This window comes from Streptomyces sp. NPDC102406 (genome assembly GCF_044765725.1).
GTDB lineage: Bacteria > Actinomycetota > Actinomycetes > Streptomycetales > Streptomycetaceae > Streptomyces.
Genome location: NZ_JBIWKP010000012.1, coordinates 1 through 57,197, shown reverse-complemented (window position 1 = coordinate 57,197; position 57,197 = coordinate 1). Strand labels below are relative to the sequence as shown.

At 72.0% G+C, this 57,197-nt stretch carries 51 protein-coding genes and 1 tRNA gene (1 of these 52 running past the window's edge); 26 read left to right on the top strand and 26 right to left on the bottom strand.

All coding sequences use genetic code 11. The annotated features are described in order from the left end of the window. Positions 1-405, top strand: the 3' portion of a protein-coding gene (locus tag ACIRF8_RS32630; RefSeq protein WP_404221081.1) for a TetR/AcrR family transcriptional regulator. Its footprint begins 192 nt before the window's first position; the window shows 405 of its 597 coding nt (coding positions 193-597); its start codon lies beyond the left edge, outside the window; it ends in the stop codon at positions 403-405. 61 nt (positions 406-466) lie between these two features. Here ACIRF8_RS32630 and ACIRF8_RS32625 read toward each other — a convergent pair whose 3' ends face one another. The 6 genes from ACIRF8_RS32625 to ACIRF8_RS32600 form a co-directional block, all read right to left on the bottom strand. Then, complete coding sequence (locus ACIRF8_RS32625; RefSeq protein WP_404220807.1) at positions 467-1,690, bottom strand: acyl-CoA dehydrogenase family protein; 1,224 nt, start codon at positions 1,688-1,690, stop codon at positions 467-469. Positions 1,691-1,698: 8 nt separating this feature from the next. Next, entirely contained in the window at positions 1,699-2,739 is a 1,041-nt protein-coding gene (locus tag ACIRF8_RS32620) for a phosphotransferase family protein (protein ID WP_404220804.1), read from the bottom strand. Positions 2,740-2,889: 150 nt separating this feature from the next. Beyond that, entirely contained in the window at positions 2,890-3,225 is a 336-nt protein-coding gene (locus tag ACIRF8_RS32615; RefSeq protein WP_404220801.1) for a DUF202 domain-containing protein, read from the bottom strand. Next, the gene (locus tag ACIRF8_RS32610) at positions 3,222-3,614 is read right to left on the bottom strand and encodes a YidH family protein (RefSeq protein WP_404220798.1); all 393 of its coding nucleotides are present in this window, start codon (positions 3,612-3,614) and stop codon (positions 3,222-3,224) included. The genes ACIRF8_RS32615 and ACIRF8_RS32610 overlap by 4 nt, the downstream gene beginning before the upstream one ends. A gap of 21 nt (positions 3,615-3,635) precedes the next feature. Next, entirely contained in the window at positions 3,636-4,142 is a 507-nt protein-coding gene (locus ACIRF8_RS32605) for an NUDIX hydrolase (RefSeq protein WP_404220796.1), read from the bottom strand. 105 nt (positions 4,143-4,247) lie between these two features. Then, positions 4,248-5,138 carry a DMT family transporter gene (locus ACIRF8_RS32600; RefSeq protein ID WP_404220794.1) on the bottom strand — a complete coding sequence of 297 codons (891 nt, stop codon included), beginning with the start codon at positions 5,136-5,138 and terminating at the stop codon, positions 4,248-4,250. 376 nt (positions 5,139-5,514) lie between these two features. Between ACIRF8_RS32600 and ACIRF8_RS32595 the strand changes: the two genes are divergently transcribed. From ACIRF8_RS32595 to ACIRF8_RS32580, 4 genes are all read left to right on the top strand, one after another. After that, a complete protein-coding gene (locus ACIRF8_RS32595; protein WP_404220792.1) occupies positions 5,515-6,483 on the top strand; it encodes a hypothetical protein in 969 nt (322 codons plus the stop codon). Between the two features lie 49 nt (positions 6,484-6,532). After that, positions 6,533-8,074: an APC family permease gene (locus ACIRF8_RS32590; RefSeq protein ID WP_404220790.1), complete on the top strand. Its 1,542-nt coding sequence runs from the start codon at positions 6,533-6,535 to the stop codon at positions 8,072-8,074. Positions 8,075-8,246: 172 nt separating this feature from the next. Continuing rightward, positions 8,247-8,900 carry a molybdopterin-dependent oxidoreductase gene (locus ACIRF8_RS32585; protein ID WP_404221079.1) on the top strand — a complete coding sequence of 218 codons (654 nt, stop codon included), beginning with the start codon at positions 8,247-8,249 and terminating at the stop codon, positions 8,898-8,900. Then, positions 8,884-9,489, top strand: a complete 606-nt coding sequence (locus ACIRF8_RS32580) for a cytochrome b/b6 domain-containing protein (protein WP_404220788.1) — start codon at positions 8,884-8,886, stop codon at positions 9,487-9,489. Before ACIRF8_RS32585 ends, ACIRF8_RS32580 begins: the two co-directional genes overlap by 17 nt. Positions 9,490-9,506: 17 nt before the next feature. Here ACIRF8_RS32580 and ACIRF8_RS32575 read toward each other — a convergent pair whose 3' ends face one another. Genes ACIRF8_RS32575 through ACIRF8_RS32560 form a run of 4 tightly spaced genes read right to left on the bottom strand, consistent with a single transcriptional unit; the run spans position 9,507 to position 13,295 of the window. Then, entirely contained in the window at positions 9,507-10,532 is a 1,026-nt protein-coding gene (locus ACIRF8_RS32575; protein ID WP_404220785.1) for an L-idonate 5-dehydrogenase, read from the bottom strand. A 16-nt stretch (positions 10,533-10,548) separates the two neighbouring features. Continuing rightward, positions 10,549-11,307 (bottom strand): SDR family oxidoreductase, encoded by a 759-nt coding sequence (locus tag ACIRF8_RS32570; RefSeq protein WP_404220782.1) that lies wholly within the window; start codon positions 11,305-11,307, stop codon positions 10,549-10,551. 25 nt (positions 11,308-11,332) lie between these two features. After that, positions 11,333-12,739: a gluconate:H+ symporter gene (locus ACIRF8_RS32565; protein WP_404220779.1), complete on the bottom strand. Its 1,407-nt coding sequence runs from the start codon at positions 12,737-12,739 to the stop codon at positions 11,333-11,335. A gap of 43 nt (positions 12,740-12,782) precedes the next feature. Further along, complete coding sequence (locus ACIRF8_RS32560) at positions 12,783-13,295, bottom strand: gluconokinase (protein ID WP_404220777.1); 513 nt, start codon at positions 13,293-13,295, stop codon at positions 12,783-12,785. Between the two features lie 130 nt (positions 13,296-13,425). Here ACIRF8_RS32560 and ACIRF8_RS32555 point away from each other — a divergent pair, with 130 nt between their 5' ends. Further along, entirely contained in the window at positions 13,426-14,127 is a 702-nt protein-coding gene (locus ACIRF8_RS32555; protein ID WP_404220774.1) for a FadR/GntR family transcriptional regulator, read from the top strand. Between the two features lie 32 nt (positions 14,128-14,159). Here ACIRF8_RS32555 and ACIRF8_RS32550 read toward each other — a convergent pair whose 3' ends face one another. Together ACIRF8_RS32550 and ACIRF8_RS32545 are read right to left on the bottom strand one after the other, a co-directional pair. Further along, complete coding sequence (locus ACIRF8_RS32550) at positions 14,160-14,555, bottom strand: YchJ family protein (RefSeq protein WP_404220772.1); 396 nt, start codon at positions 14,553-14,555, stop codon at positions 14,160-14,162. Between the two features lie 46 nt (positions 14,556-14,601). Next, the gene (locus tag ACIRF8_RS32545; protein ID WP_404220770.1) at positions 14,602-15,516 is read right to left on the bottom strand and encodes a helix-turn-helix domain-containing protein; all 915 of its coding nucleotides are present in this window, start codon (positions 15,514-15,516) and stop codon (positions 14,602-14,604) included. Between the two features lie 184 nt (positions 15,517-15,700). On the opposite strand from ACIRF8_RS32545, the gene tkt reads away from it, so the two are divergent. The 7 genes from tkt to ACIRF8_RS32510 all read left to right on the top strand — a co-directional run bounded on the left by tkt (position 15,701) and on the right by ACIRF8_RS32510 (position 25,964). Next, entirely contained in the window at positions 15,701-17,797 is a 2,097-nt protein-coding gene (gene tkt / locus ACIRF8_RS32540) for a transketolase (protein ID WP_404220768.1), read from the top strand. Between the two features lie 37 nt (positions 17,798-17,834). Next, the gene (gene tal / locus ACIRF8_RS32535) at positions 17,835-18,989 is read left to right on the top strand and encodes a transaldolase (protein ID WP_404220765.1); all 1,155 of its coding nucleotides are present in this window, start codon (positions 17,835-17,837) and stop codon (positions 18,987-18,989) included. Next, complete coding sequence (gene zwf, locus ACIRF8_RS32530; RefSeq protein WP_404220762.1) at positions 18,986-20,518, top strand: glucose-6-phosphate dehydrogenase; 1,533 nt, start codon at positions 18,986-18,988, stop codon at positions 20,516-20,518. The genes tal and zwf overlap by 4 nt, the downstream gene beginning before the upstream one ends. Further along, positions 20,515-21,555, top strand: coding sequence for a glucose-6-phosphate dehydrogenase assembly protein OpcA (opcA, locus tag ACIRF8_RS32525; RefSeq protein WP_404220760.1), 1,041 nt, complete (start codon positions 20,515-20,517; stop codon positions 21,553-21,555). Before zwf ends, opcA begins: the two co-directional genes overlap by 4 nt. Next, positions 21,548-23,206: a glucose-6-phosphate isomerase gene (gene pgi, locus ACIRF8_RS32520; RefSeq protein ID WP_404220758.1), complete on the top strand. Its 1,659-nt coding sequence runs from the start codon at positions 21,548-21,550 to the stop codon at positions 23,204-23,206. Before opcA ends, pgi begins: the two co-directional genes overlap by 8 nt. 15 nt (positions 23,207-23,221) lie before the next feature. Further along, positions 23,222-24,100: a phosphogluconate dehydrogenase (NAD(+)-dependent, decarboxylating) gene (gnd, locus tag ACIRF8_RS32515; protein ID WP_404221077.1), complete on the top strand. Its 879-nt coding sequence runs from the start codon at positions 23,222-23,224 to the stop codon at positions 24,098-24,100. 157 nt (positions 24,101-24,257) lie between these two features. Further along, on the top strand, positions 24,258-25,964 hold the full coding sequence (locus ACIRF8_RS32510) for a fibronectin type III domain-containing protein (RefSeq protein WP_404220756.1): 1,707 nt from the start codon (positions 24,258-24,260) through the stop codon (positions 25,962-25,964). A gap of 279 nt (positions 25,965-26,243) precedes the next feature. Here the strand turns inward: ACIRF8_RS32510 and ACIRF8_RS32505 are convergent. Then, a tRNA-Leu gene (locus ACIRF8_RS32505) sits at positions 26,244-26,328 on the bottom strand. A 195-nt stretch (positions 26,329-26,523) separates the two neighbouring features. On the opposite strand from ACIRF8_RS32505, the gene ACIRF8_RS32500 reads away from it, so the two are divergent. The 3 genes from ACIRF8_RS32500 (at position 26,524) to ACIRF8_RS32490 (ending at position 29,164) form a co-directional block, all read left to right on the top strand. Beyond that, positions 26,524-27,849 (top strand): M20/M25/M40 family metallo-hydrolase, encoded by a 1,326-nt coding sequence (locus ACIRF8_RS32500; RefSeq protein ID WP_404220754.1) that lies wholly within the window; start codon positions 26,524-26,526, stop codon positions 27,847-27,849. 137 nt (positions 27,850-27,986) lie between these two features. Beyond that, positions 27,987-28,220: a chaplin gene (locus tag ACIRF8_RS32495; protein ID WP_404220751.1), complete on the top strand. Its 234-nt coding sequence runs from the start codon at positions 27,987-27,989 to the stop codon at positions 28,218-28,220. 146 nt (positions 28,221-28,366) lie between these two features. Beyond that, complete coding sequence (locus ACIRF8_RS32490; RefSeq protein WP_404220748.1) at positions 28,367-29,164, top strand: chaplin family protein; 798 nt, start codon at positions 28,367-28,369, stop codon at positions 29,162-29,164. Positions 29,165-29,280: 116 nt separating this feature from the next. On the opposite strand, the gene ACIRF8_RS32485 is transcribed toward ACIRF8_RS32490, so the two are convergent. After that, positions 29,281-29,469, bottom strand: coding sequence for a DUF5703 family protein (locus ACIRF8_RS32485; RefSeq protein WP_189827295.1), 189 nt, complete (start codon positions 29,467-29,469; stop codon positions 29,281-29,283). A gap of 47 nt (positions 29,470-29,516) precedes the next feature. Here ACIRF8_RS32485 and ACIRF8_RS32480 point away from each other — a divergent pair, with 47 nt between their 5' ends. Beyond that, positions 29,517-30,254 carry a hypothetical protein gene (locus ACIRF8_RS32480; RefSeq protein ID WP_404220745.1) on the top strand — a complete coding sequence of 246 codons (738 nt, stop codon included), beginning with the start codon at positions 29,517-29,519 and terminating at the stop codon, positions 30,252-30,254. A gap of 61 nt (positions 30,255-30,315) precedes the next feature. On the opposite strand, the gene ACIRF8_RS32475 is transcribed toward ACIRF8_RS32480, so the two are convergent. Next, positions 30,316-32,529, bottom strand: a complete 2,214-nt coding sequence (locus ACIRF8_RS32475; protein WP_404220742.1) for a helix-hairpin-helix domain-containing protein — start codon at positions 32,527-32,529, stop codon at positions 30,316-30,318. Next, complete coding sequence (locus ACIRF8_RS32470; RefSeq protein ID WP_404220740.1) at positions 32,526-33,509, bottom strand: aldo/keto reductase; 984 nt, start codon at positions 33,507-33,509, stop codon at positions 32,526-32,528. Before ACIRF8_RS32470 ends, ACIRF8_RS32475 begins: the two co-directional genes overlap by 4 nt. A gap of 144 nt (positions 33,510-33,653) precedes the next feature. Here ACIRF8_RS32470 and ACIRF8_RS32465 point away from each other — a divergent pair, with 144 nt between their 5' ends. Further along, a complete protein-coding gene (locus ACIRF8_RS32465) occupies positions 33,654-34,709 on the top strand; it encodes an LLM class F420-dependent oxidoreductase (RefSeq protein ID WP_404220737.1) in 1,056 nt (351 codons plus the stop codon). 240 nt (positions 34,710-34,949) lie between these two features. Continuing rightward, the gene (locus ACIRF8_RS32460; RefSeq protein ID WP_404220734.1) at positions 34,950-35,738 is read left to right on the top strand and encodes a ferritin-like domain-containing protein; all 789 of its coding nucleotides are present in this window, start codon (positions 34,950-34,952) and stop codon (positions 35,736-35,738) included. Positions 35,739-35,747: 9 nt separating this feature from the next. On the opposite strand, the gene corA is transcribed toward ACIRF8_RS32460, so the two are convergent. Next, positions 35,748-36,749, bottom strand: a complete 1,002-nt coding sequence (corA, locus tag ACIRF8_RS32455; protein WP_404220732.1) for a magnesium/cobalt transporter CorA — start codon at positions 36,747-36,749, stop codon at positions 35,748-35,750. 62 nt (positions 36,750-36,811) lie between these two features. Between corA and ACIRF8_RS32450 the strand changes: the two genes are divergently transcribed. From ACIRF8_RS32450 to ACIRF8_RS32425, 6 genes are all read left to right on the top strand, one after another. Further along, the gene (locus tag ACIRF8_RS32450; protein ID WP_404220730.1) at positions 36,812-37,498 is read left to right on the top strand and encodes a histidine phosphatase family protein; all 687 of its coding nucleotides are present in this window, start codon (positions 36,812-36,814) and stop codon (positions 37,496-37,498) included. 101 nt (positions 37,499-37,599) lie between these two features. Continuing rightward, positions 37,600-38,190: a DUF3090 domain-containing protein gene (locus tag ACIRF8_RS32445; RefSeq protein WP_404220728.1), complete on the top strand. Its 591-nt coding sequence runs from the start codon at positions 37,600-37,602 to the stop codon at positions 38,188-38,190. Beyond that, positions 38,154-39,008 (top strand): SCO1664 family protein, encoded by an 855-nt coding sequence (locus ACIRF8_RS32440; RefSeq protein WP_404220726.1) that lies wholly within the window; start codon positions 38,154-38,156, stop codon positions 39,006-39,008. Before ACIRF8_RS32445 ends, ACIRF8_RS32440 begins: the two co-directional genes overlap by 37 nt. A 109-nt stretch (positions 39,009-39,117) precedes the next feature. Beyond that, a complete protein-coding gene (locus ACIRF8_RS32435; RefSeq protein WP_404220724.1) occupies positions 39,118-39,558 on the top strand; it encodes an SRPBCC domain-containing protein in 441 nt (146 codons plus the stop codon). Between the two features lie 91 nt (positions 39,559-39,649). Continuing rightward, positions 39,650-40,879 carry a cysteine--1-D-myo-inosityl 2-amino-2-deoxy-alpha-D-glucopyranoside ligase gene (mshC, locus tag ACIRF8_RS32430; RefSeq protein ID WP_404220721.1) on the top strand — a complete coding sequence of 410 codons (1,230 nt, stop codon included), beginning with the start codon at positions 39,650-39,652 and terminating at the stop codon, positions 40,877-40,879. Between the two features lie 116 nt (positions 40,880-40,995). Then, positions 40,996-44,067 carry an NPCBM/NEW2 domain-containing protein gene (locus ACIRF8_RS32425; protein ID WP_404220719.1) on the top strand — a complete coding sequence of 1,024 codons (3,072 nt, stop codon included), beginning with the start codon at positions 40,996-40,998 and terminating at the stop codon, positions 44,065-44,067. 13 nt (positions 44,068-44,080) lie between these two features. Here ACIRF8_RS32425 and ACIRF8_RS32420 read toward each other — a convergent pair whose 3' ends face one another. From ACIRF8_RS32420 to ACIRF8_RS32380, 9 genes are all read right to left on the bottom strand, one after another. After that, positions 44,081-45,805 carry a S8 family serine peptidase gene (locus ACIRF8_RS32420; RefSeq protein WP_404220717.1) on the bottom strand — a complete coding sequence of 575 codons (1,725 nt, stop codon included), beginning with the start codon at positions 45,803-45,805 and terminating at the stop codon, positions 44,081-44,083. Positions 45,806-45,994: 189 nt separating this feature from the next. Next, positions 45,995-46,960 carry a PAC2 family protein gene (locus ACIRF8_RS32415; RefSeq protein WP_404220715.1) on the bottom strand — a complete coding sequence of 322 codons (966 nt, stop codon included), beginning with the start codon at positions 46,958-46,960 and terminating at the stop codon, positions 45,995-45,997. A 143-nt stretch (positions 46,961-47,103) separates the two neighbouring features. Next, positions 47,104-47,775: a FadR/GntR family transcriptional regulator gene (locus tag ACIRF8_RS32410; RefSeq protein ID WP_404220713.1), complete on the bottom strand. Its 672-nt coding sequence runs from the start codon at positions 47,773-47,775 to the stop codon at positions 47,104-47,106. 84 nt (positions 47,776-47,859) lie between these two features. Next, positions 47,860-48,918, bottom strand: a complete 1,059-nt coding sequence (locus tag ACIRF8_RS32405) for an LLM class flavin-dependent oxidoreductase (protein ID WP_404220711.1) — start codon at positions 48,916-48,918, stop codon at positions 47,860-47,862. A 90-nt stretch (positions 48,919-49,008) separates the two neighbouring features. Further along, positions 49,009-50,127 (bottom strand): LLM class flavin-dependent oxidoreductase, encoded by a 1,119-nt coding sequence (locus ACIRF8_RS32400; protein ID WP_404220709.1) that lies wholly within the window; start codon positions 50,125-50,127, stop codon positions 49,009-49,011. Positions 50,128-50,248: 121 nt separating this feature from the next. Next, on the bottom strand, positions 50,249-51,862 hold the full coding sequence (locus ACIRF8_RS32395; protein WP_404220707.1) for an FAD-dependent oxidoreductase: 1,614 nt from the start codon (positions 51,860-51,862) through the stop codon (positions 50,249-50,251). A gap of 9 nt (positions 51,863-51,871) precedes the next feature. Beyond that, entirely contained in the window at positions 51,872-53,419 is a 1,548-nt protein-coding gene (gene glpK, locus ACIRF8_RS32390; RefSeq protein ID WP_404220705.1) for a glycerol kinase GlpK, read from the bottom strand. A gap of 57 nt (positions 53,420-53,476) precedes the next feature. Then, positions 53,477-54,268, bottom strand: coding sequence for an MIP/aquaporin family protein (locus tag ACIRF8_RS32385; RefSeq protein WP_404220703.1), 792 nt, complete (start codon positions 54,266-54,268; stop codon positions 53,477-53,479). Between the two features lie 355 nt (positions 54,269-54,623). Beyond that, entirely contained in the window at positions 54,624-55,397 is a 774-nt protein-coding gene (locus ACIRF8_RS32380; RefSeq protein ID WP_404220701.1) for an IclR family transcriptional regulator, read from the bottom strand. 304 nt (positions 55,398-55,701) lie between these two features. Between ACIRF8_RS32380 and ACIRF8_RS32375 the strand changes: the two genes are divergently transcribed. Continuing rightward, positions 55,702-57,197: homocysteine S-methyltransferase family protein (locus ACIRF8_RS32375; protein WP_404220699.1), on the top strand; the 1,496-nt coding region annotated here is incomplete at its 3' end.

The window sequence follows — 57,197 nt, the reverse complement described above, 5'->3', positions numbered from 1 at the left end:
GCGCGCGTGCTGCGCCTCCAGCAGGAGCGGCTCGACGCGTTCGCCGACGGCGACGAGCCCGTCGAGCGGCGGCTGCGCGCGGCGGCGGCCGACGTCGTCGTCACGACCATCGACAACCTCGACGACGCGTCGATCTTCTTCCGCTCCATGCACCACCTCAGCCCCGAGAAGAACAAGCAGGTACGGGCCGAGCGGCGCCGCTACCACGAGCGGTTCCGGGCGCTGATCGAGGAGGGCCAGAAGACGGGCGTCTTCTCCACCGAGACCCCGGCCGACCTCGTGGTCGACTACCACTTCGGCTCGATCCACCACCTGTCCACGTGGTACCGCCCCGACGGCCCACTCACCCCGCAGCAGCTCGCCGACCAACTGGCGGACCTGCTGCTGCGGGCGCTGCGGCCCTGAACGGGTTCGAGCGGCGCCCCGGCCGGGGCGCCGCTCGAACCCGTCCCTCCGGTGTCCGGCCCTACTGGAACCGCTTCAGCTCGCGCCGCGCCAGCGAACGCTGGTGCACCTCGTCGGGACCGTCCGCCAGGCGGAGCGTCCGCGCGCCGGCCCACAGTTCGGCCAGCGGGTAGTCCTGGGAGACGCCGCCCGCGCCGTGCAACTGCACCGCCTTGTCGATGATGTCGACGACCGTGCGCGGCGTCGCGATCTTGATGGCCTGGATCTCGGTGTGCGCCCCGCGGTTGCCGACCGTGTCCATCAGCCATGCCGTCTTCAGGACGAGCAGCCGCAACTGCTCCACGGCCACCCGCGCGTCCGCGATCCACTCCTGCACCACACCCTGCTGGGCGAGCGGCTTGCCGAACGCGGTACGCGCGACGGCCCGCCGGCACATCAGCTCGATGGCCCGCTCCGCCATGCCGATCAGCCGCATGCAGTGGTGGATGCGGCCCGGGCCGAGCCGCGCCTGCGCGATGCCGAAGCCGCCGCCCTCCTCACCGATCAGGTTGCTCGCCGGCACGCGCGCGTGGTCGAAGACGACCTCGGCGTGGCCGCCGTGCCAGTGGTCCTCGAAGCCGTAGACCGTCATGGCCCGGCGCACCTCGACGCCCGGGGTGTCGCGCGGCACCAGCACCATCGACTGCTGGCGGCGGATGTCAGGGCCGTCGGGGTCCGTCTTGCCCATCACGATGAAGATCTTGCAGTCGGGGTTCATGGCACCCGAGATGTAGAACTTCTTGCCCGTGACGATGTAGTCGCCCGTGCCCTCGGGGTCCCGCTCGATGTGCGTCGTGATGTTCGTGGCGTCGGAGGAGGCGACCTCCGGCTCGGTCATCGCGAACGCCGAGCGGATCTCCCCGGCGAGCAGCGGCTCCAGCCACTGCTTGCGCTGCGCCTCGCTGCCGAACTGGGCCAGCACCTCCATGTTCCCGGTGTCGGGGGCCGCGCAGTTCAGCGCGGTGGGCGCCAACTGGGGGGAGCGGCCGGTGATCTCGGCCAGCGGCGCGTACTGGAGGTTGGTCAGCCCGGCACCGTGCTCGGCGTCCGGCAGGAAGAGGTTCCACAGGCCCTGCCTGCGGGCCTCGGCCTTCAGCTCCCCGACCACGGCCGGGGTCTCCCACGGCGAGTCGAGCGCGGCGCGCTGCTCGGCGGCGACGGCCTCCGCCGGGTACACGTACGCGTCCATGAAGGCGAGGAGCCGCTCCCGGAGTTCCTCGGTGCGGGCGTCGAATGCGAAGTCCATGGGTGGGGTCAGCCTTCCTGAAGGTCCTGGAGTGTGGTGAGGCCGTGCTCGATGAAGACCGGGACCAGCTCGCCGATCCGGTCGAAGCCGGCGCCGACGGTCTGGCCGAGCGTGTAGCGGTAGTGGATGCCCTCCAGGATCACGGCGAGCTTGAACCAGGCGAACGCCGTGTACCAGGAGACCGCGGACACATCGCGCCCCGAGCGCGCGGCGTACCGCTCGACCAGCTCGCCGGGGGAGGGGTGCCCGGGGGCCGAGGCGGTCGTGGAGATGGGGGAGTCGGGCAGTTCGAGGCGGGCGCTGTACATCACGAGCAGCCCGAGGTCCGTCAGCGGGTCGCCGAGCGTGGACATCTCCCAGTCGAGGACGGCCCGGATGCGGTCGGCACCGACCGCATCGTCCCGGCGGATCAGCACGTTGTCGAGCCGGTAGTCGCCGTGCACGATCGTCGGGGCGGGCGAGCTCGGCAGCGTGCGGCCGAGCGCCGCCTGGAGCTCGTCGATGCCCGCCAGCTCCCGGTTGCGGGAGGCGTCCAGTTGCTTGCCCCAGCGGCGCAACTGCCGGTCGAGGAAGCCCTCCGGGCGCCCGAAGTCGGCGAGGCCCACCTGCGCCGGGTCCACGGCGTGCAGATCCACGAGCGTGTCCACGAGCCCCAGCACGGCGGCCCGGGTCCGCTCGGGCCCGAGCGGGGCCAGCTCCGCGGCGGTGCGGTAGGGCGTGCCCTCCACGAACTCCATGACGTAGAACGGGGCCCCGAGCACGGACTCGTCCTCGCACAGCAACAGCGGCTCGGGGACCGGCACGGCGGTCGGATACAGTCCGGCGATCACCCGGTGCTCGCGCTTCATGTCGTGCGCGGTGGCCAGCACGTGCCCCAGCGGAGGCCGCCTGACCACCCACTTCGCCGACCCGTCGCTGACCTCGTACGTCAGGTTGGAGCGGCCACCCTCGATGAGCCGCCCGGACAGCGGACCGCCGACCAGGCCGGGCCGCTCACGGTCGAGGTGGGCGCGCAACTGGTCGAGGTCGAGACCAGGGGGGTGACTCATCGAGGTCCTCCGGGATTCCGGGTGGGCTGGGGAACGCACGCAGCGATGGACCTCATCATGCCGACCAGTCGGTATGTCGTCCAGTGGCTCAGCCGAAAGTGATCGTCGCAACGCCACCCGCAACGGCCTCCCGCAACGCCCCCCGCGACGTCACACCACGAGGGCCGCCGCGAACACCGCCAGCGCGACCGTGCACAGTGCCGCCGTGGCCGCGGCCCGCCGGGACAGCCGCGGGGGCGCCGCCTCGTGCAGGGCGAGCCCGGTGATCCGGCGGTGCGCCACCCGGAGGAACCCCAGCCACACCCCGAGGCAGAGCGCGGCGGCCACGATGCCGAGCGGCCCCACCCCACCGTGCAGCACGGTCTTCACGGCGAGCACGGCCGCGACGGTGCAGGACAGGGTCGTGCGCCGCCACGCGAGCCGGGTCCTGGCCGGCTGGAGACCGGGATCGCGCACGGCCCCGTCCGCCCCCTGGACCCCGCTCATCCCTCCCAGCCCACGAGCACCACGGCGACCATCGCGAGCGCGACCAGCGCGACGACCACACTCAGCACCGCCGGGAACCGCGACACCGGCAGATCCTCGCCGCGCCGCATCGCCCGCTCGCAGCGCACCCAGTGGCTCACCGCCCGCAGCGAGCACAGCACCCCGGCGGCGAGCAGCGCGAGCGCGAGTCCGACGCGCCAGGCCCAGCGCAGGTCGGGCAGGAACTGGTCCACGGCGAAGCCGCCACCGATGAGCGCCAGCGCGGTGCGCACCCACGCCAGGAAGGTGCGCTCGTTGGCCAGCGAGAACCGGTAGTCGGGCGTGTCGCCCTCGTCCCTGATCCGCTCGGGCGCGAACCAGAGCCGGACGTTGCGCACGAATTCGATCACCCGGAGGACCCTACCCGCGCGTCACCGGTGAGCCTTCAGACGCTCGTACGCGGCGAGGCCGTCCGGCGTCCACGACCACTCCCCGAGCCGCCGCTCCAGCTCCTCCGGGCTCAGGAAGGCGTGCCAGTCGATCTCCTCGGCCTGTGGACGCACCGGCAGACGGCAGGTCACCTCGTGGACGTACGACCACCAGGAGCCCCCGGTGCCGTCCTCGTACAGGAACTTGAACAGCGGCGTCGGCGCGGGCAGTCCGCTCACCCCCAGCTCCTCCTCGGCCTCCCGCAGGGCCGCCGCCGCATAGCTCTCCCCGGCGCCCACGACGCCGCCGACGAACATGTCGTACATTCCCGGGAAGACGAGCTTGGTGGCGGTGCGGCGGTGCACGAAGACATGGCCCCGCGCGTCGCGGGCCAGGACGAACACGGCCCGGTGCCGCAGGTTCGCCGCGTACGCCGCACCGCGCGGCGCCTGCCCGACGACGCGGTCGTGCTCGTCGACGATGTCCAGGATCTCCTCGGCGGGGTTCACGGATGCCACCGGATCTACGGGGCGCGCAGGGTTCACGGGGTCCACGGGGTCCACGGGATTCACAGGGTTCACAGGGTCCATGGGGCGAGGCTATGCGCGCATCCCTCAGGCCCCGCTGGACAACGGGTCCCGTTCCCGCGTGCCGGCGCCCGGCATGGCGGGGTGCAACCCGAGCAGCACCACCCCCGCCACGATCCCGGCCAGCCCCGCCGCCTCCCAGGCCAGCGCCCCCGCGTCCGTCCGCAGTCGGTCCCCGAGGAAACCCACCCCGCACGCGATGCCCGCCAACGGCTGCGCGGCGGTCAGCGCGGGCAGCGACATCCGCAGCGGCGCCGTCTCGAACGCGCTCTGCACCAGTACGAGCCCCGTCACCCCGAGGGCGAACACCGCGTAGGGCTGCCAGCCGGTGAGCAGCTCCGACCAGCCCCCGGCGCCGAACCGCTGACCGCTCACCCGGGTGAGCGCGTCCTGCACCCCGTACAGCAGCCCCGCCGCCACCGCGAGCAGCACCGGGCCCGCGCTGAGCCGGGACCGCTTCGCGAGCGCCGCGAGGAACAGGGCGGAGCCGACCATCACGCCGATGATCAGCCAGTGCCGCAGGGGATCGGTGACCGCGTTGCCGCCGCGCGGCTGCCCCGCCACGATGAACGCCGTCACCCCGCCCGCGAGCAGCAGCAGCCCCGCCCAGCCCTGCCGGCCGAGCGGCTGTCTGGTCTGGCGGCGCGAGAGCACCAGGGCGAACACCAGGTTCGTCGCCAGCAGCGGCTCGACCAGGGACACCTCGCCCCGGCCGAGCGCGACCGCGCCGAGCGCCATGCCGCACACCATGAGCCCGATCCCGCCGAGCCAGCGCGGCACGCGGATCAGGTCGAGCAGCAGCCGGGGGGAGAGGAAGTCGCCGAGCGGGGCGTGCCGTGCCGCGTTCTGCTGGAGGACGAAGCCGATGCCCAGGCAGAACGCCGCGCTCACGGCGAGGACCAGTACGAGAACCGACACGCTGCGCACCTCGGACGGCTGCTGGACGGGCAGGGACGGGTATCTGCCGACGATAGCGCTCAGTGGCGCCCTCCGCTCCACGAGTGCCCCGGCCGAACGCGCCGACACGCGGTCGAAACATACTCGTGTCACTTTTACAACGCCCCAGGTCAGAGCCTTGATTGCGCGGCGATTGAACGATTCAAGGAGCGAACTCGCCGCGCTCCGCGCCGAGTTGGTGAAGTCGGTCACCCGGCGACTCTTGACGCGGAGGCCCCCCTGCCGCTTTGCTGTGCGTGATCATTCGTCCCGGGCCGCGCAGTGTCGCGTCGGCGCCTCACGTTCGTCGCTTCGTTCGTCGCTTCGTATCTGCAAAAGTCGTAGAGGAACCGCCGCGGTGTCCCCACCCCCGCCTCCGCTCGGGCGCCCCCGCAAGAAGGCCGCGCACTCCTTCGACCCCGCGCTGGACGACACCGCGCTCGTCACCGCCCGCACCGCCCTCGCCCAGGGCCGGTGGACCGAGGCGCGGGCGCTGCTCGCCGCCACCGGCGAGGACTGGGACCGCCGCGGCCACCGCATGACGGTCCTCGCGCAGGAGCCCACCGCCGCCGCCTGGGTCGGCGACTGGCGCCTGGCCGAACCCGAGTCGACGGACGCCGCCGTCCTCCTCGCCTTCGCCGCCGTGCACCGCGCCGTGGCCGGCAAGGCGCGCCCCGAGAAGGCCCGCGCCGCCTGCACGCAGGCGGCGGCGCTGGACCCGCTCGACCCGACGCCCTGGCTCGGTCTGCTGCTCCTGGAGCGGGAGTTGGGGCGCGAGGAGGACGTCGTACGCCTCTTCGACGAGGTCCGTCACCGCCACCCCGTCCACCACCACGCGCACCACCTGATGGTGGCCCGGCTCGCCGAGCGGCGCGCCGACGCGGGCCAGGACCCGCTGCACGAGGTGTACGACTTCGCGGCCTGGGCGGCCGAACAGGCGCCGCTCGACTCGCCGTTGGCGGTCCTGCCGGTCATCGCGCACGCCGAGCGCTACCGCGTCCTCGCCAAGGCGGGCGTCGAACCGCCCGACCCGAAGGCGTCCGGGCACTGGACGGGACGCCGGGCCCGCCTCGTCATGAAGGCCGCCTTCGACTGGTGGCTGGAGTGGGGCGACCCGCGCGACCGGGCGGGCGCCGGCCACCCGCGGGGCCGCATCGACCTCAACTTCCTCGCCCACGCCAAGTACTGCGAGGGCCGCCCGGCCGAGGCCGCCGCCCTGTTCCACCGCATCGGCCCGCACCTCACCCCGGCCCCCTGGTCGTACCCGGACCGGGAGCCCTACGAAGCGTTCCGCGCCGCGCGCAGTGCCGCGCTCGGCTCGGCGTAGACGATCAGCCAGTGACCAGGCAGCACCCATCGGAAGGGACGACCCCGCGATGAAGACGGGCAGTTCGAGCACGAGCGACAGAGCCGTGGCGGCCGAGCCGGGCATCAGCACGTATCTGGGCGAGGAGAGCGCGCTGCGTGCGGGGCGTCTCGGCACGGCCGGGCTGCTGCTGTCCGTGCTCGCCGCGACCGGGCCGCTGATGGTGGTGGCCGGTGTGATGCCGACGACGTTCGCCGTCATGGGCGTCGTCGGACAGCCGCTGCTCTTCCTGATCCTCGGCGTCGTCCTGACCCTCTTCAGCGTCGGCTACGCGGAGATGAGCCGGCACGTGCACAACGCGGGCGCCTTCTACGCGTACATATCCCGCGGGCTCGGCCCGACCGCCGGCGCCGCCGCCGCCCTGGTCGCGCTCGTCGCCTACAGCGTCCTCCAGGTCGGCATCTTCGGCATCTTCGGCTTCGAGGTCTCGGGCCTCGCCCAGCAGTACCTGGACCTCGAACTCGCCTGGTGGATCCCGGCGCTCGTCGCGGTCGTCGCGGTCGGCACGCTCGCCCTCCTCAAGATCGACGTCAACGCGAAGGTGCTCGGCGTCCTGCTGCTCATCGAGGTCGCCGTCGTGGTCGTCTTCGACATCGCGGCGATCGGCGACCCGGGTGGCCAGGGCCTGTCCCTGCACGCCTTCGACCCGTCCACACTCTCCGGGGTCGGCCTCGGCACCGCCCTGTGCTTCTGCATCGCGGGCTTCACCGGCTTCGAGCAGGCGCCCGTCTACGCGGAGGAGACCAGCCGCCCGCACATCCTGGTGCCCCGCGTCATGTTCCTGGCCGTCGGCGGCGTCGCCGTCTTCTTCGCCCTCAGCTCGTGGGCGCTGACCGTGGCCACCGGCCCGTCCGGCATCGTCGGCGCCTCCCAGAAGCAGTCGACCGGCCTCCTGTTCGCCCTCACCGAGGACCGGCTCGGCTCCACCTTCACCGACGTCGTCCACGTCCTCTTCGTCACCGGCATGTTCGCGGCGCTGCTCAGCTTCCACAACGTGGTGGCGCGCTACGCGTTCGCGATGGGCCGCGAAGGGCTGCTCCCGGCGCGGTTCGGCCGCACCAACAGCGGCAGCGGCGCCCCGGGCACCGGCTCGATCCTCCAGTCGGTGATCTCCCTGCTCGTCGTGGTCGGGTTCGCGATCGCCGACGACGGCCCGGCCGGTGACCCGACGGCGCCCGTCCTGCACCTGTTCACCTGGGGCGGCAACGTGGGCGCGCTCGGCGTCATCCTCCTCATGGCCACGGCGTCCCTCGCGGTCATCGTCTTCTTCGTCAAGCGCGGTGCGGCGGGCCCGCAGGCCTGGCGCCTGGTGGCCTCCGGCATCGCGGGGATCGCCCTCCTCGTGATCGCCGGGTACACGATCAAGGACTTCGACGTCCTGGTCGGCTCGGGCCCCGGCTCCTCCCTCAACTGGCTGCTGCCCGGCATCATCGCCCTGGCCGCGATCGCCGGTGTCGCCTACAGCCTCGTCCTGCGCTCCCGCAACCCCGAGGCGCACGCCCGGATCGGCCTGGGCAACGAGGCGTTCCAGTTGGAGAAGAAGGCGGGCTGACCCCCACGGGCCCCCCGAGGGCCCGAGGAGCTGACGAAAGGCTTACGGCGGCCGGGAGAGGCTGGTCCCCGGCCGCCCGGGGTGCGAGATTCGAGAGGTGAACGCTCATCCCGGGCCCCGGCCCGACCCACCGGACGCCGGCGCCCCCGTCGGACGCCGCCTCATTCTCGGCATGCTGGGCGCGGGCGCGCTCACCGTCGCGGCGGCCCCCGCCCTCCAGCACGTCCTGGAGGGCGTCGCGCGCAAGGACCCCACCGGCATCAGCGATCTGCTGCCCAACGGCGGCGGCTTCCGCTACTACTCGGTCGCCTCCTCCGTCCCCCACAAGTCCGCCGAGAACTACCGCCTCACCGTCGACGGCCTCGTCGACCGGCCCGGCTCCTACACCCTCCCCGAACTGCGGGCGCTGCCCCAGACCCGCCTCGTCCGCGACGTCCAGTGCGTCACCGGCTGGCGGGTCCCGGCCACCGCCTTCGAGGGCGTCAGGCTCGCACGACTCCTGGACGCCGCCGGAGTGCGCCCGGGAGCCAGAGCCATCCGCCTGACCTGCTTCGACGGGACGTACAGCGAGAGCCTCACCCTCCGACAGGGGCGCCGCGCCGATGTGCTGGTGGCGCTGCGGATGCGGGACGAGGACCTGGGGCACGCCCACGGCGGGCCGGTGCGGCTCTACGTGGCCCCCATGTACTTCTACAAGTCGGCCAAGTGGCTGTCCGGGATCACCGTCACCGACGACGTGATGCCCGGCTACTGGGAGGAGCGGGGCTACGACGTCGACGCCTGGGTCGGCCGTTCGAACGGACGCGGCGATGAACCCACGACCTGAACCGACCGCCCGCGTACGGAGGTTCACGCCCGCCGAACGCCGGGTGCACCGCGCCACCGCCGCGCTCATGGGCGTCTGCGTCGCCACCGCGGCCTGCCTCTACCTGCCGCAGCTCGCCGAACTCGTGGGCCGCCGCGCCCTCGTCGTCACCCTCCACGAGTGGTCGGGGCTGCTGCTGCCCCTCCCGTTCCTGCTGGGCCTCGCCTCCCGCGCCTTCCGCGCGGACCTGCGCCGCCTGAACAGGTTCACGCCCCACGACACGACCTGGCTGCGCGCGGTTCTCCGGCGCCGGCCGCACCGCCCGGCGGGCAAGTTCAACGCCGGTCAGAAACTGTGGGCGGCCTGGCTCGCCGGCGCCGTGCTCGTCATGCTCGGTACCGGACTGCTCATGTGGTTCACGCACCTCGCGCCGCTGGCCTGGCGCACCGGCAGCACCTTCGTGCACGACTGGCTGGCGCTCGCGCTCGGCATCGTGCTCGCCGGACACATCGGCATGGCGGCGGCCGACCCCGAGGCCCGCAGGGGCCTGCGCACCGGCTTCGTCGGCCGTGACTGGGCCGCACGTGAACACGGCGAATGGCTCGACTGACCCCGCGGGCGGGGGGCTCAGTCCCCGAAGTCCAGCAGCACCTTGCAGGACGCCGTCCGGTCCGCCGCGAGCGCGAAGCCCCGCTCGGCATCGGCGACCGGCACCACGGCGCTGACCAGCCCCGCGAGCGAGGGCTCGCGCGCGAGGAGGTCCAGCGCGTCCTCGAACTCGGTGTCGAAGCGGAACGCGCCCCGCACCTCGATCTCCCGGCTCACCACCAGATTCCCGGCAAACGGACTTCGCCCCGGCGGCAGCATCCCGAGCTGCACCACCACACCGCCCCGCCGCACCCGGCGCAGACAGGTGTCGAGCCCGGCCGCGACCCCGGACGCCTCGACCGCCGCGTCGACCTCGTCCGGCCACCCGGGATCGGCCGGATCATCGGCCCGTACGAGGTGGTCGGCGCCCGCGACGGAGGCGTACTCCAGGGCCTTGGGCAGCAGGTCCGTCACCGTCACCCGGGCCGCGCCCGCCGCCCTCGCCGCCGCGACGACGAGGCAGCCGATCGGCCCCGCGCCGGTCACCAGCAGGTGCCGCCCGGCGAGGTCGCCGGCCCGGCGCACCGCGTGCAGCGCCACCGCGAGGGGTTCGGCGAGCACGGCCCGCTTCGGCGTAAGACCCAGGGGGAGGGGCCGCACCTGCTCCGCGGGGACGGCGATCCGGGACGCGAAGCCGCCCTGGACGTGCGGGGTACGGGCCGCGCTGCCCAGGTAGCGGGTGTCGCGGCACACGTTGCGCCGCCCGTCCCTGCACTCCGGGCACGCGCCGCACGGCGTCGCCGGATGCACGGCCACCGGGGTGCCGGGCGCGGGGCCCGAGCCACCGGGCCCGTACGCGAGGACCGTGCCGACGACCTCATGGCCCAGCACCATCGGCTCGCGCAGGCGGAAGTCGCCGACGCCGCCGTGCCGCCAGTAGTGCAGGTCGGAGCCGCACACCCCGCCGTACCGGACCGCGACGAGGGCCTCGCCGCGCCCCGGCTCGGGGGCGGGGAGCGCGTCGACGCGCAGATCACCGGCGCCGTGGATCACGCAGCCCTTCATGACACCTGCCCTATTACTAGAGAACGCTGGTCATGCCGCCGTCGACGTACAGGATCTGCCCGCTGACGAAGTCCGCGGCGGGTGAGGCGAGGAACAGCACGCCGCCCACCAGGTCCTCGGTACGGCCCCAGCGCCCGGCCGGGGTCCGACGGCGCACCCAGGCGCTGAACTCCTCGTCCCGGACGAGCGGCGCGGTCAGCTCCGTCTCGATGTAGCCGGGGCCGAGCCCGTTGACCTGGACGCCCGAGGGGCCCCAGTCGGCGCACATGCCCTTGGTCAGCATCTTCAGGGCGCCCTTCGTGGCCGCGTACGGGGCGATGCCCGGCCGGGCCACCTCGCTCTGGAGCGAGCAGATGTTGACGATCTTGCCGCGGCCCCGCACGACCATGCCGCGCGCGGCCTCCCGGGCCACCAGGAACGCGCTCGTCAGATTGGTGTCCAGGATCCGGTGCCAGTCGGCGTCGGTGAACTCCAGGAGCGGGGCGCGCAGTTGCATGCCCGCGTTGTTGACGAGGATGTCGAGCGGGCCCACCCGCTGTTCGACCTCGGCGATCCCCGCGGCCACGGCGGCGCCGTCGGTGACGTCGAACGCCGCCGTGTGGACCGGTCCGCCGAGCTCCTCGGCCGCCTTCGCCAGGTGCGCCGGGTCGCGGCCGTTGAGCACGACCGTGCAGCCGGCCTCCAGGAGACCGCGGGCCAGGGCGAACCCGATCCCGCGGCTCGATCCGGTGACGAGGGCGGTGCGACCGCTGATGTCGAACAGGGGGTGACTCATCGGCGTACGTCTCCTCGGGAGGTCGCTAGATCACCAGGGACAGCAGCAGGACCAGGGCCCCGGCCACCACGGAGATGATCGTCTCCATGATCGACCAGGTCTTGACGGTCTGCCCGACGCTGAGCCCGAAGTACTCCTTGACCAGCCAGAACCCGGCGTCGTTGACATGGCTGAAGAACAGCGAGCCCGCGCCGATCGCGAGGACCAGGAGCGCCGTGTGCGAGTCCGTCATGTCGGTGGCGAGGGGCGCGACGAGACCGGCGGCCGAGACGGTCGCGACGGTCGCCGAACCGGTGGCGAGGCGGATCACGACGGCGATGAGCCAGGCGAGCAGCAGCGCCGGGATGGACCAGTCCTCGGAGATGTCAAGGACCATCTGGCCGACGCCGGAGTCGATGAGGGTCTGCTTGAAGCCGCCGCCCGCGCCGACGATGAGCAGCACGCCCGCGATCGGGGCGAGCGACTTCTCGGTGGTGGACTGGAGCTGCCCCTTGGTGAACCCGGCCGGACGCCCGAGCGTGAACATGGCCACGATGACGGCGACGAGCAGCGCGGTCAGCGGGTTGCCGATGACATCGAAGGTGCGCTGGAGGGTGTGCTCGGGGTCGTCCACGATGATGTCGACCAGGGCCTTGGCGAGCATCATCACGACGGGCAGCAGGATGGTGGCCACGGCGGCGCCGAAGCTGGGCCGCTTCGTCAGGTCGTCGCTGGCCCGCGCGGGGATCATCTTCTCCGGCGCGGGCACGTCCACCCACTTGGCCGCGTACTTCGAGAAGACCGGTCCGGCGATGATCACCGTCGGGATGGCGACGAGGATGCCGAGCGCGAGGGTGATGCCCAGGTTGGCCTTGACCGCGTCGATCGCGACGAGCGGTCCCGGGTGCGGCGGGATCAGGCCGTGCATGACGGACAGACCGGCGAGGGCCGGGATACCGATCCGCATCAGCGAGTAGTTGCCGCGCTTGGCGACCATCAGGACGACCGGGATCAGCAGCACGATGCCGACCTCGAAGAAGAGCGGGAGCCCGATCACGGCGGCGATCAGGACCATCGCCCAGGGCATCGCCTTCCCGCCGGACTTCCCCGCCTTGGCGAGGATCGTGTCGACGATCTGGTCCGCGCCGCCGGAGTCGGCGAGCAGCTTGCCGAGGATCGCGCCGAGCGCGATCAGCACACCCACACCGGCCACCGTGGAGCCGAGGCCCGAGGTGAAGCTGGCGATCGCCTTGTCCAGCGGTGCCCCGGCGAACGCGCCGAGCGCGAGCGAGCCGATGGTCAGTGCCAGGAAGGCGTGGAGCTTGAACTTCGTGATGAGCAGGACGATGACGGCGATGCCCGCGAGGACGGCGATCCCGAGCTGGGCATGGCCCGCGGAGGTGATCGGCTCGACGGCGTCCGCTGCCAGCATCTCGACGCTGAGACTGGTCACGGTCTTTTCCCTTGGTACGTGGGGAGGGGGTTTGGGGCGGGGGCTACTCGGAGTCGAGCGCGGCGAGGGCCCGGACGGCCCGGTCCGCGATCTCCTCGGGGGAGCCCGACACATCGACACCGACGCCCGCCTCGTCCGCCTCGAGCGGCTGGAGGGTGGCGAACTGCGAGTCGAGCAGCGCGGTCGGCATGAAGTGGCCCTGCCGGTGCGACATCCGGTCCTCGATGAGCTTCCGGTCGCCGGTCAGGTGGACGAAGACGACGCCCGGTGCTCCGGCCCTGAGCCGGTCGCGGTAGCTGCGCTTGAGCGCGGAGCAGCTTACGACCCCGCCGAGCCCGGCGCGGCCGTGGGCCCATTCGCCGATGGCGTCCAGCCAGGGCCGGCGGTCCTCGTCCGTGAGGGGCGTGCCGGCCGTCATCTTGGCGATGTTGGCCGGGGGGTGGAAGTCGTCGCCCTCGGCGTAGGGAACGCCGAGCCGTTCGGCGAGCAGGGGACCGATCGTCGTCTTGCCGGTGCCTGCCACGCCCATGACCACGACGACATGGGGGGTACTCATCGCTGCCTCGCTGTCTTCATCGACATCGCTGTGTCACGTCACTGAAACCCAATAGGTCTGACGAATTCAAGAGTCTGTGATCTAAAAGTCAGACTTTTTGTTGGCTCAGCAGGAACCGTACGCTGACTCCATGACCACCAAGGACCGGGGGCTGCACGCCCGCGTACTGGACAGCCTCGGTCCCGCCATCACGGCGGGGGAGTACCCCGAAGGCAGTGTGCTGCGCACCGACGAGCTGGCCCAGCGTTACGAGGTGTCGCGGTCGGTGATGCGCGAGGCGGTGCGGGTCCTGGAGTCCATGCACCTGGTGGCGTCGCGGCGGCGCGTCGGCGTGACCGTCCGCCCGGCCGGGGAGTGGAACGTCTACGACCCGCAGGTCATCCGCTGGCGCCTGGCCGGGGCCGACCGCCCGCGCCAGCTCCGCTCGCTGACCATGCTGCGCTCGGCCGTCGAGCCGGTCGCGGCGGGGCTCGCCGCGCGGTACGCGACGGCGGAGCAGTGCGCGGCCCTCACCGAGTGCGCCCTCGGCATGGTCGCCACGTCGCGCGGCCATCAACTGGAGGCGTACCTCGTCCACGACATCGAGTTCCACCGCGTCGTGCTGAACGCGTCGGGCAACGAGATGTTCGCCCACCTCGGCGACCTGGTGGCCGAGGTCCTCGCGGGCCGCACCCACCACCAGGTCATGTTCGAGGACCCGGCCCCCGAGGCGGTCACCCTGCATGTGCGGGTCGCCGACGCGGTGCGCGAGGGCGACGCGGAGCGCGCCGAGGCGCTCACCCGGGAGATCGCGGTCGGCGCGCTCCAGGAGTTGGACATCCTCGCCCCCTGAACGCCCCCGCGCCGCGCGGGAGTCGGCAGGGCCTACTCGATGAAGTCGCCGTCGACGTACACCCACGCACCGGCCACTCGCAGGAACTGGCTGCGCTCGTGCAGCGCGCCCGCACGGCCGCCGTCCTTGTAGCGGGCGCGGAAGGTGACGGTGCCGCTCTGGTGGAACGCCGAGCCGTCGGTGGTCTCCAGGACCTCCAGGCCGGTCCAGGTGAGAGCGGGATCGAAGTCGACGCCGGGCGGCCGGGTGTCCGGGTGCCAGGTGCGCAGCAGATACGCGGCGTCCTTGCGGGCGAAGGCGCAGTACCGGGAGCGCATCAGCGCTTCGGCCGTGGGGGCCCCGGCGAGGGCGCGGTGGAAGCGGCCGCAGCAGTTCTCGTACGGCTGGGGGAGTCCGCAGGGGCAGGTGGGCACGGTGGGGCGTGGCATGCGGTCATTGTCCCCCACGCGCCCTGGGCTCTCGGGCGGCGCGGGCTCAGACCTGCTCGGCGCGGAAGGCCGCCGGGGTCGACCCGGTGTGCTGCTGGAAGAACTTGGAGAAGTTCGCCGAGTCCCCGAAGCCGACCGCCGCCCCGATCCGCCCCACCGGCAACTCCGTGTGGGCGAGCAGCCGCTTCGCCTCCAGGACCACGCGCCGGTCGATGAACGCCTTCGGGGTCTGGCCGGTCGCGGCGCGCACCGCGCGGACCAGCGTGCGGCGTGAGTAGCCGAGCTGGTCGGCGTAGGCGCTGACGCTGTGGTTCCGCGTGAAGTCCTGCTCGACCGCGGTGCGGAACCGGGTGAACGTCGTGTCCGGCTGCGGTCCGCACGCGTCCGCCGCGGCCTGCGCCGACACATGGGCGACGCGCAGCATGAACGCGGTGAGCGTATGGCGCAGGACCGAGGTGTGCAGGCTCAGCGGCAGTGTCGTCGTGTCCAGGTACTCGCGCCGCAACTGTGTCAACGACGCCTCGATCGCGGCGAGTTGGTCCGGATCGGGGCGCAACAGCGGCGGGCGGTCGTAGCGGTACATGCCGGTCGCCTCGACGATCGCGCGCGGCAGGAACCCGGGTTGCATGGTCAGGGCCGTGCCGATGTAGCTGTCGGTCGTCGAGAAGCCGTGCACCTGCCCCGGCCGGATCCACAGGATGTCCCCGGCGGCGGCCTCGTACCCGGTGAAGTCGATCATGTGGCGGACGGGGCCCTCGCGGAAGAAGAGCAGGGCGTGGAAGTCGATGCGGTGCACCCGGCGCGAGAGGCCGACGCCGCCCGCCCAGGGCCCTTCCGTGCCCATCGGGCCGACCTGGATGCCGACCCCAAAGACACTGGCGCTCGGATCGAAGGGATACGTACGGATGTGCTCCGTCGTCCCCAGATGTGCGCTCGTCTGCGCGCCGCCCTGCTCCGTCATGCACTGTCCTTGGTTTCGTCCTGCTGGCGTGTCCCATTTTCACCCAACGCTGGCACGGGGGCACCTGCCGCGCGAAAAGTATGACCTTTATCGTCGTAACTGGTTCCACCTGGGGATTTGGCCTCGGCGGGCCGCCGCCTCAGGGCACAGCAAGAGCACCACGGATGCGAAGGAAGTCATACAGATGAGCACGCAGACACCGAACGGCCTCGACCCCTTCGAGAAGCCCTTCGAGTGGACCGACCTCGACCAGCGTGCCGTCGACACCGCCCGCCTCCTGGCGGCCGATGCCGTACAGAAGGTCGGCAACGGGCACCCCGGCACGGCCATGAGCCTCGCCCCCGCCGCGTACACGATCTTCCAGAAGGCCATGCGGCACGACCCGGCCGACCCGGAGTGGACGGGCCGCGACCGCTTCGTCCTCTCGCCCGGCCACACCAGCCTCACCCTCTACACCCAGCTCTTCCTCTCCGGCTACGAGCTGGAGCTCGACGACCTGAAGGCGTTCCGCACGCAGGGCTCCAAGACGCCCGGCCACCCGGAGTACGGCCACACCGCCGGTGTCGAGACGACCACGGGCCCGCTCGGCCAGGGCCTCGCCAACGCCGTGGGCATGGCCATGGCCGCCCGCTACGAGCGCGGCCTCTTCGACCCCGAGGCCCCCGAGGGCACCAGCCCCTTCGACCACACCATCTGGGCGATCGTCTCCGACGGCGACCTGGAGGAAGGCGTCTCCGCCGAGGCCTCCTCCCTCGCAGGACACCAGAAGCTCGGCAACCTCGTCTTCCTCTACGACGACAACCACATCTCCATCGAGGGCGACACGGCCACCGCCTTCTCCGAGGACGTCCTCGCCCGCTACGAGGCGTACGGCTGGCACGTGCAGCGCATCACCCCGCGCGAGGACGGCGACGTCGACGTCAAGGCCCTGTACGAGGCGCTCGCCGCCGCCAAGGCCGAGACCTCCCGCCCCTCCATCATCGCCATGCGCACGATCATCGCCTGGCCCGCCCCGAACGCGCGGAACACCGAGGCCTCCCACGGCTCCGCGCTCGGCGCCGACGAGATCGCCGCCACCAAGCGTGCCCTCGGCTTCGACCCGGAGCAGTCCTTCATCGTCGAGGACGAGGTCATCGCGCACACCCGCGCCGCCCTCGACCGCGGCGCCGAGGCGCACGCCGCCTGGGACAAGCGGCTCGCCGAGTGGCGCGCCGCCGACCCCGAGCGCTCCGAGCTGCTCGACCGGATCGTCGCGGGTCGCCTGCCCGAGGGCTGGGAGCAGGCGCTGCCCGTCTTCGAGACCGGCACCAAGGTCGCCACGCGCGCCGCCTCCGGCAAGGTCCTCCAGGCGCTCGGCCCGGTCATCCCCGAGCTGTGGGGCGGCTCCGCCGACCTCGCGGGCTCGAACAACACCACCATCGACAAGACGTCGTCCTTCCTCCCGGTCGGCAACCCGCTGCCCGAGGCGGACCCGTACGGCCGCACGATCCACTTCGGCATCCGCGAGTTCTCGATGGCCGCCGAGATGAACGGCATCGCGCTGCACGGCAACACCCGCGTCTACGGCGGCACGTTCCTCGTGTTCTCCGACTACATGCGCAACGCCGTCCGCATGTCGGCCCTCATGCAGCTCCCCGTCACCTACGTCTGGACGCACGACTCCATCGGCCTCGGCGAGGACGGCCCGACCCACCAGCCCGTCGAGCACCTGGCCTCGCTGCGCGCCATCCCGGGCCTGAACGTGGTCCGCCCCGCCGACGCCAACGAGACGGCCGTCGCCTGGCGCGAGATCCTGCGCCGCGGCTCGGTCAAGCCCGCCCCGCACGGCCTGGCCCTGACCCGCCAGGGCGTCCCGACGTACGAGGCGAACGAGGACGCCGCCAAGGGCGGTTACGTGCTCGCCGAGGCGTCGAGGGCCACGCCGGACCTCATCCTCATCGCCACCGGTTCCGAGGTGCAGCTCGCCGTCGAGGCGCGCGAGACCCTGGAGGCGGAGGGCGTCGCCACCCGCGTCGTGTCGATGCCGTCCGTCGAGTGGTTCGAGGAGCAGGACCAGAGCTACAAGGACAGCGTCCTGCCGCCGTCCGTGAAGGCCCGCGTCGCCGTCGAGGCCGGCATCGGCCTCACCTGGTACCGCTACGTCGGCGACGCGGGACGCATCGTCTCCCTGGAGCACTTCGGCGCCTCCGCGGACGCGAACATCCTCTTCCGCGAGTTCGGCTTCACCGCCGAGAACGTCGCCGCCGAGGGCCGCGAGTCCCTCGCCGCCGCCCGCGCCTGATCACCCCACCGCTGTACGAACGCCGTACCGAAAGAAGATGAAGCACACCATGAGCAACACCTCCTCCGCCCCCTCGACGGCGCCCCTGAAGGCCCTCTCCGACGAAGGCGTCTCCATCTGGCTGGACGACCTGTCCCGCAAGCGCATCGAGTCCGGCAACCTCGCCGAGGTCATCGAGGAGAAGTACGTCGTCGGCGTCACCACGAACCCGTCGATCTTCCAGGCCGCCATCGGCTCCGGCGAGGGCTACGAGGACCAGCTCGCCGACCTGGCCGTCCGCAAGGTCACCGTCGAGGAGGCCGTGCGCATGATGACCACGGCCGACGTCCGCGCCGCCGCCGACATCCTGCGCCCCGTGTACGACGCGACGCAGGGCCGCGACGGCCGCGTCTCCATCGAGGTCGACCCGCGCCTGGCCCACGACACCGAGGCCACCATCGCCGAGGCCAAGCAGCTCGCCTGGCTCGTCGAGCGCCCCAACGTCATGATCAAGATTCCGGCGACGACGGCGGGCCTGCCCGCCATCACCGAGGTCATCGGCCTCGGCATCTCCGTCAACGTCACGCTGATCTTCTCCCTCGACCGCTACAAGGCCGTCATGGACGCCTACCTCGCGGGCCTGGAGAAGGCGCACGAGCGCGGCATCGACCTCGCCGGCATCCACTCGGTCGCCTCCTTCTTCGTCTCGCGCGTCGACGCCGAGATCGACAAGCGCCTCGACAAGGTCGGCACCGACGAGGCGAAGGCCCTGAAGGGCAAGGCCGCTCTCGCCAACGCCCGGCTCGCCTACGAGGCGTACGAGCAGGTCTTCGCCGGTGAGCGCGCGGCCAGGCTGGCCGCCGCGGGCGCCAACAAGCAGCGCCCCCTGTGGGCCTCGACCGGCGTGAAGGACCCGGCGTACAAGGACACCCTGTACGTCGACGAGCTGGTCGCCCCGGGCACCGTCAACACCATGCCCGAGGCCACCCTGAACGCCACCGCCGACCACGGCGACCTGCACGGGGACACCGTCACCGGCACGTACGACGCCTCCCGCGCCGAGCTGGCCGCCGTCGAGAAGCTCGGCATCTCCTACGACGAGGTCGTCCAGCAGCTCGAGGACGAGGGCGTCGCCAAGTTCGAGATCGCCTGGAACGACCTGCTCGGCACGGTCGCCGAGCGCCTCGCCGGCAAGGAAGGTGCCGCCAAGTGAGCGTCACCGCCTGGCAGAACCCGCTGAGGGACCCCCGCGACCGGCGTCTGCCGCGTATCGCGGGCCCCTCCGGGCTCGTCATCTTCGGCGTCACCGGCGACCTCTCCCGCAAGAAGCTGATGCCGGCCGTCTACGACCTCGCCAACCGCGGCCTGCTCCCGCCGGGCTTCTCGCTCCTCGGGTTCGCCCGCCGCGAGTGGGAGGACCAGGACTTCGCGCAGGTCGTCCACGACTCCGTACGCGAGCACGCCCGCACCCCCTTCCGCGAGGAGGTCTGGGCCCAGCTCGCCGACGGCATGCGCTTCATCCCCGGCGACTTCGACGACGACACCGCGTTCAAGCAGCTCCGCGACGCCGTCGACGAGCTGGACGAGAAGCGCGGCACGAGCGGCAACTACGCCTTCTACCTCTCCGTGCCGCCGAAGTTCTTCCCCAAGGTCGTCCAGCAGCTCAAGAAGCACGGGCTCGCCGACGCGCCCGAGGGCTCCTGGCGGCGTGCCGTCATCGAGAAGCCGTTCGGCCGCGACATGGAGTCGGCCAAGGACCTGAACCGAATCGTGCACGAGGTGTTCGCCCCGGACCAGGTCTTCCGGATCGACCACTACCTCGGCAAGGAGACGGTCCAGAACATCCTGGCGCTGCGTTTCGCCAACCAGATGTACGAACCCGTCTGGAACCGGTCCTACGTCGACCACGTGCAGATCACGATGGCCGAGGACATCGGCATCGGCGGCCGGGCCGGCTACTACGACGGCATCGGCGCCGCCCGCGACGTCATCCAGAACCACCTCCTCCAGCTCATGGCGCTCACCGCGATGGAGGAGCCCGCCTCCTTCGACGCCGAGTCGCTGGTCACGGAGAAGCTGAAGGTCCTGCGCTCCGTCCGGCTCCCCGCCGACCTGGAGAAGTCCACCGTCCGCGCCCAGTACGCGGCCGGCTGGCAGGGCGGCGAGCGGGTGAAGGGCTACCTCCAGGAGGACGGCATCGATCCCGCCTCCAAGACCGACACCTACGCCGCCGTGAAGCTGGAGGTCGACAACCGCCGCTGGGCGGGCGTCCCCTTCTACCTGCGCACCGGCAAGCGCCTGGGCCGCCGCGTCACCGAGATCGCGGTCGTCTTCCAGCGCGCGCCGCACTCCCCGTTCGACTCCACTGCCACGGAGGAGCTGGGCCAGAACGCCATCGTGATCCGCGTCCAGCCCGACGAGGGCATGACCGTACGCTTCGGATCGAAGGTCCCGGGTACCTCCATGGAGATCCGGGACGTCTCCATGGACTTCGCCTACGGCGAGTCGTTCACGGAGTCCAGCCCGGAAGCGTACGAAAGGCTGATCCTGGACGTCCTGCTGGGCGACGCCAACCTCTTCCCGCGCACGGAGGAGGTGGAGGAGTCCTGGCGCATCCTCGACCCGATCGAGGGGCACTGGGACACCCACGGCACGCCCGCCCGGTACGCCTCGGGAAGCTGGGGCCCGAAGGAAGCGGACGAGATGCTCGCACGAGACGGACGGAGCTGGCGCAGGCCATGAAGATCGACCTGACCGACACCACGGCAAGCAAGATCAATAAGGCGCTCGTCCAAGGGCGCCGCGAAATCGGGACCCCGGCCGTGGGCATGGTCCTGACGATGGTGATCGTCACCGACGAGGAGAACGCCTACGACTCGATCAAGGCCGCCGAGGAGGCGTCCCGCGAGCACCCCTCCCGCACCCTCGTCGTCATCAGGCGCACCGCCCGCACCCCGCGCGACCGCCAGGGCAACCGCCTCGACGCCGAGGTGCGCGTCGGCTCCGACGCGGGTACCGGCGAGACCGTGATCCTGCGCCTGCACGGTGAGGTCGGCAACCACGCCGACTCGGTCGTCCTGCCGCTGCTCCTGCCCGACGCCCCGGTCGTCGTGTGGTGGCCGGTCGACGCCCCGGACGAGCCCGCCAAGGACCCGCTGGGCGCGCTCGCCGCCCGCCGGATCACCGACCTGTACGCCGACGCCGACCCGCTGGCCGCGCTCGACCGGCGCGCCGCCTCCTACGCGCCGGGCGACACCGACCTGGCCTGGACGCGGCTCACACCGTGGCGTTCCATGCTGGCCGCCGCTCTCGACCAGGCCCGCGCCGACATCGTCTCCGCGGCCGTCGAATCCGAGGCCGACAACCCCAGCGCCGAACTGCTCGCACGCTGGCTCGGCTCCCGGCTCGGGGTCCCGGTCGAGCGCGTCACCACGGGCGGCCCCGTCGTCACCGCGGTCCGTCTCGGCACGGCGAACGGCGAGATCCGCATCGACCGCCCCGAGGGCCCGCTCGCCACCCTGACCCTGCCGGGCCAGCCCGAGCGCACCCTCGCCCTCAAGGTCCGCTCCACCGCCGAGCTGATCGCGGAGGAGCTGCGCCGCCTCGACGCCGACGAGATGTACGCCGTCGCGCTGCAAGGAGACGTACCGAGCACCCCGGTGGCCGAGCCCGCGCCGGCCACCAAGGACGCGTCGGCTCCCAAGAGCGCACCGGCCCCGAAGAACGCGCCCGCCCCGAAGAACGCGAAGGCTTCCAAGGAGTCCGCTGAAGATGCCTGACACCACCCCCCTGCTGACGCGCCGCCCGCAGTGGACCGCCCTGGAGGACCACCGGGCGAAGTTCAACGGCACGCACCTGCGTGAGCTGTTCGCCGACGACCCGGGCCGCGCCCAGCGCTACACCGTCCAGGTCGGCGACCTGCACCTCGACTACTCCAAGCACCTGATCACGGACGAGACGCTCGCCCTGCTCCAGGAGCTGGCCACCGCCACCGACGTGTTCGGGCAGCGTGACGCCATGTTCCGCGGCGAGAAGATCAACACGACCGAGGACCGCGCCGTGCTGCACACGGCCCTGCGCGCCCCGCGCGACGCGGTGATCGAGGTCGACGGCGAGAACGTCGTACCCAAGGTGCACGCCGTCCTCGACAAGATGGCCGCCTTCGCCGACAAGGTCCGCTCCGGCGAGTGGACAGGACACACCGGCAAGCGCATCAAGAACGTCGTCAACGTCGGCATCGGCGGCTCCGACCTCGGCCCCGCCATGGCCTACGAGGCGCTGCGCCCGTTCACGGCCCGCGACCTGACGTTCCGCTTCGTCTCCAACGTCGACGGCGCCGACCTGCACGAGGCCGTCCGCGACCTCGACCCGGCCGAGACGCTGTTCATCATCGCCTCGAAGACGTTCACCACGATCGAGACGATCACCAACGCGAAGGCGGCCCGCTCCTGGCTGCTCGCCTCGCTCGGTGACGACGCGGCCGTCGCCAAGCACTTCGTCGCCCTGTCGACCAACGCCGAGAAGGTCTCCGACTTCGGCATCGACACGGCCAACATGTTCGAGTTCTGGGACTGGGTCGGCGGACGCTACTCCTTCGACTCGGCCATCGGCCTGTCGCTGATGATCGCCATCGGCCCGGACGCGTTCCGCGAGCTGCTCGACGGCTTCCACCTCGTCGACGAGCACTTCCGCACCGCCCCCGCCGAGGCCAACGCGCCCCTGCTGCTCGGCCTGCTCGGCATCTGGTACGGCAACTTCCACGGCGCCCAGTCGCACGCGGTGCTCCCGTACTCGCACTACCTGTCCAAGTTCACCGCGTACCTCCAGCAGCTCGACATGGAGTCCAACGGCAAGTCCGTGGACCGCCAGGGCCGCCCGGTGGAGTGGCAGACGGGCCCGGTCGTCTGGGGCACCCCAGGCACCAACGGCCAGCACGCCTACTACCAGCTCATCCACCAGGGCACGAAGCTGATCCCGGCGGACCTCATCGGCTTCGCGAAGCCGGTCGGGGAGCTGGGTGACCTGGCGGGCCAGCACGACCTGCTGATGGCCAACCTCTTCGCACAGGGCCAGGCCCTCGCGTTCGGCAAGACGCCCGACGAGGTGCGCGCCGAAGGCGTGTCCGAGGAGCTGGTGCCCCACAAGACGTTCAAGGGCAACCACCCCACGACGACGATCCTCGCCACCGAGCTGACGCCGTCGGTCCTCGGCCAGCTCATCGCGCTGTACGAGCAGAAGGTCTTCGTCCAGGGCGCCGTCTGGAACATCGACTCCTTCGACCAGTGGGGCGTCGAGCTCGGCAAGGTCCTCGCCAAGCGCGTCGAACCCGCTCTCACCGAAGGCGCGGAGGTCCCCGGCCTCGACGCCTCCACCCAGTCCCTGGTCACCACGTACCGCGCGCTGCGCGGCCGCACCACCGAAGGTAAGTGAACTGACATGACAGCGATGCAGATGGGCCTCATCGGTCTGGGCAAGATGGGCGGCAACATGCGCGAGCGCATCCGCCGCGCGGGACACACCGTCATCGGCTACGACCGCAACCCCGAGGTCTCCGACGTCGCCTCCCTCGCCGAGCTGGTCGAGAAGCTCGAAGGCCCGCGCGTGATCTGGGTGATGGTCCCCGCGGGCGCCCCCACCCAGTCCACCGTCGACGAGCTGAAGGACCTGCTCTCCGAGGGCGACATCGTCGTGGACGGCGGCAACTCCCGCTGGACGGACGACGAGAAGCACGCCGCCGAGCTGGGCGTCAAGGGCATCGGCTTCGTCGACTGCGGCGTGTCCGGCGGCGTCTGGGGTCTCCAGAACGGTTACGCCCTCATGGTCGGCGGCACCGACGAGAACGTCGCCAAGGTCAAGCCGATCTTCGACGCCCTCAAGCCCGAGGGCGACTTCGGCTACGTCCACGCGGGCAAGGTCGGCGCGGGCCACTTCTCCAAGATGGTCCACAACGGCATCGAGTACGCCATGATGCAGGCCTACGCCGAGGGCTGGGAGCTGCTGGAGGCCGCCGACTCGGTGACCGACGTGCGCGAGGTCTTCCGCTCCTGGCAGGAGGGCACCGTCATCCGCTCCTGGCTGCTCGACCTCGCGGTCAACGCCCTGGACGACGACGAGCACCTGGCCAAGCTGCGCGGCTTCGCCGCCGACTCCGGCGAGGGCCGCTGGACCGTCGAGGCGGCCATCGACCACGCGGTGCCGCTGCCCGCGATCACCGCCTCCCTCTTCGCGCGCTTCGCGTCCCGCCAGGACGACTCGCCGCAGATGAAGATGATCGCCGCGCTGCGCAACCAGTTCGGCGGCCACGCGGTCGAGTCCGCCAAGTAAGCCACCCCCCTCGCAGGCCCGTCGGACCCCGGTCCGGCGGGCCTGTCGCATTGTGCACCCCCTTGACAACAGCATTGGTCCATACCAACTTGTGAGGGCACAGGAACGACATGGTTCGCGCACGTCCCCAAGTCCCCCATGAGTACAGGGAGTTCGTGTGTCCCCACACCGAACGCAAGGCCGCACCGGACGCACCGGCAGAACCCGCCTCCTCGCCCTCGTCGGCTCCGCCGCCCTCGCCCTCGCCGGAGCCGTCGCGCTGCCCGGCACGGCCCAGGCGGCCAACGTCCTGACCGACCCCGGCTTCGAATCCGGCTCACTCGGCTCCTGGAGCTGCACCGGCAACCTCGGCTCCGTGGTGTCCAGCCCCGTCCACGGCGGCACCAAGGCCCTGGCGGGCGCCGCGAGCGCGAGCGACAACGCCAAGTGCGGCCGCACCGTCTCCGTCCAGCCGAACACCGCGTACACCCTCTCCGGCTGGGTGCGCGGCTCCTACGTCTACCTGGGCGTCGACGGCGGCGGCTCCACCTGGACCCAGTCCCCGTCCACGTACACGCAGCTCACGGTGAAGTTCACCACCGGCGCCTCCCAGACCAGCGCCACGCTCTACACCCACGGCTGGTACGGCCAGGGCACCTACTACGCCGACGACCTCAGCCTCGACGGACCCGGCGGCGGGGGCGGCTCCGACACCCAGGCACCGACCGCACCGACGGGCCTGACCGCCACCGGCAAGACCTCCACCAGCGTCTCCCTGTCCTGGGGCGCGGCGAGCGACAACGTCGGCGTCACCGGCTACGACATCTACAGCGGCGGCACCAACAAGCTCGCCACCGTCTCCGGTACCTCGGCCACCGTCTCGGGCCTGTCCCCTTCGACCGCGTACAGCCTCACCGTGAAGGCCCACGACGCGGCCGGCAACACCTCCGCCGCCTCCAACACCGTCAACGTGACCACGGACGCGGGCACCGGTCCAGGCCCCGGCTTCAAGCAGGCCGCGCCGTACCTCTACACCGGCTGGGGCGACCCGCCGAGCCCCACCACCGTCATGAACGCCACCGGCGTCAAGTGGTTCACCATGGCGTTCATCCTCTCCTCCGGCGGCTGCAACCCCGCCTGGGACGGCCAGCGCCCGCTCACCGGCGGCCAGGACCAGACCGCCATCAACGCCGTCCGCGCCGCAGGCGGTGACATCGTCCCCTCGATCGGCGGCTGGAGCGGCAACAAGCTCGGCCCCAACTGCTCGACCCCGGAGGCGCTCGCGGGCGCGTACCAGAAGGTCATCGACGCCTACGGGCTCAAGGCGATCGACGTCGACATCGAGAACACCGACGAGTTCGAGAACACGGCCGTGCAGGACCGCATCCTGACCGCCCTGAAGATCGTCAAGGCGAACAACCCGGGCCTGCGCACCATCCTCACCTTCGGCACGTCGACCACCGGCCCGACGTACTACGGCAACCGCCTCATCGAGCAGGCCAAGGCCCTGAACGCGAACATCGACGTCTTCACGATCATGCCGTTCGACTTCGGCGGGGGCGCCGACATGTACGGCAACACCGTGAACGCCGCCGAAGGCCTCAAGACCAAGCTCAAGTCGGTCTACGGCTGGGACGACGCCACGGCCTACGCCCACCTCGGCATCTCCGGGATGAACGGCCTCAGCGACCAGCAGGAGGTCACCACGCCCGCCATCTGGACCCAGATCAAGGACTGGGCCAACAGCAAGCACATCGCCCGCCTCGCCTTCTGGTCGGTCAACCGCGACCGGCCGTGCGCGGGCGGCGGCGTCGCCGAGAACTGCTCCGGCATCAACCAGGACGCCTGGCAGTTCACGAAGATCACGGCCGGTTTCACCGGCTGACGATCCCGCACGCACCGAGGCCCCCGGCAGAACGGTCGGGGGCCTCGGCGCATGCCGTGCGTGGGGCGCCACGCCGTGGTGAGCGGAACCGGCGCGGCGGGCACGGCCCGGGACCGCCTGCGCCGCGCCACCGCGAAGGCGATCGCGACCGCCACGACCACCGGACGGTCACCGATCTCGTACGCCGGCGGCGGGTCGGACCCCACCGAGCTGTGGAAGGTCACCGCACGAGCCCGGGCGCAAACAAAAAGACCCCAGATGAACTGGGGTCTTTCGCTGTGTCCGAGGGGGGACTTGAACCCCCACGCCCGATAAAGGGCACTAGCACCTCAAGCTAGCGCGTCTGCCATTCCGCCACCCGGACAAGGTGTCTGCCGCTCTGTGCGGGGCGTTTCCCGCGGCGACACAGAGAACATTACCAAAGAATCCGAGTGCTCCGATCACGCCGCCCGGCCGCCCGCCGGGCCTGTGAACGGCGCGTGACGAGGGCGGCCCGGCCTTGGGCGCGGAGGCCGGGGGAGGGAGGATGAGGGGGATCCACAGGGAGAGAGGAACAAGCGTGAGCGAGTCGAGCACGGGCAGGGCCGTCTCCGGACAGGACGAGGTCGTCGACCTCTGCCGTGAACTGATCCAGATCGACACCAGCAACTACGGCGACCACTCGGGACCCGGCGAACGCAAGGCCGCCGAGTACGTCGCGGAGAAGCTCGCCGAGGTCGGCCTCGAGCCGAAGATCTTCGAGTCCCACCCCGGCCGCGCCTCCACGGTCGCCCGCATCGAGGGCGAGGACCCGTCGCGGCCCGCGCTCCTCATCCACGGCCACACCGACGTCGTCCCGGCCAACGCGGTCGACTGGACCCACCACCCCTTCTCCGGCGAGGTCGCCGACGGGTGCGTGTGGGGCCGCGGCGCCGTCGACATGAAGGACATGGACGCGATGACCCTCGCGGTCGTCCGCGACCGCCTGCGCACCGGCCGCAAGCCCCCGCGCGACATCGTCCTGGCCTTCCTCGCCGACGAGGAGGCCGGCGGCACCTACGGCGCGCGCCACCTCGTCGACCACCACCCCGACCTGTTCGAGGGGGTCACCGAGGCGATCAGCGAGGTCGGCGGCTTCTCGTTCACCGTGAGCGAGCAGCGCCGGCTCTACCTCGTCCAGACCGCCGAGAAGGGCATGCACTGGATGAAGCTCTCCGTGGCCGGCACCGCCGGGCACGGTTCGATGATCCACCGGGACAACGCGATCACCGAGCTGTCCGAGGCGGTCGCCCGGCTGGGCCGCCACAGGTTTCCGGTGCGTGTCACCAAGACCACCCGCGCCTTCCTCGACGAGCTGGGCGACGCCCTCGGCACCGAACTCGACCCCGAGGACATGGAGTCGACCCTGGCGCGGCTCGGCGGCATCGCCAAACTGATCGGCGCCACGCTCAGCAACACCGCCAACCCCACGCAGCTCGGCGCCGGTTACAAGGTCAACGTCATCCCCGGCGAGGCCACGGCCCACGTCGACGGGCGGTTCCTGCCCGGCCACGAGGAGGAGTTCCTGGCCGACCTCGACCGCATCCTCGGCCCCAAGGTCAAGCGCGAGGACGTGCACGCCGACAAGGCCGTCGAGACCACCTTCGACGGGGCGCTCGTCGCGGCCATGCAGTCCTCGATCGCCGCCGAGGACCCGATCGGCAAGGCCATCCCGTACATGCTCTCCGGCGGCACCGACGCCAAGTCCTTCGACGACCTCGGTATCCGCGGCTTCGGCTTCGCGCCGCTGCAACTGCCGCCCGAGCTGGACTTCGCGGGCATGTTCCACGGCGTCGACGAGCGGGTCCCGGTCGACGGACTCAAGTTCGGCGTCCGTGTGCTCGACCGGTTCATCGACGCATCCTGACAATCCAACAATCGGGCGTACGTGCGGAGTTGCCTGGAACGAGTGAAAGGAATCCGGGGCTCGTAGCTCCCTGACGTTCTCCTCGTTACAGGGAGTGCAGTCCGCGGCTGGGACTGCATTGCCAATGAGGAGGAACAATGATCAAGAAGATCGTCGCTGCTGCGGTTGCCACTGGTGGTCTCGTGCTCGCGGGTGCGGGCATCTCCGCCGCCGACGCCGGTGCCCAGGGTGCCGCCGTGAACTCTCCCGGTGTGCTGTCGGGCAACGTCGTCCAGGTGCCCATCCACGTGCCGGTGAACGTCTGCGGCAACACGGTTTCCGTGATCGGACTGCTGAACCCCGCCTTCGGCAATGCCTGCGTCAACAAGTGACGTCGTGGTACCTCACCCCTTGAGGGTATGAGCCCGCCGGCCCCGGAGCGCGAACGCGCGCTCCGGGGCCGATCGGGCATTCGGCGCGGCGCGCATCGGCCCGCGCCTTCATCAGCGCTCGGGCACGTTCTAAGGCAGGAAAAGCTATGCGACAGGTCACACGCAAAGGCCTGATCACCGTGGCGGCGGCGAGCGGCGTGCTCGCGGTCACCGGCGGATACGCGCACGCCGACGCGGGCGCGCAGGGAAGCTCGGCGAACTCGCCGGGCGTCGGGTCCGGCAACTCGGTCGAGGCCCCGGTCCACGTACCGGTCAACCTGTGCGGCAACACGGTCAACGTCATCGGGCTGCTCAACCCGGCGATGGGCAACCACTGCGCCGACACCTCGCACGGCACCGGCGGACACCGGGGCCCGCACAAGCCGTCCGGAGGGGGAGCACACGCCGACGGCCACACGAGCGGCTCGCCCGGCGTCGGCTCGGGCAACCACGTCGAGGCCCCGGTCGACGTGCCCGCCAACGCGTGCGGCAACTCGGTCGACGTGATCGGCATCGGTAACCCGGCCATGGGCAACGGCTGCGGCAACCCCGGCGGGCACACCGCCACGCCGCCCGGCGACTCCGAGCAGCCGCCCTCCAAGCCGCACGACCCGGGCACCCCTGGCACCCCGAGCCACCCGAGCACCCCCGGCCACCCGGACACCCCGGGCACGCCCGGCTCCCCGCAGGTCAGGGGCGGGCACTTCGTCGGTGACGAGATCGTCGCGGGCAAGCCTGTCGACCGGCTCAACCGGCCGGAGGCGCAGAGCGCAGGCAGCCCCCGCGCCGAGGCCCAGCTCGCCATGACGGGTAGCTCGCTGCCGATCGGCGCGGCCATCCCGGTGGGCGCGGGTGCGCTGCTCGCGGGCGCGGTGCTCTACCGGCGGGCCAGGACAGCCGCGTGACGGCTTGAGCCGGGCAGGCCGTACGAGAGCTGTACGTACGGGCAGGCAGCACCGACGGAGCGGGCCCCGCCGACGCGGGGCCCGCTCCGTTTCCGTCGCCGTCCGTCAGGTACAGGTCACCAGGTGGCCCGTAGCTGGCGGATGATCCGGCGGCGCAGCCGCACGCGGCGACTGCCGTCGCGGCGCAGGCTCAGTCGGTCCAACTCCCAGTGTCCGTACTCTGCATGGTCTGTCAGCAGACGCGTCGCCTCCTTGCGGGAGACCCCGCGCGGCACGTACACGTCGACAAATTCGTATTCCGGCATCGCATCTATTGTGCGGGCACGGGCTCCGTACGGATAGCGTCTGCACTATGTCTGATGCTGCGCAGCCCACCGCTGCCGAGGTACGCGCCGCCGCCGAGGCGGTCAAGGCCGCGCTCGACCGTCACCTGGCGGCTGTCGAGCGCAGGTCGGGAGAGGACGACCCGGCCGTCTACGAAGCGTTCAACGAGCTCGCCGCCGCGGCCGAGGAGTACGACGAACTCCTCTACGACCGCTATGACGAGGTCACCCCCTTCGAGATCCCCGGTGGAGAGGACTCGCTGCCCCCGTACACCGGGCCCGAGGAACCGAACGCGCTGAGCGTGCTGATCCGACGCGACTACGCCGTGGTCGAACCGCAGCGCCTTCTCGCCCAGGCCGGCCGGGTCGCCGACCTCGACGGGGACGCGGACATCGACACCGAGACGGCGACGGGAGCGGGCAACAGTGTCCACGCCGCGCTCGGCGTCCTCTTCGGCGAGTTCGAACCCGACGAGATCGGCTCCCGGCACAAGGAGTTCGGCCTGGAGGAGGGCGACTCCACGCTGTGGGTGGTCGCCGCCGACGAGCCGCCGGAGGCGGGGGAGTGGCTGGACGCCCCGTTCGACCAGGCCGACCCCCAGCGGGTCGTGTGCCGCTTCGACGTGAGCGCGGTCTTCGACGACGAGCTGGATGAAGACCCCAACGACATCGACATCGACACCGACGCCGATGTGGAGGTCGATGTCGACGTGGACCCGGAGGGCGACATCGAGATCGACGATGCCCTGGAGGACGCCGACCGCTGACACCGCGCGCGGCGCCGAGACGCCCCCGGCCCCGGGCCGGGGGCGTCTCGCGCGACAGGCCCTAGGGAAGCTGGGCCCGTACCAGCGTCCGCAACCGTGTGGTCCGCGGCTTCGCCGGTACCTCCGCGACCGCGCGCGGCAGCGCCGCGTCCGCGCCGTGCACGACGGACAGATGCCGCTCCCCGCGCCCGAACGCCGAGTACACCCAGGGCCGGCTCAACGCCTGCGTCGCGTCGCCGGGCAGCACCACGACGGCCGCCGGCCAGCGCAGCCCCACGGCCTGGTGCCCGGTGACCGCCCAGCCGTGCCGCACGGCCCGCTCCACCTGCTCCTTCGGAACGAGGACGGGCTCACCGGCGCACTCCAGGCGCAGCCCCTGCGCGTCGGCGCCCAGCACCCGCCCCGGCCGGACCCGGCCGGGCGCCGGGACGTACACCACGCGGTCCCCGGGGTCGAAGCCCCCGAACTGTCCGGGGCCCGGGTTCAGCCGCTCCTTCAGCGCCGCGTTCAACGCCCGCGTCCCGGCCGCGCCGCCGTGCCCCGGCGTGATCACCTGGGTCTCCTCGGCCGGTACGCCGATGGCCCGCGGCACCGAGTCGGCGACGAGCTGCACGGTGCGGTGGATGGCCTCGGGCGCGTCCCGCACCGGCACGATGACGACTTCCTTGCCCGGTGCCTCCACCTGGTTCAGCTCGCCGATGCCGATGCCGGAGACCAGCTCGCCGATGGGCCCGAGGTCCGGGGTGCGGGAGGAGACGCGGGGGCAGATCTCCGCCGCCAGGAGGTCGGCGAAGACCCGGCCGGGGCCCGCCGACCAGAGGGTGCCGGGGTCTCCGCTGAGCAGCAGGCAGGCGCCGTCGGGGAGCGACTCGACGAGCATCGCGGCGTCGTCCACGTCCAGTTGCGGGGCGTCCAGGACGACGAGGAGGTCGACGGCGATCGCCCCGTCCGCGTCCCGCCCCGGGCCCTCCGTCCGCGCGAGCAGCCCCGCGACCGTCGCCGTGGCACCCTCGGGGGCCTCCGCGCCGAGCTGCCGCGCGGCCCTGCGCCGTCCGTCCGTGCTGTGCGCGGCGACACAGACCCGCAGCCCGAGCCGGGCGGCGACCTCCGCCACGGCGACCGGCTCCGCGCGGGCGGCCTCGCCACCTGTGTGCAGGACGAGCCGGTGCGCGGCGACGGCGCGGATCAGCTCGGCCGCGGTGCCCTTCGCGGCGACGGCGGCGTCCTCCCAGTCCCCCGCGGCCGGGCCGTCCTCCTTGGCCCCGGAGTTGACCAGCCGCGCGAGGCCGTCGGCAAGACTCTCCTCGGCGAGCGCGGTCCGCTCCAGCCCGACCAGCACCCGGACCGGCCGCTCCGCCTCGGCCTCCTCCTCGCCCTCGGCGGCCACGGGCGCGGGGGCGTCGTCGAGGGCGTCCTGGAAGAGCAGTACATCGCCCTCCGCGACGGCGTCCTGCACCGCGGCGTCCGGCTCCGGCACCCCGCGCTTGCCGAGCGCCTCGACGAGGACGGGCAGGTCCAGAGCGGTGTGCCCGGCCAGTGCGGCCTGTTCGAGCAGCCAGAGCGTGACGGCCCGGCCGCGCCGCTCGTCGTCCGGAGCGCACTCCGCGCCGAGCAGCGCCCGCGCGAATCCGTCGGCCTGCTCGGGCCTCACGCCGCTCAGGCGCAGCAACTGCCAGGGGTCCGCGCGGAGCCGGTCGCCCGCGTCCTCGCCCAGCGCCCGGGCGGCGGGCACGGCGAGGGCTTCGGGCGCCCCGCCCTCGGCGAGCACGGCCCGTACCGCGTCGACCGTCCCGGCGTCGGGTCCCGCGTCGACGGCCGGAGCGACCGGTACCTGCCTGCGCGCGGGCTCCTGCGTCACGACCCGGCGCGGGGCGCGCTCGGGCTCCGCGAACACGGCGACGGGCTTCTCCCCGCTCTCCACGGCGCGTACGGCGGCCAGCAGGTCGGCGGCCGTCCCGCTCAGCTTGGTCCCGGCGGCGACCGGCCCCTCCTTGGCGGCCTTGCGCTCCGCGATCCGCTCCCGAAGGGCCCGCTGGGCGGCGAGCTCCGCCTCGGCCTCGGACAACTGCGCCGCGGCCTCGGTGCCCTCGGCGCTGTCGGCCGCCTCGGTCCCGGTACCTTCGACGCTCTCCGTGCCCTCAGCGCTCTCCGTGTCCTCTGCGCCTTCTGCGCCCTCAGCGCCCTCAGCGCCTTCGATGGCGGCGAGCGGCTCGTCCGGCCCGGCGTCGGGGCGCGCCCCTGACTCGTTCTCCGCGGCGGCGGACTCCGTACTCACAACGTGCTCCAGTCCTGATCGGGATAGCGGTGCACGGGCGCCGACACGTCGTCGAGCGCCTGGCAGATCTCGTCAGGAAGACTAAGGGCCTCCACTGACAACGCCGCGGTGAGCTGCTGCACGTTGCGCGCGCCGACGATCGGCGCGGCCACCCCGGGCCGGTCCCGCACCCAGGCGAGGGCGACCTGCAACGGTGTCACCGCGAGCCCGTCGGCGGCTATCGCCACCGCGTCCACGATGTGCCCGGCCGCCTCGTCCAGGTACGGCGCGACGAACGGCGCCATGTGGTCGGAGCCGCCCCGCGAGTCGGTGGGGGTGCCCGAGCGGTACTTGCCGGTGAGCACACCGCGGCCCAGCGGCGAGGACGGCAGCAGCCCGATGCCCAGATCGAGCGCGGCGGGCAGCACCTCGCGCTCCACCCCGCGCTGCAACAGCGAGTACTCCATCTGCGTACTGGCGAGACGCGTGCGCACACCCGGCGCCGCGAGCTGCCACGTGCCCGCCTTGGCGAGCTGCCAGCCGCAGAAGTTCGAGACGCCCGCATAGCGCGCGCGGCCACTGCTGACGGCGATGTCGAGGGCCTGGAGCGTCTCGTCGAGGGGCGTCTCGGTGTCGTAGGCGTGGATCTGCCACAGGTCGACGTAGTCCGTGCCGAGGCGGCCCAGCGAGGCGTCGAGGGCGGAGAGCAGGTGGCCGCGTGAGCCGTCGAAGCGCCGGTCCGGGTCGGGCACGCTGCCCGCCTTCGTGGAGATGACCAGCTCCCGGCGCGGCACGAGACCTTCGACGAGCCGCCCGAGCAGGTACTCGGACTCGCCGTCCCCGTACACGTCGGCCGTGTCGACGAGGGTGCCGCCCGCTTCCCAGAAGGCCTTCAACAGGTCGGCGGCGTCGTGCTCGTCGGTGTCCCGGCCCCAGGTGAGGGTGCCGAGCCCGATGCGGGACACGCGCAGGCCGGTGCGGCCGAGATGCCTCTGCTCCATGGGCGCTGAGATTACTGGCCGAAGGTCAGGATGGGGGACCCTGTGGATGACTCGCGCCGGGCCCGCCGCGCTAGGGTGCCCGGCAAGGCACGTTACCGATGGGTAAGCCAGTGGATCCGCACGGCGATTAAGGGGATGTGGTCAATGAAGCTCGGCATCAATCTCGGGTACTGGGGCGCGGGCATGGACGCGGACAACCTGGCCGTCGCCAAGGAGGCCGACAAGCTCGGCTACGCGGTGTGCTGGGCCGCCGAGGCGTACGGCTCGGACGCCGCCACCGTCCTCGCCTACGTCGCGGCGCAGACCGAGCGCATCGACGTCGGCTCGGCCATCTTCCAGATCCCCGCCCGCCAGCCCACGATGACGGCGATGACGGCCTCCACCCTCGACTCGCTCTCCGGTGGCCGCTTCCGCCTCGGTCTCGGCGTCTCGGGGCCGCAGGTCTCCGAGGGCTGGTACGGCGTCAAGTTCGACAAGCCGCTGGCGCGCACGCGCGAGTACGTCGAGATCGTCCGCAAGGCGATGAGCCGCGAGCGGGTCTCCTACGAGGGCGCCCACTGGACGCTGCCGCTTCCCGACGGCCCCGGCAAGCCGCTCAAGCTGACCCTGCACCCGCAGCGCGAGCACATCCCGCTCTACATCGCCGCGATCGGCCCGAAGAACCTGGAGCAGACCGGCGAGATCGCCGACGGCGCCCTGCTGATCTTCCCGTCGGCCGAGCACCTGGAGGAGACCACCATCGCGCCCCTGCGCGCGGGCCGCGAGAAGGCCGGGAAGACGATGGAGGGCTTCGACGTCTGTCCGACGCTGCCGCTCGCGGTGGGCGCCGACAAGGACGTCACCGCGCTCGCCGACTTCTTCCGCCCCTACACGGCCCTCTACGTGGGCGGCATGGGCAGCCCCAAGCAGAACTTCTACAACCGGCTCGCGCAGCGCATGGGCTACGAGAAGGAGGCCGCCGAGATCCAGGAGAAGTACCTCGGCGGCGACAAGGACGGCGCCGCGGCGGCCATCCCGCACCAGCTCATCGACTCCACGACGTTGCTGGGCTCCGTGGACCGGATCGCCGACCGGATGCGGGCCTACGCCGCCGCGGGTGTCACCACGCTGACGATCAACCCGGCCGGATTCACGCTCGACGAGCGGGTGGCCGCGCTGCGCGCCGGTACCGAGGCGCTGGAGCGGGCCGGGCTGGCGTGACGCGGGCCTGAGAGACGATTCCGCGGCCGTGGTGGGGGCTCGGGGGGTCTTCCCCGCCACGGCCGTCACGGAGCACAACGCGCCGCCGCGCCCACGGTTACGCACCTTCGCCCGGCGCCCCGCCGTCCTCCGTTCGGCCGAGTCCCCGCCCACAGCTGTTGCCCCTTTCCGCGGTCCGCATTTGACTCGTCTTTTGCGAGCGGAACACCGGATGCGGTGCGCGGGCACGGAGGGACCACCATGCTGTCGGCCAAGAGCTTGTTCCAGGAGATCCTCGACGACGACGAGGCGTTCCGCCTGTTCTGCTCCATCGCGGCCAGCGGCGAGGCGCAGGGCGGCTGGGAGAACGGGCGGATCGCCGCGCTGCTCCCCGAGAGCGAACGCGCCCTCGCGCCCAAGGTGGCCCGGCACGGCGCCGACGAGGACAAGCACGGCCGCATCTTCCGCGCCCTGCTGAAGAAGCGCGGTCTGCGGCCGGTTCCCGTACCGCCCGAGGCCGACTACACGATGCTCCTGGAGCGGCGCGGCATCGGGCTCGCCCACGCGCGGCTCACCGGCGACGAGCCGCTCTCCGTGCGGGACGTCGTCACCTACCTGGCGCACAGCCGCGTCACCGAGCAGCGCGCCTCCGAACAGATGGAGCTGCTGCGCAAACACTTCGCCGACCACCCCGACCTCGGCCGCGCGGTGAAGATGATCTCGCAGGACGAGGACAACCACCTCGCCTACTGCCACGAGGAACTGCTCCGCTTCGCGCGCGCGGGCCACGGCCGCACCATCCAGCGCACCCTGCGCGAGTGCGCGCTCGCCGAGATCGCCGTCCACCGGGACGTCAGCCTCGCCGTCATGGACCACATGGGCCGCGTCCTGGAGTGGCCGAGGACGAAGTCGGCCCTGCTCACCGCCGGGATCCACGCCCTGTACGCCTACGAACGGGCCGGCGGCTGGCGGCGCATGGTGTCCCTGACGATGCCGCGCCGCCGCGACGCCCTCGGCGGCCCGGCGACCACCGCGGTGGAGTTCGCCTGACCCGCGCCGCTACAACCAGCCGCGCCGCTTGAACATCCGGTACAGGACGACCTCCAGGACGACCATCAGCACGATCACCGCCGGGTACGCCCACACCCAGTGCAGCTCGGGCATGTGGTCGAAGTTCATGCCGTAGATGCCCGCGATCATGGTGGGGACCGCGGCCATCGCCGCCCACGCCGAGATCTTCCGCATGTCGTCGTTCTGCCGCACGCTCATCTGCGCCAGGTGCGCGGAAAGGATGTCCGACACCAGCCGGTCCAGGCTGTCGACGGACTCGTTGACCCGCGTCAGATGATCGTTGACGTCGCGGAAGAACGGCTTCGCGCCCTCGTTCACGAACGGCACCTTCGCGAGCCCCCAGGGGCCCACACCGGAGAGCCGGTCGAGGGGCAGCGCCAGCGGTCCCGTGGCGCGCCGGAACTCCAGGACCTGCCGCTTGAAGGTGTAGATCCGTGACGCGGTGTCCCGCGAACCTCCGCCGTCGGGGGAGAAGACGTCCGCCTCCAGCTCCTCCAGGTCGGTCTGGAGCTCGTTGGCGACCTCCAGATAGTGGTCCACCGTGGCGTCCGCGACCGAGTACAGGACCGCCGTCGGCCCCTGCTTGAGCACCTCCGGATCGGCCTCCAGCCGCTGCCGTACGGCCTTCAGGGGGGCGCCCTCGCCATGGCGCACCGTCACCACGAACGAGTCGCCCAGGAACAGCATCAGCTCGCCCGTGGACACCTTGTCGCTCTGCGGCTCGTACACGACCGGCTTGAGCACCACGAAGAGCGAGTCGTCGTAGACCTCCAGCTTGGGTCGCTGGTGCGCCTTCAGGGCATCCTCGACGGCCAGCGGATGCAGCCGGAACTCCTGCGTGACCTGCTCGAACTCCTCCTCGGTCGCCTCGTGCAGACCGATCCACACGAACGCGTCACCGGTCGCCCGCGCCGCGTCGAGCGCGTCGGAGAAGTCCGAGGGGCCCTCGGTCCGGCGCCCCTCCCGGTAGATGGCACAGTCGACGATCATGAGGCGCATTCTCCCCAGGGGGCGAGGGGGCCGCATTCCCGCGTGGCCCTAGGCTGGCCCGCATGCCCACGCTGATCCTCGTCCGGCACGGACGCTCCACCGCCAACACCGCGGGCCTGCTCGCCGGGTGGACCCCCGGCGTGGCCCTCGACGAGCGCGGCGCCGCCCAGGCCGCCGCCCTGCCCGAGCGGCTGAAGGACCTGCCCCTCGCGCACATCGTCACCAGCCCGCTCCAGCGCTGCCGGGAGACCCTCGCGCCGCTCGTCGCCGCGCGGCCCGACGTGGCCGTCAGCACCGAGGAACGCATCGGCGAGTGCGACTACGGGGACTGGTCGGGCCGCAAGCTCGCCGAACTCACCGACGAGCCGCTCATGCAGGTCGTGCAGCAGCACCCGACCGCCGCCGCGTTCCCGGGTGGGGAGTCGATGCGGCAGATGCAGCACCGGGCCGCCGAAGCGGTGCGTGAGTGGAACGCGCGCGTGGAGCGCGAACACGGCGGGGACGCCGTCTATCTGATGTGCTCGCACGGCGACATCATCAAGTCGCTCGTGGCGGACGCCCTCGGGCTGCATCTGGACCTCTTTCAGCGGATCTCTGTAGAGCCGTGTTCCATCACAGCGATCCGTTACACACGGCTGCGCCCGTTTCTCGTACGCCTCGGTGACACCGGTGACTTCGCGTCCCTGGCGCCGCGCGAGGAGCCCACGGAGCCGGACGCACCCGTCGGGGGCGGCGCGGGCGCACCGTGATCGTCGGCCGCAGTAGGCTGAGGCTGCCGTCAACACGGTCCGGTCAGGTCGCCCGCGGCCGGACCCAGCCAGTCGTTCCCCCGATCCCATGGAGACAGGACGTGTCCCGTCAGGTGTTCCTCTACGACCCACCGGAGCGCTTCGTGGCCGGTACGGTCGGGCTCCCCGGGCGCCGCACCTTCTTTTTGCAGGCCTCGGCAGGAACCCGGGTCACCAGCGTGGCGCTGGAGAAGACCCAGGTGGCCGCGCTCGCCGAGCGCATGGAGGAGCTGCTCGACGAGGTCGTGCGGCGCAGCGGAGGCAACGCGCCGGTGCCCGCCGTGGTGCCGAGCGAGATCTCCGACACCGCGCCCCTGGAGGCGCCCGTCGACGAGGAGTTCCGCGTCGGCACCATGGCGCTCGCCTGGGACGGCGACGAGCAGCGCATGATCGTCGAGGCGCAGGCCCTCGTCGAGGTGGACGCCGACTCCGAAGAAGACCTGGCCGAAGCCGAGGAAAGGCTTCTTCAGGACGACGAGAACGGCCCGCCCATGCTCCGGGTCCGCCTCACCGGCGCCCAGGCCCGCGCCTTCGCCAAGCGGGCCCTGGACGTGGTGAACGCGGGCCGTCCGCCGTGCCCGCTGTGCAGCCTGCCGCTCGACCCGGAGGGACACGTATGTCCGCGCCAGAACGGATACCGGCGCGGCGCGTGAGCGACCGGGACATCGAGCTCCTCACCCGCGGGGAGCTGCGCGTACTGGGACAGATCCGCGACGCCTCGAACGCCGTCCTGCTCTGTGCCGTCACGTACGAGGACCGCGAGGACCGCTGCGTCTACAAGCCGGTGCGCGGCGAGCGGCCCCTGTGGGACTTCCCCGACGGGACGCTCGCCCAGCGCGAGGTCGCCGCGTACGAGGTCTCCGAAGCGCTCGGCTGGGGCCTCGTGCCGCCGACCGTGCTGCGCGAGGGCCCGTACGGCGAGGGCATGTGCCAGCTCTGGATCGACGCCCCCGCGGAGGACGCCGAGGAGACCGAGGGGGCGGCGGGCGACAGGCTGCTGGCCCTGGTCGACGCCGAGGAGCCGGCCGAGGGCTGGAAGGCCATCGGGTTCGCCGAGGTCGAGGAGGGACGCACGGCGCTGCTCGTGCACGCCGACGACGCGCGCCTTCGCCGGCTCGCCGTGCTCGACGCGGTGATCAACAACGGCGACCGCAAGGGCGGACATCTCCTCGTCGACGCCGAGGGGCGGCTCTACGGCATCGATCACGGGGTCACCTTCAACGTCGAGGACAAGCTGCGCACCCTGCTGTGGGGCTGGGCGGGGGAGCCGCTGACCGACGAGGCGACCGCGGCCCTGGAGGCGCTGCGCGAGCGCCTCGGGGCGGGCGAGCCGCTGGCCGTCCGGCTCGGCGAGCTGATCACCGAAGCCGAGCTGGAGGCCGTACGCGAACGGGTGGCGGCCCTGCTGAAGACCGGCCGGCACCGCGAGCCGAGCGGCGAGTGGCCCGCGATCCCGTGGCCGCCCATCTGATCTGCGGCCGGGGGGACCCCCGCGCCCGGAGGGCGGCCCGGCGGCGTCTGGTGCGTGCCAGGCGTCGCCGGGCAGGCGGGAGTTGGAGACAGGCCCTAGCCTCGAAGGCATGACCAGGAAGCTGATCGTCGAGGACCGGATCGACCGCCCCGCGGGGGAGGTGTTCCGGGCGATCGTCACTCCCGACGGCCTGTCCAGCTTCTTCACGACGGAGGCATCGGCCGCGATGGTCCCCGGCGCGACGGTGACCTGGCGTTTCGGTCATGCCGACGCGGCCTTCGACGTCACGGTCGGCGAGATCGAGACGGATCGGCTCATCTCCTGGACCTGGCCCGGCGCCCAGGTCACGATCGCACTCGCCGACGAGGACGGGGCCACACGGCTGACCATCACCGAGCAGCCGATGGGCGACGGGATCGAGGGCGCGGCCCGGGCGGTGGGCCAGACACAGGGCTGGACGTACTTCGTGTGCGGGCTGCGCGCCCACCTGATCCACGGCCTACGCCACTTCGGGCTGTCGGACGCGATCCGCGCCACCGTCGTCGCCTAGCCCCTGCCGCATGGACGCGCAAGAGGGCCTCCTCGGCCAGTGGAGCCGGTCCGGTTCGTATGCGGAAGCACCGTCCGGTTACGCTCAAGGCATGCATGCCTGGCCCGCTTCTGAGGTCCCCGTCCTGCCCGGCAAGGGCCGCGACCTTCGGATCCACGACACCGCGACCGATGGGCTCGTCTCCCTCGACCCCGGTCCCGTCGCCCGTATCTACGTCTGCGGCATCACGCCGTACGACGCGACCCATATGGGTCACGCGGCGACCTACAACGCGTTCGACCTCGTGCAACGCGTGTGGCTCGACACCAAGCGGCAGGTCCACTACGTCCAGAACGTGACGGACGTCGACGACCCGCTCCTGGAGCGGGCCGTGCGCGACGGCATCGACTGGGCCGGCCTCGCCGAGCGTGAGACCGCCCTGTTCCGTGAGGACATGACCGCCCTGCGAATGCTGCCGCCGCGGCACTATGTCGGCGCCGTCGAGGCGATACCCGGCATCGTGCCGCTCGTCGAGCGACTGCGCGACATCGGTGCCGCCTACGAGCTCGAGGGCGACATCTACTTCTCCGTCGAGGCCGACCCCCACTTCGGCTCCGTGTCCCACCTCGACGCCGAGGCGATGCGGCTGCTGTCCGCCGAGCGCGGCGGCGACCCGGACCGCCCGGGCAAGAAGAACCCGCTCGACCCGATGCTGTGGATGGCCGCGCGCGACGGCGAGCCGAGCTGGGACGGCGGCTCGCTGGGCCAGGGGCGCCCCGGCTGGCACATCGAGTGTGTCGCCATCGCCCTCGACCACCTCGGCATGGGCTTCGACGTCCAGGGCGGCGGCTCGGACCTGGCCTTCCCGCACCACGAGATGGGCGCCTCGCACGCGCAGGCGCTGACCGGCGAGTTCCCGATGGCCAAGGCGTACGTGCACGCCGGGATGGTCGCGCTCGACGGCGAGAAGATGTCCAAGTCCAAGGGCAACCTGGTCTTCGTCTCGGCGCTGCGGCGCGACGGCGTCGACCCGGCCGCGATCCGCCTCGCGCTCCTCGCCCACCACTACCGGTCCGACTGGGAGTGGACGGACCAGGTCCTCAGCGACGCGGTGGCCCGGCTCGGCCGGTGGCGGGCGGCGGTGTCGCGGCCCGACGGCCCGTCGGCGCAGGCGCTCGTCGAGGAGATCCGCGCGGCCCTGTCGAACGACCTCGACGCCCCCGCGGCGCTGGCCGCCGTCGACCGCTGGGCCGAGGCGCAGGCCGCCGAGGGCGGCACCGACGAAGGGGCGCCCGGTGTGGTGTCCCGCGCCGTCGACGCGCTGCTGGGAGTCGCACTGTAGGTCAACCCGACCTGTCCGTACGTCGTCACGACAGCCCCTCCGGCGCTCGCCGGAGGGGCTGTCCCGTGCTGGGCCGCCCTCTAGGCAGATGCTCGTTTCTGCGCTAAACACTGCTCATGCAATCATCATTGAGCACGCTCAGACGTCTCAGAACAGTGATCGCTGTCGCGCTGCTCGGGCTCGCCGCCGCCTTCGCCGGGCCGGGGCAGGCGCGGGCCGAGGAGGGCGGCACCGTGGGAGCCGTCACCGGATTCCGCTCCGACGGGTCTTCCCGCTACACCTTCGAGGCCGGCGACGCCGAGGCCCGCGTCAGTTTCGTCTCCGCCGAGACCTTCCGCATCGAGCTGGCGCCGGACGGGAAGTTCACCGATCCGGCCGGCGACGACATCGTCCTGCCGCAGGGCCGCCCGCCCGCCACCCGCTGGCAGGACAAGGGAGACCGGTACGAGCTGAGCAGCAGCCGGGTCACCCTGCGCGCCTACAAGTCACCGCTGCGCTTCGCCCTCTTCCGGCACGACGGCACCCGCGTGTGGGCCGAGAGTGCGCCGCTGCGCTGGACCGCCGACAGCACGACGCAGACCCTCGACCGCGGCGCCGACGAGCAGTTCTACGGCGGCGGCATGCAGAACGGGCGCGGCAACACCTCACTGCGCGGGCAGACCGTCGAGGCCGAGGTCGACTACGACTGGGACGACGGCGGCCACCCCAACTCCGTGCCGTTCTACCTCTCCACGGCCGGGTACGGCGTCTTCCGGAACACCTTCGCGCCGGGCACGTACACCTTCGGCGAACCCGTGACGGCCGCCGCGAAGGAGCGCCGCTTCGACGCCTACTACTTCGCGGGCAGCGGCTCCGACCGGGCCAAGGACGTCATCGGGCAGTACACGAAGCTGACCGGCAAGCCCTTCCTGCCGCCGATCTACGGCCTGGAGATCGGTGACGCGGACTGCTACCTGCACAACGCCAACCGGGGCGAGCGCCACACCCTCGACGCCCTGCAGGTCTCCGAGCAGTACGTGAAGAACGACATGCCGCTCGGCTGGATGCTCGTCAACGACGGCTACGGATGCGGCTACGAGGACCTGGCCGAGACCGCGCAGGGGCTGCGGGCGAACAAGACCCAGCTCGGCCTGTGGACCGAGGACGGCATCGACAGAATCGCCGATCAGGTCAAGGCCGGGCAGCGCGTCGCCAAACTCGATGTGGCCTGGGTCGGTGAGGGCTACAAGTTCGCCCTCGACGGCTGCAAGGCCGCCTACCGGGGCATCGAGGACAACTCCGAAGCGCGCGGCTTCACCTGGGCCCCCGAGAGCTGGTCGGGCGCGCAGCGCTGCGGGGTCCAGTGGTCGGGCGACCAGTCCGGCTCCTGGGACTACATCCGCTGGCAGATACCCACGTACGCCGGAGCCACGATGTCCGGGCTCGCCTACACGACGGGCGACGTGGACGGCATCTTCGGCGGCAGCCCCAAGACGTACGTACGCGACCTCCAGTGGAAGTCGCTGCTGCCGGTGACCATGACGATGGACGGCTGGGCGGCCAGCGACAAGCAGCCGTTCCGGCAGGGCGAGCCGTACACCGGCATCAACCGGAAGTACCTCAAGCTGCACGAGTCCCTGCTGCCCTACCTCTACGCGTACGCGCACGAGGCGACCAAGACGGGGGTGGGGGCCGTGCGGCCGCTCGCGCTCGAATACCCCGACGACCCGAAGGCCGCGACGGACGCCGCCAAGTACGAGTTCCTGACCGGTGAGGACCTGCTCGTCGCGCCCGTCTACCAGGACAGGTCCGAGCGCGACGGAATCTACCTCCCCAAGGGCACCTGGACCGACTACTGGACCGGCCGCGTCCACCGGGGCCCGGTCACGCTCGACGGGTACGACGCCCCGCTCGACACGCTCCCGCTGTTCGTGAAGGGCGGCGCCGCCGTGCCGATGTGGCCCGGCATCCGCTCGTACGCCGACCGCACCGCCGACGCGCCGCTGGCCTGGGACATCTACCCGCAGGGCGCGTCCTCCTTCGAGCTGTACGAGGACGACGGCGTGACGCGCGCCCACCGCGAGGGCGCCTACGCGACCCAGCGCGCCGAGGTCGACGCGCCCCCGTCCGGCGCCGGGGACGTACGCGTGCGGATCGGGGCGAGCAAGGGCACCTTCACCGGGAAGCAGAGTGCGCGGCCCTACTCCTTCACCGTGCACACCGCCGACGCGCCGAGCCAGGTCCGGCTCGACGGGCGGAGACTGACCCCGGCCGCGTCCAGGAGCGCGTACGACAAGGCCGCGAGCGGCTGGTTCTACGACCGGGACGACCGGGGCGGCGTCGTGCTCGTGAAGACCGGGAAGCAGTCGACCCGGCACGCCTTCACGCTCGACCTGCGCGACACCGCCGCCGTGGGCGGGGCCGTGCCGGGCGCCGCCGCCGCGGTGAGCGCCCCGGCGGGCCAGGAGGTCGGCGCGGGCGCCGACGGAAAGATCGCCGTCGACGTCACCGCCGGGACCCAGGACGCCACGGACGTCTCCGTGGCGCTCGCGGCGCCCGACGGCTGGCGGGCCGGTGACGCCGTGACCGTCGACCGCGTCCCGGCCGGCACCACCCGGCGCGTCGAACTCGCCGTCACCCCGGCCGGGGAGGCGCGCCCCGGGGAGCAGGCGCTCACGGCGTCGGTCCGCTACCGCGCCGCCGGTCAACAGCGCACGGCACAGGGGCACTTCGGGGTCTCCGTGATGCCGCCGCCACCCGCCGCGGACGCCTGGGCGAGCGATCTGCCCTGGCTGACCTCGACCAACGGGTACGGGCCCGCCGAACGCGACCGCAGCAACGGCGAGTCCGGTGCCGCCGACGGGCACCCCCTGACCCTCGCCGGACAGACGTACGCCAAGGGCATCGGCGTCCACGCCGACTCCGACATCGAGCTCTACCTCGGGGGCCGGTGCACCAGGCTGACCGCCGACGCCGGGATCGACGACGAGATCAACGGGTACGGGGAGGTCGCCTTCTCCGTCGAGGCCGACGGCACGGTCCTGTGGACCTCGCCGAAGGTGACCGGCGCCTCGGCGGCCGTACCGGTGGACGTGGACGTGTCCGGCGCACGGCACGTCCGGCTCAAGGTGACCGACACGAACGGCTCCAAGTCCGGGGACCACGGGGACTGGGCAGCCGCGAAGTTCGCCTGCGCGAGCGGGGGGTGACGCGAGGAGGTCGTCAGCCCGTGACCACCAGGCCGACGACCTCGTCGTCCGAGAACCAGACACGGACATCGGGCCGTCCCTGGGCGAAGGCGGCGTACACCGCCTGGCGGATCTCGGGGGACGGGTCGGTCAGGTTGCGCCAGTCCCCCGCCACGAACAGGCGGATACGCGGCGGGAGTTCGGGCGGATACGGCATCAGCTCGTCCCAGTACCGCTCCGCCCGGCCCGAACCGACCGTCGACGGCAGTACATGAAGGGCCGCCGCCCGCAGGTCGGGCCGGTCGCCGATCCGCTCCACCGCGGCGGCCCTGCCGGGCGCGTCCCGCTGCGGCGAGCCGGTCGCCCGCAGCACCTCACGCGCCCGCTGCGACGTCATCGGGCGCCGCCCTCCCGCCTTGAGCATGCCCTGGAGACACGCGAGCGCCCCGGCGACCGTCGCGGCGGCGGACGACGTGCCGGAGAACGTGTCCGTGTACCAGGCGCGCTCCTCGTCACCGCCCCGGAGGTCGCCGGGCCGGTCCCAGGAGCCGCCGGTGGTGGTGACCTCGCGGCCCCAGCACTGGGCGTCGAGGCGCGCGCCGTGGTTGGAGAAGGCGAGCCGGGAGCGGTCCGGGCCGTGATCGCGGCCGTGCGTGCCCGGGGGTGGCGCCCCGGCGCCCACGAGCACCGCGCCGCAGGACCGGTTCGCCGGGTCGAACGGGTTGTGCCACCACGACGGGAACGCGTCCGGGCGCCGCCCGTACACCGCGTCGTCGAGCGACTCGGCGCCGTTGCCCGCCGCGCAGACGACCACGACACCCCGTGCCGTCGCGTGCGCGATCGCCGCGAAGTCGTCAGGCCACCACTCCAGCGCGACGCAGCCGCGCTGGTCCTCGCGCGCCGCGAAGTCGAACCGCGGACCCGGCCGGTGCAGTCCGACGAGGACGATGTCGCCGGGGGAGAGGTGGCCGGCCGCCGCGTGGATCGCCGCGGCCGTGCCCACGCCGTGGAGCGACGCCACCGCCCGCGCGGCCTCCGGTGCGATGCCGGTGATCCCGTGCTCGCCCCGGTCGCCGCCGAGCACCCCGAGAACGGCGGTGCCGTGGTTGCGCCAGGCCACGTCCTCGACCGGCGCGCCGACGACGAGGCCGGCCGGTCTCGCCGCCAGGTTCTCGTGCCCGAGCTGCCAGGCGCCTCCCACGTCGACGACGGTGACGCCCTCCCCGCTCCCGCCGAGCCGCTGTCGCGCCCAGTGTGCGTCGACGCCCTGCGGCGCGGGGCCCAAGTAGCCCTGCCGGGCGGTGAGGTCGGGGATCGGGGCCGGCTTGCCCGGGACGCGCCGCGCCTGCCCGAACTCCTCCGAGAGCGCGGCGGCGGGCACCGCGCCCGGCTTCACGTACGCCGTGTCGATGCCGGGCAGCGCCGCGATCCGGGCCCGCAACTCCGCGAGGCGGCCCGCGCCGCCGCGCACCCGGTGGAACAGGGCCAGGTCGGGCAGGTCCGCCCCGGCCGCGCCGCGCGGCCCTTCCCCCGCTCCGAACAGCGGCTCCAGGGCGAGCTGTTCCTCGTCCAGGAACGTGGCCAGGGCCGACACGTCCACGCCCGCCGCCGAGCCCACCCCGTCCGGCCGGGCGCGCGGCAGGGCCTCCGGGCGGGCCAGCACGACCAGTTCCTCCTGCGCCCCGCGATAGCCGAACCCGGCGCCGTCCGGCCCCGGCCCGTCCGGGCCCCGTACCGGTTCCCCGTGCTGATCGGTCATCGCCCCACAGCTCCCCTCGCCCCGCCCGGTCGTACGGGTCCGCCTGTGCCGCGCTCGTCGGGGCCACCCTGCTACGGCCGTGCCCGGCCGTCCAGACCGCGCGGTACGACGAGGGCGGGCGCCCGCGGCACCGGTTCACCCGGCACCGCGGACGCCCGCCCGCTGCTGCTGTGCGCCCTGCTCCGCGCCCTACTCCTCGCCGTCGTCGCTCTCCGGGCGCGGCGGCTTCGGCGGGCGGGTGCGGCCACTCGGATTGTCCCGGAGGTAGGACGAACCGTCCCCGCCGTCCGTCGCGTGCCCGCCCGGCGAAGCCCCCGGGTCGCGGCGGCGCAGATAGCGCTCGAACTCGCGGGCGATGGCCTCGCCGGTCGCCTCGGGCAGCTCCGCCGTGTCCCGCGCCTCCTCCAGGCTCTGGACGTACTCGGCGACCTCGCTGTCCTCCGCCGCCAACTGGTCCACGCCCACCTGCCAGGCCCGCGCGTCCTCGGGCAGCTCGCCCAGCGGGATGCGCAGGTCGATCAGGTCCTCCAGGCGGTTGAGGAGAGCCAGCGTCGCCTTCGGGTTCGGCGGCTGCGACACGTAGTGCGGCACCGCCGCCCACAGGGAGACCGCGGGCACGCCCGCATGCGTGCACGCCTCCTGGAGGATGCCGACGATGCCCGTCGGGCCCTCGTACTTGGTCTCCTCCAGATCCATGCGCGTGGCCAGGTCCGCGTCGGACGTGACACCGGAGACCGGCACGGGGCGCGTGTGCGGGGTGTCGCCGAGCAGCGCGCCCAGGATGACGACCAGCTCGACGCCCAGCTCGTGCGCGAAACCGAGGATCTCGTTGCAGAACGAACGCCAGCGCATGGACGGCTCGATGCCCCGGACGAGGACCAGGTCGCGCGGTTTCTCGCCGCCGACCCGGACCACCGAGAGCCGCGTCGTCGGCCACGTGACCTTGCGCACGCCGTCCTCCAGCCACACCGTGGGCCGGTTGACCTGGAAGTCGTAGTAGTCCTCGGCGTCCAGCGCCGCGAACACCTCGCCCTTCCACTCCTTGTCGAGATGCGCGACCGCGGTGGAGGCGGCGTCACCGGCATCGTTCCAGCCCTCGAACGCGGCCACCATGACCGGGTCGACCAGCTCGGGAACCCCCTCGAGCTCGATCACCCAGCGCCTCCTTCCGACGTTCCCTCACGTACCTGCCCACCTTACGGCGTCCGCGGGGGTCCTCCGCAGCCCCCGGAACCGGTGGCTGCCGGATCACTGCCCCGGGACGGAGGATCGCACTCCACCTGGCGCGGGCCCCTTCGTCACAGCGCCGAACGCAGCCACTGCTCCACGCTCGCGATGTGCACCGTCGCCCACGACCTGGCGGCCTCCGCGTCACGGTCGCGCAGCGCCGCGAGGATCGCGCGGTGCTCGCGCAGCGTGCGGCCGACCGCGTCCTCCTGGGTGAGGCCGCGCCAGACACGGGCCCGGGTGGTCGGCCCCGACAGGCCGTCGAGCAGGGAACACAGGACCGAGTTGCCGGCCGCCTCGACGATGCCGCGGTGGAAGTCGAGGTCCGCGGCGACCAGCTCCTCCACCGACGGCTCCGCGCCCAGGGCGTCGAGCCGCGCCGTCAGCTCGTCGAGCCGCTCGTCGGTGATCAGGGCGGCGGCCGTCGCCGTCGCCGCGGGCTCCAGGATGCGGCGCACGGCGAGGAATTCGAGGACCGTGTCGTCGCGGTGGAAGTCGACCACGAAACTCAGCGCCTCCAGCAGGAGCTGCGGATCGAGGCTCGTGACGTACGTGCCGTCGCCCTGGCGCACGTCCAGGATGCGGATGAGCGACAGCGCGCGTACCGCCTCGCGCAGGGAGTTGCGGGACAGGCCGAGTTCCGCGGCGAGTTCGCTCTCCTTGGGGAGCCGGTCACCGGGGCGCAGGGCACCCGAGACGATCATGCCCTTGATCTTCTCGATGGCCTCGTCGGTGACGGCCATGCCAGCCCCCTCTGCTCCTCCACGGAGAGCCCGATACCTCCGATGTCCCGGACCATTATGTGGCCGTGGAGGAGGGGGCCGGACTCACTCCCACAGTGAGCTGGGCGCCTCGGCGCGCACGACCGGCGCGATCTCCTCGGCGAACCGCTGCAACGTCTCGATCTGCTCGTTCGTCCCCTGTCCGAAGGTGTCGACGGTGACCGACTGGAGGTCGTGCCGGTACACCTCGTGGTACCCGAGGATCTTGTCGATGATCTGCTGCGGCGAGCCGATGAGCTGGGGCCCGTCCGCGATGGCGTCCTCGATGCGGCGGAACGGCGTGTTGTACCCGGCCTTCCCGGCCAGATGCGGCTTGAAGGACTGGGCGACCTTCGCCTCGTACAGCTTCTTGTACCGGGCGACGGCCTGCTCGTGCGTGTCCGCGATCAGCAGCCCGCCCGAGCCCGCCGCCACGTGCGCCCGCGCCGGGTCGTGGCCGTACGCCTCGAACCGCTCCCGGTAGTGGTCGATGAGCTTCGCGTACGCCGCCCGGGGCTGGATCGCGTTCGCCGTGAACAGCGGATCGCCGTGCCTGGCCGCCAGCTCGGGGGAGTTGAGGGAGGTCGCCGAGCCGTGCCAGATGCGGGGGAGACCCGCGTACGGGCGCGGCACCGTCGTCACCCCCTTCAGGGCCGGGCGGAACTCGCCCTCCCAGTCGACGCCCTCCTCCGTCCACAGCCGGCGCAGCAGCTCGTACTTCTCCCGCTGGAGATCCCACTGGCGTGCCTCGTCGAGGCCGAACAGCTCGAAGTGGCCCGCCTCCGCACCCTTGCCGATCACCAACTCGACCCGCCCTCGCGAGAGTTGGTCGAGTGTCGCGTAGTCCTCGGCGACCCGTACCGGGTCGAGGATCGCGACGACCGTGACCCCGGTGAGCAGCTTGATCCGCGTCGTGCGCGCCGCGAGCGCGCCGAGCACCACGGTCGGGCTCGACGACAGGAACGCGCCCGCGTGCCGCTCGCCGACCGCGTACGCGTCGTAGCCGAGCCGCTCCGCCGCCGCGCCGACCTCGACGACCTGCGCCAACCGCTCGGCGGCGGAGGGCAGTTCGCCCGTGAGCGGGTGCGGTGCGTGGCCGATGATGGACAGGACCTGGAACTTCATGGTGTCCCCTCGTTCACTGTGCCCGCGCGGGACCGAGCCGGCCGCGCGGTGTTCGGGTCCGGCACGTGCTGAACGGCGCTGCCCTTCGGGTCACAGCAGCCCCCACTCCCGCGCCAGCAGCTCGTAGGACCGCACCCGGTCGGTGTGGTCGTGCGTGATCGTCGTCACCAGCAACTCGTCCGCTCCGGTGGCCCGTCGCAGCACCGCCAGGCGTTCCGCGACCGTCCGCGCGGAGCCCACGAACTGGGTGTCGACCCGGTCGGCCACCAACTCCCGGTCCTCGTCGGTCCACCGGTGCCGGCGCGCCTCCTCGGGCGTCGGGTAGGCGATGGCGCCCTCGCCGCTGCGGATGGACCGCACCCACGGCGCGTACCCGGCGGCCAGCTCCCGCGCCGTCGCGTCGTCCTCGCCCACGACCACGTCCGCCGAGACCACGACGTAGGGCTCGGCCAGCACCGGCGACGGCTTGAACGCGGCGCGGTACGCCGCCACCGCCTCCAGTACCGTCCCCGGGCTGACGTGGTAGTTCGCCGCGAACGGCAGCCCCCGCTCCCCGGCGAGCTCCGCGCTCTCGCCGCCGCTGCTGCCGAGGATCCACACCTCCACGTCGGCGCCCTCGCCGGGGACCGCCCGCGCTCCCGGTGACGTACCGGCCAGCAGATCGAACAGTTCCGCGAGCTGGTCGGCGTAGGGCGGGGTCCGCGCGCCAGGCTGCTGCAACAGCTCCGCCTGCCGTTCGAAGCGCGGCGACCGCACCAGCCTGCCGAACCCGGTGAACGGGGGCGGGACGTAGAGCCCCTCGTCCGTGAAGGTGCCCTCGCCCGGCCCCGCCTCCCCCGCGCCGGCCGCCGGTGGCGTCGCCCCGCGCGGCCGGCCCGAGCGGCCGAGCCCGAGATCGATCCGCCCGGGGAAGAAGGCGTCGAGGATCCCGAACTCCTCCACCACGGACAGCGGTGTGCGGTGCCCGAGCAGCACCGCGCCCGAGCCGACCCGGATCCGCGACGTCGCCCGCGCGACCGCCTGGATGACCAGCGCGGGCGCGGACCCGGCGACGCCGGGGTTGAGATGGTGCTCGGCGAGCCAGTAGCGCCGGTAGCCGAATTCCTCGGCGGCGCGCGCCAGCAGGACGGTCTCCCGCAGCGCGCCGGCCGCGTCGGAGCCGGAGGTCACGGGCACGAGATCGAGCACGGAGAGCGGAACCGGAGGCATACCTCCACTCTCACGCCCGGACGTTGCGGATGTATGTACGCCGTATGGCAGTGCGCCCGGACACGCGGGAGGGGCGGCTCCCGGGGGAGCCGCCCCTCACCTCGAAGCCCGGGGGCCCGTCCTACTTCTCTTCGAGAAGGGCCTGCACCTTGCCGCGCACCTCGTCCGTGGCCAGGCCCCGGATCGTCAGGGTGGTGCGGCGGCGCAGCACGTCGTCGGGGGTCTCGGCCCACTCGTGGTCGCGCGCGTAGGCGACCTGCGCCCAGATCTCCGGCGCGTCCGGGTGCACCCGCTCGCCCAGCTCCGGGTTCTCGTTGGCCAGGCGCGCGATGTCGAAGGCCAGCGAACCGTAGTGCGTCGCCAGGTGCCTCGCGGTGTCGGCGGCCATCCGCGATCCGGGCTCCGGGCTGTCCACCAGGAGGCGGTGCTCGACGGCCCGCGGGTTGGCGACACCCGGCAGCGGCAGCCGCTTCGGCAGCTCCTTGACGGGCTCGAAACCGTCGCCGAGCGGGTGCCCGGGCAGCGACTCCAGCTTCTTCATCACCGTACGGCCGATGTGCCGGAACGTCGTCCACTTGCCGCCCGCGACGGACAGCATGCCCGCCCGGCCCTCGGTGACGACCGTCTCGCGCTTGGCCTTCGAGGTGTCGCCGGGGCCGCCGGGCAGCACCCGCAGACCGGCGAACGAGTACGTGATGAGGTCCCGCTGCAACTGCTGGTCGCGTACGGAGAAGGCGGCCTCGTCCAGGATCTGGTCGACGTCCTTCTCGGTGACCGAGACGTCCGCCGGGTCGCCCTCGTACTCCTCGTCGGTCGTGCCGAGGAGCAGCATGTCCTCCCAGGGGAGGGCGAAGGTGATGCGGTACTTGTCGATCGGGGTGGCGAGCGCCGCCTTCCAGGGCGAGGTCCGCTTCAGGACCAGGTGCGCGCCCTTGGACAGGCGGATGGAGGGGGCCGCGTCCGGGTCCTCCATCGTGCGCAGGTGGTCGACCCAGGGGCCGGTCGCGTTGAGCACGAGGCGGGCGTTCACACCGAACTCGTCGCCGCTCGTACGGTCCTTCAGCTCCGCGCCCGTGACCCGGCCCTTGGTGAAGCGCAGGCCCGTGACCTCGGCGTGGTTGAGGACGACGGCACCGGCGTCGACGGCGGCGCGCACCGTCATCAGCGCCATGCGCGCGTCGTTCATCTGGTCGTCGCCGTAGACGGCCACGGCCTTCAGGTTCTCGGTCCGCAGCTCGGGCACGTCCTGCTGCGCCTTGGCGGGGGAGAGCAGGTGCCCGACCCCGTCGCCGAACGCCGACAGCGCGCTGTACGCGAAGACGCCCGCGCCCAGCTTGGCCGCGCCGTGCGGGCCGCCCTTGTAGACGGGCAGGTAGAAGGTGAGCGGGTTGGCGAGGTGCGGCGCCACGTTCCGGGAGACCGCGCGCCGCTCGAAGTGGTTCTCCGCGACGAGCTTCACCGCGCCGGTCTGGAGGTAGCGCAGACCTCCGTGGAGCAGCTTGGACGAGGCGGAGGAGGTCGCGCCGGCGAAGTCACCGGCGTCGACCAGGGCCACCCTGAGACCGGACTGCGCCGCGTGCCAGGCAGTGGAGATGCCCAGGATGCCGCCGCCGATCACCAGGAGGTCGTACGTCGCCTTGGAAAGCTGCTCGCGGGTCTCGGCGCGGCTCGGGTTGGAGCCGGCGGCCGGGTGCGTTCCGAGGGCAGGCACGGTCTGCAGGGTGGACTTACTCATGGTGGGGTGTTACTCCTCGACAGAGCTGTCTTCGAGCCAGCCCATGGACCGTTCGACGGCCTTGAGCCAGCTCTTGTACTCACGGTTGCGGACATCCGCGTCCATGCGGGGGGTCCACTCGGCGGCCCGGCGCCAGTTGGCACGCAGGTCGTCGGTGCTGGACCAGAAGCCGACGGCGAGACCGGCGGCGTAGGCGGCACCGAGGCAGGTCGTCTCGGCCACCATCGGGCGCACCACGGGGGCGTCCAGGAAGTCCGAGAGGGTCTGCATCAGCAGGTTGTTGGAGGTCATGCCGCCGTCGACCTTGAGGGCCGTGAGCTCGACGCCGGAGTCCTTCGTCATGGCGTCGCTGATCTCACGGGTCTGCCAGGCCGTGGCCTCCAGGACGGCGCGCGCGATGTGCGCCTTGGTGACGTACCGGGTCAGACCGGTGATCACACCGCGGGCGTCGGGGCGCCAGTACGGGGCGAACAGACCGGAGAAGGCCGGCACGAAGTAGGCGCCGCCGTTGTCCTCGACCGACGACGCGAGCGTCTCGATCTCGGCGGCGGACTTGATGAGGCCCATCTGGTCGCGCATCCACTGCACCAGCGAACCGGTGACCGCGATGGAGCCCTCCAGGGCGTAGACCGGCTTCTGGTCGCCGATCTGGTAGCCGACCGTGGTCAGCAGGCCGGAGTAGGAGTTGATGGCCTTGTCACCGGTGTTGATGAGCATGAAGGTGCCGGTGCCGTAGGTCGACTTGGCCTCGCCCTCGGCGAAACAGGTCTGGCCGAACAGGGCCGCCTGCTGGTCGCCGAGCGCGGACGCGACGGGGACGCCGCCCAGCAGGTCGCCGAGCTTGCCGCCGGTGACCTCGCCGTAGACCTCGGCGGAGGAGCGGATCTCGGGCAGCATGTTCGTGGGCACGCCGATGGAGGAGCAGATGCGCTCGTCCCACTCCATCTTGTGCAGGTTCATCAGCATGGTGCGCGAGGCGTTGGTCACGTCGGTGACGTGCCGGCCGCCGTCGGCGCCGCCGGTCAGGTTCCAGATGACCCAGGAGTCCATCGTGCCGAAGAGGATGTCGCCCGCCTCGGCGCGCTCGCGAAGACCCTCGACGTTGTCGAGCAGCCAGCGGGCCTTGGGCCCGGCGAAGTAGGAGGCCAGCGGCAGGCCGGTCTCGCGCCGGAAGCGGTCCTGGCCTACGTTGCGGCCGAGCTCCCGGCACAGGGCGTCGGTGCGGGTGTCCTGCCAGACGATGGCGTTGTGGACGGGCTCACCGGTGTTCTTGTCCCAGAGCAGCGTCGTCTCGCGCTGGTTGGTGATGCCGATGGCCTTGATGTCGTCGCGGGTGATGCCGGCCTTGGAGACGGCGCTGGCGACGACCTCCTGGACGTTGGCCCAGATCTCGTTCGCGTCGTGCTCGACCCAGCCCGGCTTCGGGAAGATCTGCTCGTGTTCCTTCTGGTCGACGGAGACGATGCGGCCGTCCCTGTCGAAGACGATGCAGCGGCTGGACGTGGTGCCCTGGTCGATCGCCGCGATGAAGGGTCCTGCGGTGTGTGCGTCGGTCACGGGGTGCTCCTGAAAAAGTTCTCGGTGCTCGGGCGGGGTGCTCGCGGTGCCGGGCGCCTACTTGAACGCGATGTTGTAGAGGCCACCGGCTATGGCGCCGCCGATCAGCGGTCCCGCGATCGGGATCCAGGCGTACGACCAGTCGGAACCGCCCTTGTTGGGCAGCGGCAGCAGCGCGTGCACGATGCGCGGACCGAGGTCACGGACCGGGTTGATCGCGTAGCCCGTGGGGCCGCCGAGCGAGAGACCGATGCCGACGACGACGAGTGCGGTGATCAGGGCGCCGAGGGTGCCCAGGCCGTTGCCGCCGTCGTTCAGGCCCTGCGTGAGGATCGCGAGGACCAGGACGACCGTCGCGATGATCTCCGTGATCAGGTTCTGCGCGGCGTTGCGGATCTCCGGACCCGTCGAGAAGACACCGAGCACGGGGCCCGCCTTCGGCGCGGCCTTCTGGTCGACCAGGCCCTCGTCGGCCGGCTGCGCGGCGATGATCTCCGGGTCGGTCAGGTGGGCGCGGAACTGCCCGTAGTACGTCGCCCAGACCAGCACGGCGCCGATCATGGCACCGAGGAGCTGCGAGCCCAGATAGAGCGGTACGTCGCTCCACTTGGTGCCGCCCTCGATGGCGAGGCCGATGGTGACCGCGGGGTTCAGGTGGGCGCCGGAGACGCCGCCCGCGAGGTAGGCGCCGGTCAGGACCGCGAAGCCCCAACCGAAGGCGATGGCGACCCAGCCGGCCTCGTACGCCTTCGAGCGCTTGAAAGTGACGGCGGCGCAGACGCCGCCGCCGAGCAGGATGAGCACGGCGGTACCGATGGTCTCGCCGATGAAGATGTCGGAGCTGGACACCCGCGACTCCTTTGTCCTTCGTCCAGGGGAAAACCGAACCCCGAATCCCTCCGGTGGTCCGCGCCCTCCAGTGAGGGCGGTTTCGGCCTGGCCTCGCCACACTCTAACGCGTATTGCCGTTAGGTGTTCGACAATGCCGACCGATGGACGCGAGTCTCACTCCGGGGTTACTCGATCGTCAAGGGTTCTGTTATCCAAAGCACGATCGTTATTGATAGATCCTGCTTATCGGTGACTCCGCGGTCATGGACGTGCCTCGATCGTCGCGCGGAAAGGCGGCTCCTGCACCCCGAGACGCGACAGCCCCGTCCGGAGACGGGGCGTAACGGGCGGGAGGGGCGCGGGGAGCGGACGCTCAGAAGCGGCTGGCACCCAGATCACGGGAGACGGCCCGCGCGCAGTCGCGCACGGCGGCGATCAGCTCCGGGCGCAGCGCACCCGGGTCGTCGGCCTTGCAGACCCGCTCGACCGCGCCGGTGATGCCGACCGCCCCCACCGGCATCCGGTGCCGGTCGTGGATCGGGGCCGCGACCGAGGCGACCCCCTCCCAGGTCTCCTCGACGTCCTCCGCGTACCCACGCGCGCGGGTCAGGTCGAGCACCGCCTCGAAGCCCTCCAGGGAGCCGACCGTCCGCGCCGTGAACTCCTTGAGGTCGGTCTCCATGACCTCGCTGTGCGCCACCGGGTCGTACGCCGACAACACCTTGCCCAGAGCCGTCGAGTGCAGCGGCTGCATCGCCCCGACCTCCAGGACCTGCCGGCTGTCGTCGGGCCGGAAGACGTGGTGCACGATCAGCACGCCCTGCTGGTGCAGCACGCCCAGGTACACGGCCTCCCCGCTGGAACGGGCCAGGTCGTCCGTCCACACCAGGGCGCGCGCCCGCAGCTCGTGCACGTCCAGGTAGCTGTTCCCCAGCCGCAGCAGCTCCGCGCCGAGCTGGTAGCGGCCCGAGGCCGCGTCCTGCTCGACGAAGCCCTCGGCCTGGAGCGTGCGCAGGATGCCGTGGGCCGTACCCTTGGCGAGGCCCACGGCGGAGGCGATGTCGGAGAGGCCGAGCCGCCGCTCCCCACCCGCGAGGAGCCGGAGCATCGCCGCGGCCCGTTCGAGCGACTGGATGTTGCGTGCCATCGCAGCCCCTTCCTCCCTCGGTTCCCTCACGCGACGCGGGTCGCCCAGCAACGTTCGACAATGCTGAACAGTATCGGTCGTTGCCGACCTCCTGCTAATGCGGCGTGAGCCTATATTTCGGCCCGTCACCTGTCAGGGGCCGCTCCCGGCCAGTGTGGCGACCGTGTGACGAGGTTGCGCCGACCGGCGTTCCACCCGGTGGACGCTCTGACGAGGGTGCCTTCGTCCCGGCTACCCTGGCCGGGTGCGCCTCCAGCAGTGGAGCCGCAAAGCCGACAGCCGTCGCACCTCAGGGAGCACATTCATGGCCTCGTTGCCAACGCCCGCCGCCGATGCCCGCGCCCGCGTGGACGCCCTCCGCGAAGCCCTCGCCACCCGCGTCGTGGTGGCCGACGGCGCCATGGGCACCATGTTGCAGGCGCAGGAGCCGACCCTTGAGGACTTCCAGCAGCTCGAGGGCTGCAACGAGATCCTGAACGTCACGCGCCCCGACATCGTGCGCTCCGTGCACGAGGCCTACTTCGAGGTCGGCGTCGACTGCGTGGAGACCAATACGTTCGGTGCGAACCACGCGGCGCTCGGCGAGTACGACATCGCCGACCGCGTCTTCGAACTCTCCGAGTCCGGCGCCCGCGTCGCCCGCGAGGTCGCCGACGCGTTCACCGCCTCCACCGGGCAGCAGCGCTGGGTCCTCGGCTCGATGGGCCCCGGCACCAAGCTGCCCACCCTCGGCCACGCCCCGTACACGGTCCTGCGCGACGCCTACCAGCGCAACGCGGAGGGGCTGATCGCGGGCGGCGCCGACGCGCTGCTTGTCGAGACGACCCAGGACCTCCTCCAGACGAAGGCCTCGGTCATCGGCGCCCGCCGGGCCCTGGAGGCCACCGGCACGAACCTCCCCGTCATCTGCTCGGTGACCGTCGAGACGACCGGCACCATGCTCCTCGGCTCCGAGATCGGCGCGGCGCTGACCGCCCTGGAGCCGCTGGGCATCGACATGATCGGCCTGAACTGCGCGACGGGCCCGGCCGAGATGAGCGAGCACCTGCGCTACCTCTCCCGCCACTCCCGCATCCCGATCTCGGCCATGCCCAACGCGGGCCTGCCCGTGCTGACCAAGGACGGCGCGCACTACCCGCTCTCCGCCGAGGAGTTGGCGGACGCGCAGGAGACGTTCGTGCGCGAGTACGGGTTGTCGCTGGTCGGCGGCTGCTGCGGAACGACACCCGAGCATCTGCGGCAGGTCGTGGAGCGGGTGCGCGGCGCGGAGCCCGCGCGGCGCGATCCGCGTCCGGAGCCCGGCGCGTCGTCGTTGTACCAGTCGGTGCCGTTCCGGCAGGACACGGCGTATCTGGCGATCGGTGAGCGGACGAACGCCAACGGGTCGAAGAAGTTCCGCCAGGCGATGCTGGAGGGCCGCTGGGACGACTGTGTGGAGATGGCCCGCGACCAGATCCGCGAGGGCGCGCACATGCTCGACCTGTGCGTGGACTACGTGGGCCGGGACGGTGTGGCCGACATGGAGGAGCTGGCCGGCCGGTTCGCGACCGCCTCCACCCTGCCCGTCGTGCTCGACTCCACCGAGGTCCCCGTGTTGCGGGCGGGGCTGGAGAAGCTGGGCGGACGCGCGGTCATCAACTCGGTCAACTACGAGGACGGGGACGGGCCCGAGTCGCGTTTCGCGAAGGTCACGCAGTTGGCGCGCGAGCATGGGGCGGCGCTGATCGCGCTGACCATCGACGAGGAGGGCCAGGCCCGCACGGTCGAGCACAAGGTCGCCATCGCCGAGCGCCTGATCGC

Coding starts and splice junctions, on each gene's coding strand:
- gnd (WP_404221077.1), top strand. CDS start 23,222: ATGCAGATGGGCCTCATCGGTCTGGGCAAGATGGGCGGCAACATGCGC.
- tal (WP_404220765.1), top strand. CDS start 17,835: ATGAAGCACACCATGAGCAACACCTCCTCCGCCCCCTCGACGGCGCCC.
- ACIRF8_RS32615 (WP_404220801.1), bottom strand. CDS start 3,225: ATGAGCGGGGTCCAGGGGGCGGACGGGGCCGTGCGCGATCCCGGTCTC.
- tkt (WP_404220768.1), top strand. CDS start 15,701: ATGAGCACGCAGACACCGAACGGCCTCGACCCCTTCGAGAAGCCCTTC.
- ACIRF8_RS32465 (WP_404220737.1), top strand. CDS start 33,654: ATGAAGCTCGGCATCAATCTCGGGTACTGGGGCGCGGGCATGGACGCG.
- ACIRF8_RS32435 (WP_404220724.1), top strand. CDS start 39,118: ATGACCAGGAAGCTGATCGTCGAGGACCGGATCGACCGCCCCGCGGGG.
- ACIRF8_RS32425 (WP_404220719.1), top strand. CDS start 40,996: ATGCAATCATCATTGAGCACGCTCAGACGTCTCAGAACAGTGATCGCT.
- ACIRF8_RS32585 (WP_404221079.1), top strand. CDS start 8,247: ATGCTGGGCGCGGGCGCGCTCACCGTCGCGGCGGCCCCCGCCCTCCAG.
- ACIRF8_RS32625 (WP_404220807.1), bottom strand. CDS start 1,690: ATGGACTTCGCATTCGACGCCCGCACCGAGGAACTCCGGGAGCGGCTC.
- ACIRF8_RS32460 (WP_404220734.1), top strand. CDS start 34,950: ATGCTGTCGGCCAAGAGCTTGTTCCAGGAGATCCTCGACGACGACGAG.
- ACIRF8_RS32580 (WP_404220788.1), top strand. CDS start 8,884: ATGAACCCACGACCTGAACCGACCGCCCGCGTACGGAGGTTCACGCCC.
- ACIRF8_RS32575 (WP_404220785.1), bottom strand. CDS start 10,532: ATGAAGGGCTGCGTGATCCACGGCGCCGGTGATCTGCGCGTCGACGCG.
- ACIRF8_RS32400 (WP_404220709.1), bottom strand. CDS start 50,127: ATGCCTCCGGTTCCGCTCTCCGTGCTCGATCTCGTGCCCGTGACCTCC.
- ACIRF8_RS32560 (WP_404220777.1), bottom strand. CDS start 13,295: ATGAGTACCCCCCATGTCGTCGTGGTCATGGGCGTGGCAGGCACCGGC.
- ACIRF8_RS32590 (WP_404220790.1), top strand. CDS start 6,533: ATGAAGACGGGCAGTTCGAGCACGAGCGACAGAGCCGTGGCGGCCGAG.
- ACIRF8_RS32545 (WP_404220770.1), bottom strand. CDS start 15,516: ATGACGGAGCAGGGCGGCGCGCAGACGAGCGCACATCTGGGGACGACG.
- ACIRF8_RS32410 (WP_404220713.1), bottom strand. CDS start 47,775: ATGGCCGTCACCGACGAGGCCATCGAGAAGATCAAGGGCATGATCGTC.
- ACIRF8_RS32440 (WP_404220726.1), top strand. CDS start 38,154: ATGTCCGCGCCAGAACGGATACCGGCGCGGCGCGTGAGCGACCGGGAC.
- mshC (WP_404220721.1), top strand. CDS start 39,650: ATGCATGCCTGGCCCGCTTCTGAGGTCCCCGTCCTGCCCGGCAAGGGC.
- corA (WP_404220732.1), bottom strand. CDS start 36,749: ATGATCGTCGACTGTGCCATCTACCGGGAGGGGCGCCGGACCGAGGGC.
- ACIRF8_RS32380 (WP_404220701.1), bottom strand. CDS start 55,397: ATGGCACGCAACATCCAGTCGCTCGAACGGGCCGCGGCGATGCTCCGG.
- ACIRF8_RS32405 (WP_404220711.1), bottom strand. CDS start 48,918: ATGAAGTTCCAGGTCCTGTCCATCATCGGCCACGCACCGCACCCGCTC.
- ACIRF8_RS32450 (WP_404220730.1), top strand. CDS start 36,812: ATGCCCACGCTGATCCTCGTCCGGCACGGACGCTCCACCGCCAACACC.
- ACIRF8_RS32420 (WP_404220717.1), bottom strand. CDS start 45,805: ATGACCGATCAGCACGGGGAACCGGTACGGGGCCCGGACGGGCCGGGG.
- ACIRF8_RS32470 (WP_404220740.1), bottom strand. CDS start 33,509: ATGGAGCAGAGGCATCTCGGCCGCACCGGCCTGCGCGTGTCCCGCATC.
- ACIRF8_RS32480 (WP_404220745.1), top strand. CDS start 29,517: ATGTCTGATGCTGCGCAGCCCACCGCTGCCGAGGTACGCGCCGCCGCC.
- ACIRF8_RS32550 (WP_404220772.1), bottom strand. CDS start 14,555: ATGCCACGCCCCACCGTGCCCACCTGCCCCTGCGGACTCCCCCAGCCG.
- ACIRF8_RS32620 (WP_404220804.1), bottom strand. CDS start 2,739: ATGAGTCACCCCCCTGGTCTCGACCTCGACCAGTTGCGCGCCCACCTC.
- opcA (WP_404220760.1), top strand. CDS start 20,515: ATGAAGATCGACCTGACCGACACCACGGCAAGCAAGATCAATAAGGCG.
- ACIRF8_RS32485 (WP_189827295.1), bottom strand. CDS start 29,469: ATGCCGGAATACGAATTTGTCGACGTGTACGTGCCGCGCGGGGTCTCC.
- ACIRF8_RS32490 (WP_404220748.1), top strand. CDS start 28,367: ATGCGACAGGTCACACGCAAAGGCCTGATCACCGTGGCGGCGGCGAGC.
- ACIRF8_RS32495 (WP_404220751.1), top strand. CDS start 27,987: ATGATCAAGAAGATCGTCGCTGCTGCGGTTGCCACTGGTGGTCTCGTG.
- ACIRF8_RS32570 (WP_404220782.1), bottom strand. CDS start 11,307: ATGAGTCACCCCCTGTTCGACATCAGCGGTCGCACCGCCCTCGTCACC.
- ACIRF8_RS32395 (WP_404220707.1), bottom strand. CDS start 51,862: ATGAGTAAGTCCACCCTGCAGACCGTGCCTGCCCTCGGAACGCACCCG.
- ACIRF8_RS32555 (WP_404220774.1), top strand. CDS start 13,426: ATGACCACCAAGGACCGGGGGCTGCACGCCCGCGTACTGGACAGCCTC.
- pgi (WP_404220758.1), top strand. CDS start 21,548: ATGCCTGACACCACCCCCCTGCTGACGCGCCGCCCGCAGTGGACCGCC.